The following is a 43,437-nucleotide window of genomic DNA, read 5'->3' as shown; positions in this document are numbered from 1 at the left end:
TACGCTGGGACCCGCGGCCACCAGCCGATCAGGGTTAGTCCACACAACCGACCATGATCAACTGGTGGCCGCACCTGTCTACGGGCAGCCCACCAGCGACATCACGAAGTCCGGCTGGAGTACTAGGCGCTTCCGATCGTGCGGAGTACGTGTACCGGGGACGACGAGGTGAGCCTGCGTATCGCACGACCTCATCTGCTGTGGACTGTCGCGCTTGCCTGAAAGAAGTTGCTCAGGTGAGCACGACCTGGTTGCCGGCGCTTCCCGCTGACAGCTCCTCGCCTGTGTCTTACGGGATTTGGTGGTCCTGGCTTGGAGATCGGCCACTGTGGCACTACCAGCACAGTCCCGCTGCGTTCAAAGCCCGATGTGCCCAGCTGGCCGCGCCCGACGACGCGCGAGCGTTGATCTCACGGCCGTCGACGGTCACGACAACCGTCAGCGTTAAGGGCGATGTGTTGTCGCACAGCGGAGACCTTTTCGAGCCCGGGGACGAGAAAGAAGAAATCGCGGCGCGGGTTCTCCGTGTCATGGCAGGCGTTTCAGCGCTTGCGGAGGGGATTTAGCATGCGCGGAACCGTTGTGGGGTCTGGTCATGTCCGGATTATGACCTACAACTCGATGAACTATGGCGAGGATCCTGAGCGGGCTGAGCTGGTCCATGAGGTGATCGGTCAGGCGCGGGCGGAGGCGTCTGCGGCTGGCGATGCGCTGGTGGTCGCGGTGCAGGAGCTGATCGCCGAAGATCCGGCGGCCGGTGTCCGGTCGGCGCGGTGGTTTCGTCGCTGGTGGCCACGGTCTGGTTCGCGTAGTAAGGCGGGACGTGCGGGGTGGCGGCTGCAGACGTTGGCCGAGGCGACTGGCTTGCGGTGTGAGTACGAGCGGAACCGGCCGGCAGTAGCGGTCGGTAGTCAGCGTTATCATCCGGGTCTGTTGTGGTCGGATGAACTGAGCCCGTCAGGCCGGTTCGCTGTGGTGTCCGGCCGGGCGCTCTGGCACGCGTACGTGCAGCTCGACCTTGATGTCGGTGCGGCGGAACCGGTGGCGCACGCGTCCTATCACGCGCGGCCGCACGGGCTGAATCAGCGCGCTGACGAGGCCGAGGTCGTCCTGAAGCGGGTGTTCCGGCCACCGCACCAGCGACCGACGCTGGTCGGTGGTGATTGGAATGGTGTGTCCGCGGACCAGGCTGGGGCTAACGTGCGCGTCCCGGACGGCTGGATTATCGCCCCGGACTACGACCGGGATCCGTATCACTTCCGGCACGGTGAACCGGGTCGGTCGGTGGACTGGCATCGCGAGTTCGCCTTCCAGTGCAGGACCTGGACGAACCGCGACGGGAGCCGCGGCTGGGAAGCGGACCGGTCCGCAGGGCAGATACTGCGCGACGGCGGCCTGATCGACGCGGCCGCGATCCTCAAAGCTCCGTGGGCGGCGACGGTCGGACATTGGGACGGCGACGACGTGTGCGGGCCGCGCCGGCTGGACATCGTCCGGACTACCCCCGATGTGGTGCCCGCGCTGGTGTCGTGTGAGGTCATCGACAGTGACCTGACGCGGCGGGCGTCGGATCACCTGCCGTTCGTCGTGAAGTACGCGCCGGCGGCGATCGCCGCGGGGTCTGGTGGGGCGGCCGATGGATAGCGGCATCGTCGACGCAGGTCGTCTGGGGCTGCGCATTCCCGTCCAGCCACGAGAAGGCGGCACGGCCTCATCGCGCGATTCGCGGTCAGAACGCGACGGTGTACAGGTGCGGATGCCGTGGCAGCGCACCAGCCTGAGTGCCCGGTCCGCGCTGTGGTCGACGATCGGCGAACAGATCTTCCAGGTGCACGGCGATGACCCACCGGCCCCTGAGTGGTCCAGGCCGCGGCATGGAAGCGGGACCTTCGTGCCGTGGATACCCCGCTATGAGCGGTCACCGGATCGACTGTGGGCGGTTCTGGAGTGGCGGGCGCATGCGATTCCCGTGGCCGATGTCGCGACTCTCGTCGATGTCCCGGAGGCAAAAGTGTGGTCGTGGCTGCGTGGCTTGGCGCGTGCGACAAGGAATGAGCGGATCAGGCTCGCGGCGGTGCTGCAAGCAGAGGGTGGAGAGACCGTATGACGGACACGGCTTTGCGGCTGCGGGCCGCGACAGCGAATCTGAAGCGCGCGGGGTACAACCGCACCACACGGGTTCACGAACACGACAAGCTCGCGGCGATGCTTGCGCCTCTCGAACAGGCGCCGCATGCCCTGTACTTGTCTGAATGCACCCACTACACCGGCACTTCCTACGATCCGGATCCGCTCGAGGAGGTCCTGCGGCTGCTCGGCTCACTGTGGACGAACCCCGGTCCAGATGGCCGGAAGTTCGGCGAAGTCCCCTACCGCGGCTGGATTTCCGAGGTGCCGGGATCGGTGAACGTCCCCGGATTGTTCGTCGATCCCCGTACCGTCCAGCCGCGCACCTGGTATCCGCTAGCCGGCAGGCGGACCCAGCTGGCAAACATCCTCACCGCCACCATCAACGGACACCGGTTCCGGCTGAAGTGCGTGCACTGGAACGGATCCCGAGGCGAGACTGGCCTGACTGAGCAGGCGAATCAGGACGGTCAGGTCGCGTCGGAGAACGCGCTCTACGCCGGTGACTTCAACACGACCAGCTCGGCTAAGGGCGAGACGGTGTATGAGGACTGGGGTGCGCGCTGTGACCGGGTGGGCCGTCCGTGGATGCGCAGCCAGAAGGGCACGCGCCGCCCGGACGGCACCTGGGCCACGCTCACCGGGGCGATGGACGGGTTCCTGGAGCATGGGTGGTGGGACGCTGGCCAGGTCGCCGGGGACTTCACACCGACCACGACCGAGCCGGATACCGCGCTGCGGATCGATCGCATCGTGCTCTCGCAGCGGTCACCGGCCCGGTTCGACCCCGACACGTACGCGGTCCACCAACATCCGCTCTTAGGTAAGGATGCGACGAAGAATGACCACCTGATGGTCAGCGCGGACGTCATCGTCGAGGCGGCGGCATGACCGGGCCCGCCCGCGCCGCGGCCCGGTCGAGCGTGGTGCTGCTGATCGCGGCAGTCGTGGCCGGATGCGGCCCAGCCCCGGTGAGCCCGCCGCTGCCGTCGCCGACGGCACCCCGGACGCTCGGGCTGACGACCCGGGTGCCGCCGTATGCGGGAGCACCCGCCGTGCGTGACCCGCTACCAAGCACGGTGCTGGCCGGCCATCCGTGCGCGCTCGCCCTCACCCCGACACAGGTCGAGCAGGTCCTGGGGGGCAAGGCTGTCGGCAAGCCTGACCGGAACGAATCGGCCGGGCCAGCCTGCCTGTGGGAGATCCCGGCGACGGCGCGGACGGTCATGGTGGTCTTCGCGACGAGCCACCGGCAGGGCCTGAGCGAGGTCTATCCCTCCCATAGCCCGGACGAGGGCTGGGTGTGGCGGGAGCTGACGGTGGGTGGGTTCCCGGCGGTGGCTATGACGGGGGATTCGCCGTGGTATTGCACGGTCACGGTCGGTCTGGCCGACGACGCTGCGGTGAGGGTCTCGCTGGTCGGCCGTGTCGGCGACACCCACGACGTGTGCACGGCGACCGGGCAGGCCGCCGAGCTGGTCGTCGCCACGCTGAAAAAGGGAGCCGGCCGATGACGGCGACGATGTCACCAGGCAGCTTGGGGCGCGACCGGACGGGGCGGCGGCCGTCGGTGATGGCCGACCACCCCGGGTGGCGGCTCGACGGTGAGGGGCGCTGGCGGCGACTGCTGCGTGGGGGATCGGGGGCGGTGTGGCTGGCCGTCGCCACGCCGCGCCCCGACGGCGGCCACGACATCGGCCTTCACCTCGTTGACGGACAGCCTGACAGCGAACCCGAAGTCGAAGTCGACGTCATCGACCCCGCCACACTCGCGAACCAGGAATCCGCGCTGAGTCAGGAGCTCCTCGCAGCCGGTCCGGTGGCGCGGATCCGCGCCGGTGACCTGTGGGAGGCACTCCTCGGCGCGCTCTTCCGATGCACCATGCCGCTCGAGCACGCGCGCACCGTCTACCGGGACGCCTCCACGGCGCTCGGGCAGGGCCACGACAGCCCGATGGGTCGGGAGTGGCTGTTTCCCGGACCTACCACGGTTCTCGAGCTCTCGGCGGACGTGTTCGACGTGCATGGTCTGGGCGCGGTCCGCGATCGGCTGCGGACCGCGGCGTGGATCACGCGTGCTCTGGAGCCCGAGTGGCGGACTGCGCCGTGGGACGGGCTGCGCACCGTCCTGGCGCCGGTGCCGCGGATCGGGTCACTGATCGCCGACGCGGCGGTCGCCGACCTGTCCGGAGATTTCCGTTTTCTCGCGCCCAGCGATTTCCTGGTCAGGCGGTGCGTCCATGCCCTGGATCCTGCGACGTCGTGGCCGGACGACGCCGCGGACTTCGGCGTCAGGTGGCAGGAGATGACCGGCGTCCAACGCTCGGCCTGGAACGTACTCGTTCTCGCCAAGGAGACCGCCACGGTGATCTCGTGTCCTGACACGTGTCCATGCGGACGCACAGGGGGTTGGACAGCTCCATGCTGATACCGGATTTGGGACGTGAAGGAAGACGACATACCACTGTGGACAGTCACCACGGGGGCCGTATCCCGGCGTTGGATCGTTGCGTCGCAGAGGAGGCGGCGGTGACGATCCGCTGCTACAGCGGCCCGAACCTGCCGGAAATGCTCATGACGCCGACAGTCGCCCGCCTGATGTGGGAATGGCGTGCCGTCTATCAACCGGCACTCGCCGCCGTGGGCGCGGAATTGTCACCCCGTCGTCGCGCTGTCCTGAGCCCGGCTGCGCCGCCACGCGTGGTGTTCGTGGTGGGCGAGGAGACGCTGACGAGGTTCGAGGCGGGCAACCCTGATCCGGACACCGCGGCGGAGCAGTTGAGAAGTCTTCGTGATGACGCGGGTGAGCGACATGTCAGCGTCCTGGTGCATCCGTTGGCCGCGCCCGCGCTGCCGTGGGCGGCTTGCCGGTTCACGGTCACCACCGGAGCGGACGGGCGGCATACGGCCTTTGTCGAGACGCCGGGACCGAGCGGGCTTCTGATCGTCCGGGATCCGGAGCACGTCGAGGTCTACCTGGCGATATTCGCCGCGCTGCGTGGCGACAGTTTGAGCGAGGACGCCAGTCTCGTTCGGATCGCCGACACGCTCCCGCCGCACCACCAGGCGGCCGCCGCACCCGGAGATGGGTCAGATGCGCCGACGACCATCGCCCGACCGTGATGCGATCGCCTCCGCGCCCACCTGGACCCATTGCGGTTGCGGGACGCTAGGCGCGATAGGCGTGCCGGCCGGATGAACTGCTGGTAGGGGCGGGACGTCCGGTCGCGCGGTGGGCCAGGTCACGCAGGAGTCGGCAGCCGTGCTGTCGGCGCCAGCTTCGGCGGGGGCAGCCTGTGCAGTGGCCGTGCGGGTCGACCGTGTGCCCGTCGAGCACAACACGTACGACATCGGTCAGGGTCTGGATGGCGTCCCTGGCTTCTTGTTCTGAAAACGCGGGGCCTTGTCGCCGTGCGAGGGTGTCGTAGTCGCCGAGACGGGCCCGAAGATCATCGGCGAAGGCGGCTGCGAGCACGTGATTCACGGGTTCTCACCTGGCCAACTGGACGGCGCGGGTGGCCGAGGCGACGGTCGCGGGAGGCGACTGTGCAGGTAGGCCGGGACGAAATCGGCGCGGCGGAGCCCGGCGTTGTCGATCTGGTGCAGCGCGGTGTCGGTCGGCTGGCAGGGCCAGTCGCGGTACTGCCAGCAGATTGCGCAGTGAAAAGGGTCGTCCTTGGTCGGCAGATGCCGTGTCACGGTGTTGATCGGGTCGTCGGACTGGCCGACGCGGCACGATCGGGACACCCACACCGCGACCTCAGCCGATGGTCCCTGCGTGACGGGTGTGTCGGCGTTGTCGTTCATGGTCAGGCCTTCCCGTGCGGGCCGGGATGCTGGTAGCGGGGCAGGCACCGGCGGCCGAGCAGCACGTCGTCGATCAGGTCGTCGTAGGCGCGGGCGAGCTCGGCGACCGCCGAAACGCGTCGCGGGCACGCGGGGCAGCCGCAGGCAGCGCGGCCAGCTCGTGCCAGTGCTGCCATCTCTGTGCCAGCCGGGCGAGCAGAGCGCCGACAGTCTCGGTGTGCAGGGACCCTCTGCGGGGACTGGGGAAGCAGATGGCAACATGCTCGTCGATGAGGGCTACCTGACCCGCGATGGCCTGGTCCCGCTGTTCCTGCGCCCGCGCCGCCGCCGCGGTGATCGTGTCGTCCGCGCCGCCGATGGAACGCACGGCGTCGGCTCGGGCGAGGTGAAGCACGGCGAGCATGTGCGCCGTGTCCAGCACCGGCTCCGAGTCCTCAGGCACGAACTCGAAGGCGAGCAGGATCGCGCGGCCCGCGGGGACAGGACGACGCCCGGTCATTGTGTGGGGCCCCGTCGTCACGGCGGTCATGACTGGCTCTCCCGTGCCGCGTCTTCGCGGCACAGGCGGGTGAGCATGGTCCGCTCATCCGCGGTGAGATGCCACTCGTCCAGGGCGTCCGATCCGGGGACCTCGTCGTCGGCGCGCACGGCATCCGGGAAGTAGGCGCTCGCGGCATGCCGTGCCGCGTCCCACCGGACCGACCACGCCGCGACACGGCCTCGCCAGCCGAGCAGGTACTCGAACGGAAGGCGGCGCAGCGCGTCGTCGACGGCGTGGTGCACCTGGACGGCGGGGATATCCAGGTCCCTCAGCGGCAGCGGACGGAAACTCTCCGCCAGGACACAGCAGATCAACAGCACTTTGGCGCGCCGCACGCGAGCGGCGATCTCTGCGTTCCCGGCGGGATGTCCTGCGGTGTCGTGGTCCGGGCTTGGTGTGTCGGTGTCGCGGGCGAGGTCGGGTGTCAGGGCCTGAGTCATGGGAGACAGCTCCTTAACGGATGTGCGGGTGGGGCGGTGCTCCGCGCCGGATGGGGAAGACGCGATCGGAGGCGGCCGCCTGCGCTGGCCGGGGCGTCGGGGCGCCGCCCGCGCGGCACAGCGTCACGTCGCGTCGATCCGGCGCGGAGCACCTGGCTGATACGGAGTGGTTCCGACGAGTCTCCCGTTGACACCCGGTTCACCCTCTCCGCACGGCTGCTTGGTTTACCCTCCCCTAAAGACTCCAAGTGAAAGCGCTCTAGCTGCGAGTTTATGGGGGCATAAACTGAGATTAGGCGTGCATGTACGCTGGCGTCAAGAGGGGCTAAACTCTCTCGGGTGAGCGAAGACTTCGACTACGAGGCCCGGGTCGCGGAGATCGTCGGCCGCTTCCAGGCGGCCGGCGCCGACGCGATGGCCGCGGCCAAGGACCTGGACGATCCGCTCTGGAGGACACGCCTGACCCAGGAACTCTTCGGCGTGTGCCAAGCAGTCGGTACGAAGTCCACCCGCCTGCGTCGACGAAGCATGGCCGAAGCGGTCGACGCGCACGGCAACGACGCGGTCGCCAAAGCGCTTCGCCTTACCCCTGGCCGGGTGTCGCAACTGGCCAACGATCCCGCCAAACACCGGGTGTTCTTCGGATCCGACACCGTCCGAGTGGGGTATCCGCTCCGGCAGTTAAGCACCGACCGGGAACGCCCCATGATCGCCGCCGAGGACGCCGCCACCACCAACACCCTCGCGACGCTGCTCGAGGGACTGGATCTCGAGGTCGACCGGATCACGATCCAACCCGGCCACAGCGCCCTGCCCGACGCCGACACGATCGTGGTGTGCGGGCCGAAATCCGCTCCCATCGCCGCACGCCTGCTCGAACGCGACCCCGCGCTGGCCATGGTCGAAGACAGCGGCCGATGGTGGATCGAGGAGACCACCAGCAGTACCCGCCGTGGCTCACCCGCAGACCAACCAGAGCCACGCAAGGCCGACATCGCCTACCTCGCCAGGCAGACCGTCAACGATCACGTCGTCGTCCACATCGCCGGGATCCACAGCATCGGCTCCCTCGGCGCCGCCCACTACCTCGCAGCCAACCTGACCACGCTGTTCTCCACGACCGGCACCGCACCGTTCTCCGCGATCATCGGCTGCACCCACGACGGCACGAACATCCTCACCAGCGAACTCGTCGCCGGCCCCTTCCTCTGGTGACCCGTGTGGACATCACCACCAGTCAGCTGCCCCCGATACACGCCAGCGACGACAAGATCATCACCATCGGCAATGGCGTGATCATGCTGGACGGGGCCTCGGCGTTCGTGCCCGTGCCCGTTCCGCCCAGCGTCTACGCCGACGCGCTCGGCGCAGGCCTCCGCCGCCATCTGGACGCCGACCCCGCGGCGGACCTGACCGCGGTTCTCGCCGACACGATCCACGATGCCGCCGCCCACCTCGACCTCCGGCCCGGCCACTCGCCCTCTAGCACGGTCACGATCCTGCGGGCCCACGACGGCTGGACCGAGATCCTCATGCTCGGCGACAACCTCGCCGTCCTGCCTGGCCTGGCCATCACTGACCCGAGACTGAGCAGACTCGACCTCCAACCCAGCCGCTGCTACCGCCGCCGCCTCGCACAGGGAACCGGGTTCGACGACACGCACCGCACCCTTCTGCGCAAGCTCCAGACACAGCAAGCCGCCCGGCGCAACCGCCCCGGCGGCTACTGGATCGCCGAAGCGGACCCCGCCGCCGCGCAACACGCCATCGTCCACCGGTTCCGTACCGACGACGTTCCCTGGGCAGTCCTGGCCACCGACGGAGCCTACAACCCCATGCGGCACCTCGGAATCATCGACTGGGCCGCCATCAGCGCCGTCACCGCCGCCGAACTGGACGCGATACTGAACCACTGCCACACATGGGAAAGCGAGCACGACCCCGACGCCCGGCACCTCCCACGCGCCAAACGTCACGACGACAAAGCCCTGGCCGTCGCCCGCTTCGCGTAGCTGCCGAGGCGGCCGGGCATCATCTCCGGCAACGCCCGAGCGCGTCGACAAACACGAAGACCTGCACGCAGAACTCGACGTCATACGAGTGCACCGCCCTGGGATGATGGTTCCTGTGCAGGGCTGGCTCGCACAGTTTGGGTGTCCATCCGACGGGTGGCACTGCGGCGGTTGGCTTCGGCTCCTGAGCGGGCTCTCCAGTGCCATGCAGGACGGCGCTGAACTTCCCGGTCGATAGTTCCATGGTCACAACACCGTGATGATCACGATGATGAACGCAATCATGACCACTCCGAGAATCAGCAGCGTCTTCGAGAGAGGCCATCGCGGCTCGATGGGGGCGCCTGGAACCCTGATATCAGGCCGGGGTGCGTCGTTCCCGCGGGGGCAATCCGGTCAGGCGTGACTCTGATTGTTGGCGCCGTCGTCAGACCCGACAGGAGCTTGCGGCGAAGTACGCGAAGAATGACACCACCGAAACCGCCAGTACATCAGGCGTCGCCGCTAGCCTGAGCGCCGCGATAGGAGGTGCACACGGGATATCCGGCCTGCGAAAAGCACAAGTAGCCTTTGGCCATGAGCCAATCATGCACAAGCCAATCTTGCCCTACCCAGCTTGTGCAACCACGGCAGCCCGCTGCACGAGCGCGCAGACGTGGCGTGCGCGATTGTCGTGTAGTGCAGCCGAACTGGCTCGTGTCGCAGTTGGCGGCTATGCCCAGGTCAGTACTCCGTCGTCACGGATCGTCGCCTGTCCTGGCTGCGGTCGGGTGTGTGGTGCGGTGGTGTATTGCTCGAGACGGTCGGCGGTGTCGGTAAGCATCGCGCTGATGCCGGTCCGGGTGGTGCGGTGAGCGCCGGTTTGGGCCATCCAGTCCATCACGCAGTCGTGGTCGGTGCCGGGGCGCAGGTCGATGGAGAGGACGGCGCCGTCGACGGCGCGGCAGACGGGGAGCAGGGCGGTGCAGAACCCGAGGACAGGATCGCCGGCGGCGCGCTGGTGGTGTCCGTCGGGGTGGCAGCAGTCGTGGTCGGGGTAGGCGCTGAGGCTGGCCCATTCCTCCCGTACGCGTGTCACCGGCAGGGGCATGTACACGCCGGGGACGGTGAAGGCGGTGCGGTAGTCGGCGTCGTCGTCGACGCCGTCCATCAGCCGCCACCACGCCAGCAGATCCACCGGGAACGGCCGCCCCACCGCGTTCTGCACGGCGCGGACGTCGTCGGCGGGTGCCGGGGGCCGAAGCGTGGCCGTGGTGGCCGGCGTATGGATGCGCAGCCAGGTCGTGATCCGCTCCCACGCCGAGTCGACGCTGCCGTTCACCGCCACAGGTTCCTTCCCATCCGTTCGACCAGGAGTGGGCCGTCCGTCCCGGAGGGCCCAGCTCATCGCTGCCGGTTGCTGTTAGGGGTTGATCGGGATGAAGAACCGTTCCTGATCGTGCGGGTCAAGTTCTGGGTCTTTGCGCAGATCCAGGATGCGGTCGTTCTCGTGCCAGCCGAGCAGCCGCCGGCCGGCCTCTTGGTTCTGCTCCCGGTTGACCCACCGTACCGTGTAGTCCAGCGCGTACTGGGGGCCTTCGAACTCGTGGCGTGCGGAGCCCTCATAGCTGGAGGCGTAGGCGTACTCGTCACAGTCGAACGGTCCGCCGGTCGGTGGCCGCGGTGGCATCTGCACGGTGGCGCAGAAGTTCGTCGACACGGTGCGGTTGCGCGCAGCGCGCGTTCTCGATGCCTCGCTACGGCCGCTGGCCAGCCGGTGCAGCGTGTCCCCGGGAGCCGCGGAGCCGCGGACCCGACGAGCAGCCGTTTGCCCTGTTTCGGCGGTACGGTCGCATCGGGATTGGCGCGGGCCTCCTCGACGTGCACGGCGTGCCCGGCCACGGCCGGGTCGGTCTTGGAGTAGGACATGCCCGGCACGGCGCGGTCGAAGATGCTGCCCTGCTTGTCGCGCAGGTAGAACGCGCTGTCGAACCGTAGCCCGCCCTCGGGGCTGACCGATTTCAGGTCGATGTCGCGTTTCGGGGTGAACTCGTACTCGAACTTGAACACACCCTGAGTTAGCTGCTCACCGAACTCCGCGCCCGGCTGGAACCCATCGGAGAGCAGGTCGAAGTAGGAGTTCGGGTCGACGCGCCATTCCGGGATGGTCGCCTTGCGGGTAGAGAACTTCCCTGGTAGCACGCGCGATCGTTGGGGATCCCGAAGTCGACCCGGTACTCGCCCGCGCATTTGATGGTCGCCTGCATCGTGGCGTTGGGCTGGGCGAACGCACCCTGGGTGTAGAGAATGGTGGTGACCAGCCGGAAGTCGGCGAAACGCTGCGTGGCGTTGTCCGGGTGCGGCCCGATCTTGCCGTAGCCGACCACGACGCTCGTCGCGCCGATGACCTGGCAACCCCGGATTCCGCACTTGAGGTCCACCGCCCAGACCAGGTCGATCTGACAGTAGGAGAACCGGTTCTTGATCCACCCCGCGTCCTGGCCCGCGGTATCGGCCTGGTCCAAGCAGTCCGCGTGGGCCATGTACTGATACGGATCCTCCGGTTTACGGCCGCCAGGAAACCGGGAGCTGTCCACCACGTACGGCGGATCGGCCGCCGTGACCCGAGGCTTCCGCTCCGGTGGCGCCTGACCCGCCGCGGCACTCGGCTCGATGCCGAGCGCGTCCAGATTTCCGTCACGCTCCAGCGTCTTCCGTACGATGCCCGGATTCCGCACCAGCGCCGGATCGCGGATGACGTACATTTCCGATCGGTATGTCACCGCCTCGTCCGCCTGGGCGGGAACCGAATCCAACACCAGTGCAACGACGGATGCTAACAGTAAAAAGGCATGTTTGAGACGTATCACAATCGTTGATCCTCCCCTGGAATCACCGTTCGGCAGTCATGTAGGAGCTGCCGGTCTAAAGACTGTCGAACCGTCCATGTGTTCGACGATCACCAATCGAGTGACAACGGTTTCAAGAATTTCTTAGACTGCAGTGTTCGGATTCGGCACACTGTGAACCGTGCTGCGGAACAAGGCGAATGGTCGCCGGTACGAAATTCGGTGACATAACGCGTTTGGCGTCGGAAGCGACAGAATGAGCGGCGTGTTCAGGTCTCGCGATTTACTGTGCAACACCCCGAGATTGTAGTGAACTTCTCATTCTGACGTCGTGCAGGAGACGAATTCCGCTGGATTTGACAGACTGAGGAACGTCGATGTGCGACGCGGATTTGTTGCGCACCCTGCGAGCGATTGCCCAGATATTCGTGGCCCAGGCCGCTTCCGCTCACGCTATCGATCCGTCAGCGAGTTCGATGGTCCGACCCGTCTGTGGGCATCGCGATCGTCCGCGGATGTTCAAGCTCTGTACCCGTAGAGACAGGAAGCGGCCGTTCGGTCCTGGCCCTTCGACCACGTACAGCGTTGGCAGTGAGGGCGCCCCGCCAGTAGGGCAACGCGCGGCCTGCAGACACCGAGGTTCCAGCGACGCCGGACAACTTGACCTCGTGGCGACAGGCACACTCCCGGACCACGCTGGGCCTCCCGCTGACGGGCGGGATAGCTCCTATCGAGTGTTGCCTTGCGCGGGCCAGTCGACCGCGGGCTCGAGTCCTTCGGCGCCGAGCTGGCACGGTGCGCTTCCACGCCCAGAACTCGGGGACGAACTCTGGTAAGAGCAGCGGCAACTGCCGCACCAACCGAGTTACCATCTACCTGTGCTTCACCAACCAGTAGGCATTGGCATCCCTTCGGTGAAGCCCGCTGGGCTTTGCACGCCGACGATCGCATGCTCATGCAATTGAGTAATTGACGTGACGCCGCTGTAGGCGCATGCGCTGCGGACTCCGGCGGTGATCTGATCCAGCAAATCTTCAACACCGGGGCGCTGAGGGTCGAGGTAGAGCCTGCTGTGACTGAGTCCCTCGTCGAAGACCGCGTTGAGGGCTTGACGAAATTCTGTGAGATGCCGGAAACGAGTGTGCACCGCGCGTTGAGAGGCGAGACCGTAGCCGTCCTTGTACGGCCGCCCCTGTTCATCGTGCTGAAGCTCAGGAGCACTCTCCACTGTGCGAACGAACCACGACCCGATGATCACCGCGCTGGCACCGGCGGTCAATGCGAGTGCCACATCTCGCGGGTATCGGATGCCGCCGTCGGACCACACCGCTGCTCCGCGTTCGCGGGCCGCGCTGGCGCATTCGAGCACCGCGGAGAACTGCGGACGGCCAACTCCAGTGGCCATCCGAGTAGTACACATCGCCCCCGCGCCGTGACCGATCCTGACCACGTCCGCGCCAGCGTCCACTATCGCACGGGTCGACGCCGCGGTGACCACGACTCCGGCGACCAGAGGCGTATCACCGATTGCGGCACGAATGCCACGGACAGTGGCTCTCGCCTGCTCTTGGGCGGCATGCGGGGTGTGAACGACGATTACATCCACGCCACAGTCGACCAGAGCCTCGGCGCGCTTCCCGGCTCCCTCACCGATGCCAACCGCTGCACCAATCATCAAGCGACCGTCTGCGTCGAGCGCCGGCCGATATAGCTCGGCGCGGACAGCACTGGACCGGCTTGTCACACCAACCAACTGGTCACCGTCAAATACCACTGCTGCGTCCACACCCTCAGTAACCAGCCGAGCGAACACATCTTCCGGCGCCGCATCGGCCGCAACCTTCACTGGAGTAGCGGCGGCGACTTCGCCGAGTCGAACGAAGTCCTCGACAGTGGCGAGTTCTCTCTTGGAAAGGAGTCCATAGTCCCTACCGTTGTCGATGACGACGAGCCCATCGGGCAGATGCGCTAACGCGCTGCGCGCCTGACCAACCGTGGCATCAGCCGTCAAAGCCGCAGGGGTATCGTGGTACGGACTTGCCTCTTTGACTTGCCGCACCCCCTCGGCAACATCATTCGCTGGCAAGTCGCTGGGGAACAGCCCGAGACCGCCACGACGGGCCAGTGCGGTGGCAAGCTGGGGTGTACAGACAGCGGGCATGTCTGCAGCGATTATCGGCAACGGCAGGCCTACTGGGTCCGGAGCGGTGAGATCCACCTGCTTCCTGGAGCCACCCAGATAATCTTGCGGCAACAGGAACACGTCAGCGAATGTCAGTTCGTACGGTGGACGCCGATCGATGAACCGCATTACCCAGTGCTCCCTCTGGACGATGAGTCGATCAGAGTCCGATATAACAACCCGGAACAGATTATCGCAATACGTCGATAATGGTGAGCGTACCGAGGCCTGTGACCGAAGTGGCACCCTTGTCGGAAAGGCAGTCGGCGAGGCCGGGGTTGGCCATCGTCGTCTCGCCGACGACGGTGGCCCCAGCGAACAGGCCAGCAGTAATCGAGCCGGTGAAAGCAACGATCGTCTGCGAGCCAGGCCTGGTGACTATGCCGCTGGTCCGCAGAGTGCTTCGCTGTCCACCATCCCAGGTGATCTGGAAGGAACCGCTAGTCGTCAGATCACCAAGCAGGCAGCTGGCGGACACGTCTTGGAGCCTCATGTGCGTCGAACCACTGGACACGCCGGCGGTTGATTCACAGGCGTAAGTGTTGTCGATCGTCACGTCCACCCGACGAGGAGTCAGCTGTATGCCAGGATCGTACGACTGATGATGGCTACTGGTGCAAATAGTCATGCCTTCGTGCACTGGCGCAGCCGTCGCAGGGAGCACGCCGGTACCCAATAGGCAAACTGCGGTAGATGCGACCAATTTGATCAAAACACGGTTTGACCGGGGCATTGCCCACTCCCGATTCAGTTTCGCTGAAGATGCCGTGCTCCTTAGTATAGCGGCCAGCCGCAGTACCACACTGCGCAAGACTATTAATTCACCCTTTCGGTGTTGCTTCAAGATCCGTTTCCCGAACGATGCAGCGAGATGAAACTCAGAAGATGGACACCCCGCCCGCGACAGTGACAATCACCCACACGCTCCCGCCCGTTGTCACTCGGCGTTGTGAGACCCGGTGCTCCAGGAGCTCTGCATGCGGACACTTGCTGCCAGCTATTGTGCCAGCTCTGAGTCCCATGCCCGTCTCACTAGCCAGAGGCGGCGAGCAGGACCGTGCGATCAGATAGCGACCATGGCGCGTTCGAGAATGCCAGTCATCGTCGGGAGCACACTCATGGTGTTCATACAAACTAGGCGTTGTTAGCAGCCTTGACCGATGTTCGCCCACACGGCGGCAGCCAGATTGCTCTCGGTGATCTTCCCACGGTAAGGTGCCTTTCTGGGACTGGGTGTACCTGCCCCAATGAACCAGTTACCGCGCGGGGTTAGTTAACACGCGACCCGCCCGTCTTCCGTGTCGAAGGCCTCGTGATTGAGAGGCAGGGCTCCGGTCGCCAGTCGACGCAACAGGTCCTGGACCTGCGCGGGCCGTTTCCAGACGAAGATGCTTTCCGGCCGATCGACACTGCAGAGCGCGTCGACGAGCTTCTCCATAGCCGGGCGGTCTGCAGCGTCTTTCAGCAGAAGGGTTGTCAGGTCGTCGCGTAGCGCGCATCGAGCGCAGATCCCCAGACGGTAGAACTCGCCTTCACTTTCGCAGACGCGGCAATGGAAGTCCTCTGAGATGCCAGCACAGGCAACACAAACAGGTTGATCGTCATTGTCAACTCGGCCGGGTAGCAGTCGGTCAACTCCGCAACCGGGACAGGTTCCGAAGGTGCGCATGGCTTCGTAGAAGCAAGGACCACAGATCCGCCCCTCAGGCCAGTTCGCTCGGTGCTTGCCCGCCTCGCGCGGGCATCGAGCACAGGTGAACCGCCCTGTTGTTCGTGGCCGGTGTCAGCGGCCAGTGAATACTGGCTCTGGCTCAAAGTCCGTGATGTGGCTTCAGTTTCCGAGGAGGACGTGGCGTCGGAGGAGGTCGAAGCCGGCGCGGCCGAACACGACGATTCGCCCGATGCTGCCGGGTCCAGTGCCCTCCTTGGCCGTGGCGCGACCGGTTGCCGCTGTGGAGCTGGCGGCGGCGCTGACCTCGGCTCCTGCTGAGCGCCTGTTCCGGATCGCGGCGAGTGAAGTCCGAGAGGCCCTCGCCGCGGCCAGTGTTGACGCACTCGCCGACGCGGTTGCGGCACTCGGATCGATCGGCTCACGAGCGGGTGGCACGGTCGTCAGCGGTTTACCGATATTCCGACCCGTGTCACGCCCGCGCCGGGTGGGAATGGGTTACGCCGGCCGAAGCCGACGGCAGAGGCAGAGCTCGGCATCTCCACGTGGCTTCGCTGAAGTGCTGCCAGGTGGCATCAGGCCGCGTCGTCGTGTGTGCCGTGGTTCTTCGGCCAGCTGAGCCGGTACTCACGATCGAACCAGGCGCGGAACCGCGCAAGCCGACGGTCGACGCCGGTCTCGTCGACGGTCTCCACGCCATCTGCAGCTGGACTGTTGATGTGATGCCGGCGGTCGGACTGAAGTCGCCGAGGCAGAGCAACATCAGCCGCTGCTTCCAGTTCGCTGAGCCGGGCTCGGACGAACGCTACGGCCAGATCCTGGTCCTCCACGAGCAACTCCTTCAAACGATCCTCATCGACAGCGGACAGTGCGACAGCCACGAGCTCAACGAGCGTGAGCCGATCCCGCCGGCACAGCCAGCTGATCAGGCCGACCACAGCCCGCTCCCGGCCGTCCACGCTCTCGGCCTCGGTGAACCGCGCGGACAGCCGCACCACGTCATGTAAACGTCGCTCGAACGCCATAGCTCAGACGATCGCGGTTGCGCACCGGCACCGGAAGACACCCGATCAGGCTCATCATCGTGGCCGAGGCTAGTCAGACACGCGTGTGTGTCACGCGGTAAGAACAGCGACGAACGGGGGAAGCTGGAACGATCTCGATTGGCCGCTCGCTCTCGATGCGACGCGCGCGCGATCCTGAGCGGCCAGCTCGTGCCGTACCCGCAGAACCGATACGGCGGACGCCCCTGGTGGTGGGTCCCGGCCGATGAACGTGACCACGCTGAGCGGATCGGCACCGACATGGACACAGCCATCGACCGGCGGCACCGTGATACACCAAATCCCGACCGACTACGGCAAAGGACGCCCGACCGTGATGCCCGGCCGCGGCCGACCCGAACTGACTGCAGCGTTAGGGACAAACACGGTGAAGGTGAAGGCGCATCTCGCGCGCGAGCTTATAACCGCGTGAGGTCCATTATCGAGCTGGCGTTCTTGCTCGTGGTCGTGCACGACGAGGCTGACCGGGAGTCCGGAGGCGTGCATGTCGCGGGCCGGGTGCGGTGGCGTTGCGGGCGTCTCGGGGGCGTCACTGGCCGTGGTACTGGGTGGATGGATGGCTGGGCGACGTCATTGGTGTCGACGTCGCCCAGCTGGGTTACCCACCCAGCCCCGAGGAAGTCTCGGGGTGCGTCGATCATGGCATTCGACACCGACAAGTTGCGGTAGTCGGCGAGGGAATGCCAGGCCTCGTCGAGGTGTCGCGTGCTTGGTGCGCAGGTTTCGCGGCGATCACCGAGGCCGGGGGATCAGACGCCTGAGTCCGCGCGGTTCTGGGCCCAGGTCGGGCTCTCGGTTCGCCGCGGCAGCGTCCCTTCCGCGTCGGACCGACGCGAAATCACCGGAGACGGCTGGGCACCGGCCACGGCGCTTCGGCCGACGCAATGCCGTGGCTTCGCCGGTTAAGGGGGTTCTCAGAACAGCAGGTGGGAGCATCCCACCTGGTCGTGGGCGCAGGGGAGGTACTCGGCGGGATAGGCGGCACGGATCCGGTCCCAGAACGGCCGGGCTCCCGGCTTTCCCGGGGTGATGGCCCAGCGGTGGCCAGCCAGGTGGCGGCAGAGCCGGCCGACGACGCGGGTGCCGATCCCGCGCCGCCGGTCGCGGTCGAGGCGGATCTCGCCGAGCAGGACCACCTTGCAGGTGTGGCAGATCTGGTAGTCGACGCGGCCGATCTCGACGCCGTTGCGGTAGATCCGATGGGTGCAATAGGAAACGCGGGCATCGTTGTGGCGGCTCGCGGGTGCGAGCCAGACGTCGTGGCCGAGGTCGATTCCGTGTTCGGCCGGTGCCGCGGACTGCCGCGCATGGTCCACGGTGGCAGCGTCCGCCGGCCGGACATCGCTGTCCATCAGGGAAACCGGTCCGGGTGAGAACCCCTCGTTCAGGCCGCTGTCCGGCTCCAGGACCACGCGGTGTGGAGCGCGGTGATCAGGGCCCCGTCGTCAGCGAAGGTGAGTGCCTCGCCGCCGGGCAGCCAGACCTCGCCGACGAGGCGATCGCCGTAGTGATGGAGCAGGGCGATGCCGGGGTAGGAGAGCGGTTCCGAGCGGCCGTCGACGTCATCGACCGTCACCGTCCTGCTCGTCCAGCGCAACTGGACAACTCGATCAGGCACAGGCCACACCTCCGTGGTTCGCCGTTCCAGTTATGTCGCATCCCGGTATGCGCATGTAACAGGCTTCGCCCGAGTCCCTGAACGAAAACCGGTGGCCTCACCCGGACCGGTTACGAAATCAGGTGTGTTTAGGCCGTCCGGGTTAACGTGGCCAGACGAGCGAAAAGGGTGCCCGAACGCACGTGGGTGTCGGGGCTCGCTGGGAGGTCGGCATGTGTCCTCGAGGGACGGCATCGTGATGGCCGTGCTCCAGCCGCCGGTGCAGGTGCCGCTGGCCCAAACGATGTGGGACGTCCCTTTCTCCTGGCCCGGCCGAGAGTGGCTCTATCAGGCCAAATTCGATGGGTGGTATCACTGAACTTGTCAAGCTGAGGGCTGACCGATCGGAAACGGCGGGTCCCTGCCGATGCCGCAGGCCGATCCGCACCCGACGTCGTCGACCGCTGGCCAAATCGAGCGGGCCGCGTTCTCGGTGGTGGCGCGGCGACAGGGCAGCACGGTGTGCGGGTTTCGAGCTCGATATGAGCTCTCACCTCGATCTCGCCGACCCGGCGGTGGCGGCGGTGCCCGTACTCGCACTGGGCCCGAAGCGGGGGAGCAACACAGTTGGCGGCGGCAAGGTGCGGGTGGGGAGGCAGCCTGACGGCCATACCCCGAGCTCCGCAGCAACGGGCTCCCAGGTCCGGAAGGAGGTCAGAGCCTGCAAGGAGGGAGCGGGTGTCTGCCGGCTTGAGCACCGCTGTGATGAAGTGTTTCGTACGGGGCTCGGACGGTATGACGTCTGGGCCCCGCGCGGGGGCCTCCGGGTCATGATCCACATCCTCACTCACGCGAGGAGCCTTCATCAAACCAGGGGCTATTCACTATTCGGTTGTTTGACAGGCCCTGTCAGGGTGTCAGGCCGAGGTCGTGGAATAACTGGTATCGGGTGGGGTCGTCGGGCAGGAACCAATGAAATCCCTGGAGTGCGCAGGAAGCCAGCAGGTTCGCCAGTACGACGACGGCGAGCACGCTCAGTGTGATGGTGGACAAGAGCCTGCTCCGGCTCGCACCGGGCTCGAACTCGGTGATCAGCAGCAGGTTGGCGGCGGAGGTGAGTGCGGCGAGGAGGAAGGTGATCAGGGCCCAGGTGTAGAGGCTGAGCCCGAGTACCTTCCCGCCGTAGCCGGGGTCGCCGGGGAGAATGTGCAGGAGGATCTGACGGGCGGAGACCGCGGCACCCGCGAGCGCGGCGATGATGCTCATGCCGTAGCCGGTGGCGAAGTCGCGGGTGCTGACCGGTCCGCTGCGTGAGCGGGCGATGAAGTACGCGGGGCCGAGCGCGGTGAGCATCATGAACATGCGCTGGATCAGGCAAAGCGGACACGGGTATTCGGATTCGCCGAACTGGACGATGAATCCCCCGAGTAGGACGCCGCACATGCCGAGTACGTAGACATGCGCGAACCACAGGCCGATTTTCTGCGCCACGGTGGGGGAGGCGACGCCGGTGGCGGTCGAGGTCATAGTGGTCTCCGGATCAGAAGTTCAGTGTGAGAGCGGAGGTGACGTGGTGCCCGAAGACCGAGAGCGCTATTCCCGTGGTGATCCCCCACAGGGCAATTATCCGCAGCCTGGGTTGTTGCTTGATAGTGGCGAATACCGTGACGGTGATGAGCGCGAAAACGATTGTCTCCAACGCATGTCTCCATTCGTGCCCGGCTCGCCATGCTGACCGGGGAGTAAGCTTACTCGATATCATCGAACATGCCAGTCGGGCGATCCGGTGAGCGTTACCGCAAATGGGTTAGCTCCTTTTTCTCGCCTAATCGGGTGACGAGGCCCGTAACCTGCGAAGACACCTGATGGGCGTGGTGGGATTCGTGGCCTACCGGTGGCGCGGCTGCGGGTGGTCTGTTCTACTCGGACGGCGGGCAGGAGCGGGTTTGGTCAGCTGAATGTGTGGTCGGCCGAGGCGAGAGCAACGACGAGGAGGGGCAATGGCGGCGGGCAGCGGAACGGGGGCGGCCGGTGAGGCGCTGCTGCGGGCGGGCCATTTTCTTCGTCGGTCCGAAATTTCCGACGACTTGCGTGCGGAGTTTCGGGAGGGGGGCCGGGAAGGCGACGTATTTTATCGTGATCGGTGGAGTCACGACAAGATTGTCCGGTCCACTCATGGGGTGAATTGTACCGGCTCGTGCCGGTGGAAGGTTTATGTCAAGGACGGGATCATCACCTGGGAGACCCAGGAGACGGATTACCCGTCGGTCGGCCCGGATCGGCCGGAATACGAGCCCCGTGGTTGCCCGCGTGGTGCCGCGTTCTCCTGGTACACCTATTCCCCGACGCGGGTCCGGTACCCGTATGCGCGAGGTGTGCTGGTCGAGATGTATCGCGAAGCGCGTCGGCGGCTGGGTGATCCCGTGGTCGCGTGGGCGGCCGTGGTGGACGATCCGGCGCGGCGGCAGCGTTATCAGCGTGCCAGGGGCAAGGGTGGGCTGGTCCGGGTCTCCTGGGATGAGGCGGTGGAGATGATCGCCGCGGCGCATGTGCACACGATCCGGAAGCACGGTCCAGACCGGATCGCGGGGTTCTCGCCGATTCCGGCGATGTCGATGGTGTCGCACGCTGTCGGCTCACGGTTCATGGCGTTGATCGGCGCGCCGATGCTGTCCTTCTACGACTGGTATGCGGATCTCCCGGTGGCCTCGCCGCAGGTGTTCGGGGATCAGACCGACGTTCCGGAGTCGGCGGATTGGTGGGACGCCGGGTACCTGATGCTGTGGGGTTCCAACGTTCCGGTCACCCGGACACCGGACGCGCATTGGATGGTCGAGGCCCGGTATCGGGGGCAGAAGGTCGTGGTGGTCTCCCCGGACTACGCGGACGCGACGAAGTTCGCCGACCAGTGGCTGGCGCCGCATCCGGGAACCGACGGCGCGCTGGCGATAGCCATGGGGCATGTGCTGCTCAAGGAGTTCTTCGTCGATCGGCAGGTGTCGTACTTCCTTGACTACACAAGGAAGTTCACCGACCTACCGTTTCTCGTGGCGCTGGCGGACCGCGCCGATGGATACGTCCCGGGAAAGTTCCTGACTGACGCCGATCTCGGCTCTGACGACGAGGGCGCGGCGTGGAAGACCGTGCTGTGGGACAAGACGAGCGACGGACCGGTGGTACCGGGCGGTTCACTAGGTTTCCGGTGGACAGAGTCCGGGGCGGGCCGATGGAACCTGGAACTGGGTGACGTCGTGCCGCGACTGTCGTTGCTGGACGACGGGGTGGCGGAGCGGGTTGAGGTACTGCTGCCCCGGTTCGACGCCCCGGACGGCTCCGGTTCGATCCTGCGCCGCGGGGTTCCGGCGCGGCGGGTCGCCGGGCGCCTGGTGACGACGGTGTTCGACCTACTGCTCGCGCAGTACGGAGTCGGGAGGGATGGCTTGCCGGGCGAGTGGCCCAGCGGCTACGGCGACGCCGCGCAGCCCGGAACGCCGGCGTGGCAAGAAGAAATCACGTCGGTCCCGGCGGCGACTGTGGTCAAGATCGCCAGAGAGTTCGCGCGCAACGCGGAACGCACCCGGGGACGATCGATGATCCTCATGGGCGCGGGCACAAACCACTGGTTCCATTCGGACACGATCTACCGGGCCTTTCTCGCGCTGGTGACGCTGACCGGCTGCCAGGGCCGCAACGGCGGAGGCTGGGCACACTACGTCGGCCAGGAGAAGTGCCGCCCGCTGACGGGGTGGACGACGCTGGCTGGCGGGTTGGACTGGTCGCGGCCACCACGGCAGATGATCGGGACGGCCTATTGGTACATGCACACCGACCAGTGGCGTTACGACTCCTATGGCGCCGACGCGCTGGCCTCCCCGCTGGGCAACGGTGCCTTCACCGGAAAATCCACTGTGGACTGCCTTGCGTTGTCGGCACGGCTGGGCTGGATGCCGTCGTATCCGACCTTCGACCGTAATCCCCTCGACGTCGCCGACGATGCGGCCGCGGCAGGACGGGAACCAGCGGAGTACGTCACGGACGCGCTCAAGGACGGCAGCCTGGGATTCGCCGGCGAAGACCCCGACGCACCCGGGAACTGGCCGCGGGTGCTGACGGTGTGGCGGGCGAACCTGCTTGGTTCGTCGGCCAAGGGAAACGAATACTTCCTTCGGCACCTGCTCGGGACGGATGCCAACCTGCGTGCCGCGGAAGCGCAACCGGAGGTACGGCCAGTCGACGTGCGCTGGCGCGAGAAGGCGCCTGAGGGAAAACTGGATTTGTTGCTGGCACTGGACTTCCGGATGACCAGCACCACGCTGTTCGCCGACATCACGCTGCCCGCGGCGACCTGGTACGAGAAGCACGATCTATCCAGTACAGACATGCATCCGTTCGTGCATGCCTTCACCCCGGCGATCCCGCCGCCCTGGCAGGCACGCACCGACTTCGACGCCTTCCACGCCATCGCCGGGAAATTCAGCGAACTCGCCGCGGAACATCTAGGGGTCCGCCAGGATGTGGTGGCCGTGCCGCTGCTGCATGACACGCCGGGAGAGACGGCGCAGCCCGGCGGCGTAGTGCGGGACTGGCGTGCGGGGGAGTGCGATCCGGTGCCCGGCCTCACCATGCCCGGCTTGGCGGTGGTCGAGCGGGACTATCCCGCAGTCGCCGCGAAACTCGGGACACTCGGCCCGCTCGTCGATTCACTCGGCGTGACCAGCAAGGGCGTCACCTATGCCGTGGCTCGCGAGGTCGCCGAGCTGGCGGCCCGCAACGGGCGTGCCCGCGAGGGCGCCGGGGCCGGGCGGCCGCTGCTGGACACCGACGTCAAGGCCGCCGAGGCGATCCTCGCCCTGTCCGGGACCACGAATGGACGTCTCGCGTTGCAGGGCTTCGAGACGCTGCAACGGCGCACGGGTGTCGAACTCGCGGATCTGGCCAGGGAGAACGAAGGACACCGGATCAGCTTCGCCGACACCCAGGCCCGGCCGAGTCCGGTGGTGACCAGTCCGGAATGGTCGGGCAGCGAGACCGGCGGGCGCCGTTATTCCGCGTTCACCACGAATGTCGAGCACGCCAAGCCGTGGCACACCCTCACCGGCCGCCAGCACTTCTATCTCGACCACGACTGGATCGCCGAGCTGGGGGAGGCGCTGCCGGTCTACCGGCCGCCGTTGGACATGCACCGCCTGTTCGGCGAACCTCGGATCGGCCCGCACGGCGCCGAAGTGGTCGTCCGCTATCTCACCCCGCATTCCAAGTGGTCGATCCATTCGGAGTACCAGGACAACCTGCTCATGCTGACCCTGTCACGGGGCGGGCAGACGATCTGGATGTCCACGGTGGACGCCGAGTCGATCGGTGTCGCCGACAACGACTGGGTGGAGGCGGTCAACCGCAACGGGGTCGTCGTGGCGCGGGCGATCGTGTCACACCGGATGCCGACTGGCACCGTCTACATGCACCACGCGCAGGACCGGGTGATCGACGTGCCCAAGACCGAGACCACCGGGCGCCGCGGCGGTATACACAACTCGCTGACCCGGCTGCTGGTGAAACCTTCGCACCTGATCGGCGGCTATGGCCAGCTTTCGTTCGCGTTCAACTACCTCGGCCCCACCGGCAATCAGCGCGACGAGATAACGGTGATCCGCAGGCGTTCGCAGGAGGTGACGTACTGATGCGCGTGATGGCCCAGGTGGCTATGGTGATGGCGCTGGACAAGTGCATCGGCTGCCACACCTGTTCGGTGACCTGCAAACAGGCGTGGACCAACCGATCCGGCGTCGAGTACGCCTGGTTCAACAACGTGGAAACCCGCCCGGGGCAAGGATATCCGCGTCGTTACGAGGATCAGGAGCGGTGGCGGGGCGGCTGGAGGCTCGACCGTCGCGGCAAACTGCGGCTGCGCGCGGGCGGGCGTCTGCGCAAACTGCTGCAGATCTTCTCCAACCCGGTGCTCCCGCACATCGACGACTACTACGAACCCTGGACCTATGACTACGCGAACCTCACCGACGCGCCGCTCGGCGACGACACTCCGGTCGCCCGGCCGACCTCGTTGCTGACCGGCGCGCCGACGAAGATCACCTGGAGCGCGAACTGGGACGACAATCTCGGCGGGGCGCCGGAGCACGGGCACGGCGACCCGGTGGTGGCGAAGATGTCCGAGAAGGTCAAGTTCTCCTACGAGCAGTCGTTCATGTTCTATCTGCCGCGGATCTGCGAGCACTGCCTCAACCCGTCGTGTGTGGCGTCCTGCCCGTCCGGCGCGATGTACAAACGGGCCGAGGACGGCATCGTGCTGGTCGACCAGGACCAGTGCCGCGGCTGGCGGATGTGCGTGACGGGCTGCCCGTACAAGAAGGTGTACTTCAACCACCGCACCGGCAAGGCCGAGAAGTGCACGTTCTGTTATCCACGCATCGAGGTCGGCCAGCCGACGGTCTGCTCGGAGACTTGCGTCGGCCGCCTGCGCTACCTCGGCGTCATGCTCTACGACGCCGACAAGGTCACCGCAGCGGCCAGTGTCGAGAACGACAAGGATCTCTACGCCGCACAGCTGGACGTCTTCCTGGACCCGCACGACCCCGAGGTCGCCGCGCACGCCGAGCGTGCCGGAATCCCGCACGACTGGGTCGACGCCGCGCGCCGCTCCCCGGTGTACGCGCTGATCAAGCGATTCCGGGTCGCGCTGCCCCTGCATCCGGAGTACCGGACCATGCCGATGGTCTGGTATGTGCCGCCGCTGTCTCCGGTGGTGGACTCGCTGACCGAGACCGGGTTCGACGGCGAGGACCCGGACAACCTGTTCGCCGCGATCGACACCCTGCGCATTCCGGTGGAATATCTGGCCGAACTGTTCACTGCCGGCGACAAGTCCACTGTGGACACTGTGCTGCGCAGGCTGGCGGCCATGCGGGCCTACCAGCGCACCGTGCATTTCGACGACGCTCCCGACAAGCGGATCCCGGCGAGTGTCGGGATGACGGCCATCGACCTGGACGACCTGTATCGGCTGATGGCACTGGCCAAGTACGACGAACGGTATGTCGTTCCGGCGGCGCACGCCGAGCAGGCTCAGCGGCTGGACGAGCTCGCCTGCAGCCTCGACTACGAGGGTGGCCCCGGCATGGGCGGCTCCGGCCCGTTCGGTGAGGCCTCCGGCCCACAGCCGCCGGTCGCGGTGGAGAACTTCCACCTCATAGCCGACCGCGCCGCCAGCGACGCCGTCGCCGACACCGCCGGCCTGCGCGGCCGCGTCAACCTGCTCAACTGGGATGGCAGGGGAAGGCCGGACGGGCTGTTCCCGCCCCGCCGCACCGGACAGGGGAAGGAGTGACGATGACTACCAGCGTGCTCCGGCAGATCGCCGCCTGGTGCCTGCACTACCCCGACGACGAGCTGTACCGGCACCTGCCGCTACTGCGGGACGCCGCGCGCGAACTCGCCCCGCGGCCGGAAGTGGCCGCGTTGCACGAATTCCTCGGCTACCTGGGTGCTGCCGATCAGGCTGAGGCGGCCGCACATTACGTCGAGGTGTTCGACACCAAAGCGCGGCGATGCTTGTACCTGACCTGGTACACCGACGGCGACACCCGGCGCCGCGGCGAAGCGCTGCTGCAACTCAAACAGACCTATCGCGTGCACGGTATGGAACCCGCGGGCGACGAACTCCCCGACTACCTGCCCACCTTGCTTGAATTCGCCGCGACCTGCCCTGGCGGCGCGACGGCGGCCGCCCGGCAGCTGCTCGCGTGGTTCCGGCCCGGCGTCGAACTGCTCGCCGCGAACCTGGCCCGGTTCGGTACTCCCTACACCGCGGTGGTGGCCGCCGCGCTCGGCACCTTCCCGGCCGCGATTGCGCGACCACCCGAACATCCACCGCTCGAACTGGTCGGCATCGACCCCTACCCGCGGCCGGTGACCTCGGGCGGCCGCCGATGACCAGCACCCTCGACATCCTGCTCTGGGCGGTACTCCCGTACGTGACGGTAGCGATCCTGGTGCTCGGCACGATCTGGCGGTACCGCTACGACCGGTTCGGCTGGACCACGCGTTCCTCCCAGGTCTACGAGTCCCGGCTGCTGCGCGTCGGCAGCCCGATGTTCCACTTCGGACTGCTGGTGGTCGTGATCGGACACTTCGTCGGCCTGGTGATCCCGAAGTCGCTCACCACCGACCTCGGCTTGTCGAACGAGGGTTACCACGTGATGGCACTCAGCCTCGGCGGCGTCGCCGGGATCTGCACCCTGACCGGGATCGGGATCCTCATCTGGCGGCGCCGCACCACCGGACCGGTGTTCCTGGCTACCACCAAGAACGACAAGACCATGTACGTCGTGCTCGTCTGCGCTTTGGTCGCCGGACTCGCGACCACGGTCATCTCGGTCGTCTCGCCGCACCAGACCGACTACCGCGAAACCGTGTCGCCGTGGTTCCGCAGCCTATTCATCCTCCAGCCGGAGGCCGGACTGATGGCACAGGCTTCGCTGAGCTTCAAGGTCCACGCCGTGGTCGGCATGGCGCTCTTCGCGATCTGGCCCTTCACCCGGCTCGTGCACGCCTTCAGCGCGCCGATCCAGTATCTCTTCCGGCCCTACATCGTCTACCGCAGCCGGGAAAGCAGCGCCGCCGGAACCCGGCCGGTCCGTCGCGGCTGGGAGCAACGGTGACTTCTCCCGAGCGGGGCTTGGCGAGGCTGCACCTGGACAGCCTCGAACGGCGGCACAACCCGAAGCTCGTCGCGGCCGTCTACTCGGCGATCAACTCGTTCATCTCGATCGCCCTGATCGCGACCGCCGCCATGCTCTCGCATCAGCCGCTTGTGTTCCCCTCACTCGGGCCCACCGCGTTCCTGCTCTTCTCCACCCCGACCCTGCCCACCGCCAGCCCGCGCAACACCGTCCTCGGGCACCTGATCGGCATCGGCGCCGGCGCGCTCGGGCTCGCGATCACCGGACTGCTCGCCGTACCACCGAACCTGGCCGACGTCACCTTCCCGCGCGTCCTCGCCGCCGCGATCGCCCTCGGCCTGACCTGCGGGCTCATGCCGCTGCTCGGCCTGTCCCACCCGCCCGCCGCCGCGACCACGTTGATCATCGCGCTCGGTCTGCTCCGCACCCCGCACCAACTGCTCGTGACGTTCCTCGGGGTCCTGCTGATCACCGCACAAGGCATCGCGATCAACCGGCTCGCCGGCGTCCGCTACCCGCTCTGGGCACCCGAGAAGGCACACTGAAATCATGCGCAGACTCTCCCTGGACGCCGTCGCACGCGAGCAGCTCGAGCGGGCGCGTGCGGCGGCGAGCGGCCGTGCCGCGGAAACCGTGTACGGAGGACACGAACACCACCTCAGGCAAACCGTGATCGCACTGACCGGCGACACCAGCCTCGCCGAACACGCCAATCCCGGCGAGGCGACCGTGCACGTCCTGACCGGCCGCGTCCGCCTCGACGCCGGCGACGTCTCCTGGGAAGGCCGCCGAGGCGACCTGCTCCTCATTCCCCAGGAACGGCACAGCCTGCACGCCCTCGAGGACTCGTCCGTCCTACTCACCGTCGTCAAACACGACTGAGGCTCACGATGATCTCGAGGCCACGTTGGCAGTGGAGGTAGTCGTCGCGATCGCACTGGAATCAGGCGTGTCGGGCCTGAACCGGTCGGCACTCGGCTTGCTTGCGCTCAGAGGGGCGCGCCTTTCAGAGCAGTGACACGTCTGGGTGGTTTGGGTTCCATCCGAATGTGTCGCGGGAGGACCGCTCGTAATGTTGGGATCGGTTCTGGCGGCGCGCCCCCGCAGCGACGCAGGACCAACGACCTGGAAGTCTGACGAGCAACGCCGACACTTGGCCGCGAGGAAGGCCCGGTGCGGTCATTTCTGAGCAACATTGATCATGGTGGTGATCGTTTAGTGCGGTCAGAATCGGCGGACATGTGCGGTCGGTTCTCACGGTCAGAGTCACTGCGGGTCAACGACCTATCTCCTTCGTGAAATAGGCGGCTGCCTTCCGGAGAATCTCCTTCTCCAGCTCCGCCACCCGCTTACACCGCCCCGAGGGTCGCGTTCCTGCTCCTTGCCGCCGACACCGGCCTCGGCCTCCGACGCGTTCTCGGTGCGTTCGGCGTTGCGGGCCCAGGTGCGCAGGGTTTCGTGATTGACCCAGCTCACGGGCCACCTGAGCCAACGGGCGAGTCGGGGAACGTACCAACGCGAGTGCGTCCAGACGGAATCCGCGTCCGGAACTCCCCGGATGGGCCCCGTGCATTGCCATCACCTTCAGCACGAGGATCGAGGCATGATGCAACTCATCGAGTATGTTCCCTGAACCGTCCGGGTACCGTCGAGTGTCGCCGCACGCAGACGTCGGAGGCGAGGCCACCCATGGCCTCAACCTCCGGCGCCCGTGGAGCTAGGAATGCGAGGCCTGCACCGGCTGGCGATGGTGCAGGGTTTCCAATGCCTCGACCACCACCTTGGGGTTGTGCTGTCCCTTGTAGACAGCGGGTGGTTTCCGGTCGAGGTTCAGCAGTTGGGCCACGGCAGTCCACGCGGTGCGCACCGAGTACTCCACGGTGAACACGACGTCGTCGGGAACTTCGGCGTATTGGCCGACGAAGGCGAGGTTGGTGGACCCGGCCGGCACGACCGCGGGGCGGTCACCGCCCTTATGGACGAGGAACTGGCTTGTGATGTAGGGCATCATCGCGGGAAGTACGATGGAGTTGTTCAGGATTTGCTCGCGTATGTTGTCGAAATGCAGGTGCCCGAGCACCTCGGTGAGGATCTTCCGGCCGGAACTCTCGGCCATGGTCTTGCCATTGTGGTCGCCTTTGTTGTTGGGGAACAAGGCATAGCCCCACCAGACGAAGGTGTCATGCGGCTGTCCGTGGAAGTGCGGCTGGTGGTTGAGCACGATCGTCAACAGCCAGCGAGAGTCCTTGAAGGTGATCAAACCGCCCTTACCGGCCTCGCTACCGCTGAACTCCTCCATCAGCGCGAAGAACGCGGGATCCTTGGTGGTCACGGTGAACGAACCCCAGACCGAGTCCTCAATGGTCGAATCGAACACCTCCGGGCGGCCGAACGTGGCGTCCTTGGCCGCCAAGGTATGCCACAGCTTCCACGAACCAGCCGTGTGCGAGGTGTCCAACACCGGCGCCCGGTCGGTGGAGCCTAGAGTGGAATCGGCGGTCATCGACCCGTTGGTCACGAACACCAGGTCCTCTGCGCCGATCGGAATCTGCTCGGTGGCCCGCCGCGCGTCCACTGCAGGGCCCGAACGGTCACCTGGTTGCCGGAGGCGAACACCAGGTCGGTCACCGTGGTGTTGAGTTGGATAGTCACGCCCTTGGAATCGAGCCAAGCCAGCAGCGGCCGCACGATCGAGTCGTACTGGTTGTATTTGGTCCGGTAGATCCCGGACATGGTGTCGAAGGTCTTGAACAGGTGCACGAACCGGTTGAGATAGCGGCGGAACTCGATCGCACTATGCCAGGGCTCGAAGGCGAACGTGGTGCACCGCATGAACCAGAAGTTGGTGGTGAAGAAGTCCGGATGGAAGCAGTCGGAGATCCGCTTGCCGTCTAGCAGCTTCTCCGGGGTCGCCACGCATTTGATCAGCTCGAGCCGGTCCTGATCGGTGAACCCCATCGAATGGGCCTCGACCTTGTTGCCGCCCTTGTCGATCAAACGGGCGTGGTCGTACCAGGCGAAGTTCTCCTGGAAGTCGAAGGTATCCTGGGTCACCGACTTCGACGGATCATCCAGCGACGGAATCGACTTCAGCAGGTCATAGGTGCAGTCGAAATGCACTTCGAACATGCGCCCACCACGCATCGTATAACCGGTATCTGGAGAGCCCACCGCGTCCAGGCTTCCGCCCATGCGATCCTGCTCTTCCAGGATCGTGATGTCCGAGCCGGAGAATCGTCCCTCCCGAATCAGGAATGCCACCGCCGACAGCGACGCAATCCCACTACCCACCAGGTATGCCTTCGCCGCAGAGTTCTCCCGTCCACGCAAGGAAGCGGCCGGCAGCCAGAGCCCGCGCACGACAGTTACGTCACCACGAGTAAAGCCTCTTGACCGTATTCCGTTGGCCGCGGCGGATATGTCACCGCGGATCTTTCCGATCGAGCCCACATCGACGCCTCGGCCAGTCCTCGTGACTAACAAGGCGTCAAACTGAAGTCATCCATAAGCTGGCCGAGTGTAAGCACTCCCTTTCGTAAGGTAACAGGAAATCAGCTCCGCGCAAGCCGCTGTGGACAGTCGATCGGCGGGCCGCCGACCGTTATCAGCCGAAACGTCCGAATCTGTAGGTTCACCGCTCGCCACGGACAGTGGAATCACCCGATTACACGACAAACCGAATCACGATGAGCGCTTTCGCAATTGTGCGTGTAGCTCATTTCCACATGTAGTATCACCTAATCGGGTGACGCATTTGGACACCGTGTGATCGAGTTGTCGAGCGTCGAGGACCGTGCCGTTGCCGTCCGCGCTATCGATCTCTGACCGATCGATCGACGGATCTATGTTCACCTCGATGAATGACAGCAGCGTCGTCCGACGTGGACATACACCGAGAACCACGCGACCATGGATCGGTACAGTGTGTGGAGGGAGCTGCTCGATGAGCTACCAAGGTCCAGTGAGCCGGATTGCTTTCGACTACAGGAGATTGTGGGCCGGCGGCGCTGCGACCGCCGCGGTCGCCGCTCTCGTGGCGGTGGTAGGCCTACTCATCGCCCGGGGACTGTTCGACGTGGCGGTTCTTGCGCCAAAAGGCGGTGGGATCTGGGGCAATGCGAATACTCTCACCTATGCCCTCATTGCCGCTGCGGCTGCACTCGGCGCGACCGGATTAGCGCACGTGCTGTGTGTGACGACCGCAACACCCGGTCAGTTCTTTGGGTGGATCATGGCGCTGGTGACGCTGATCGCGATCGTGTTGCCTCTGACACTGAGTGTCAGACTTGACGCCAAAGTGACCACCGCGTTGATCAACCTGGTCATCGGACTGGCTATCACGGTGCTGGTCAGCAGCACTGTAACCAGCGCGCGCCGGCCGCAGTTCCCTTCGGCGCAGGCCGTAGATGTCACCGACTCGTGGAGATCGCGCCCTAACGATCGCCGTTGACGCCTCTCATGGCCTGTCCATTGTTCGGACCGCGACCGTCCGTGATTTGTTGTGTCCATCTGCGTGGACATGTTCACGCAGACGGTGTCGGTGTCACCCGACGTCGTGCTAGCCATGCGAGTTGCCGCAAGCTCAAGGCCGCAGACATACGTGGGTTTCGCGAGGATGACGACGGGTTGTGTTCGAGAATGCTGCGGCCGGCCGGTCGTTCACTCGTCCGGTGAGTGCGACAGTTGTCGGGATGCGTAAGCGAGATTGTTCCAGCATTCTGATTTGGTGACCGTCCTCTCGGGACCGTCGCGTGATGTCGGGAGTGGAGACTCGATGGAATCGAAACTTCATTACACCGTCCGCGGTCTGATGCCCAGGGCACGGTCCGACCTGACGCGATTGGTGGCGTTTCAATCGGTGGCTGATCCGCAGCAGGTCCCACCGCAGGAATGTCGCGCCACGGCCGAGTGGCTGGTGTCCGCATTCACCGAAGCCGGACTGGGCGAGATGCGGACGGTGCGCACCTCCGACGGGAGCGACGCGGTGGTCGGCAACGCGCCGGGACCGGACGGCGCGCCTACGGTGTTGTTGTATTGCCATTACGACGTGCAGCCGCCGTTGGACGAGCAGGCATGGCGGACGCCGCCGTTCGAGCTGACTGAGCGAGACGGCCGCTGGTATGGGCGGGGCTCAGCGGACTGCAAGGGCAATATCGTGATGCACCTGACCGCGTTGCGGGCGTTGGGTGCCGCTGATTTCCCGGTGGGGCTGAAGTTCGTCGCCGAGGGATCGGAGGAGCAGGGCACCGGCGGGCTGGAGGAGTTGGTAGCACAGCAGCCGGAACTGTTCGCCGCCGATGCGATCCTGGTGTGCGATACGGGAAACTTCGCACCCCGCCTGCCGACCGCGACCACCTCGTTGCGCGGGCTGGTCAACGTGGTGGTCTCGGTGTCTACCTTGAACGGTGAGATCCACTCCGGGATGTTCGGTGGGCCCGCCCCGGACGCTCTGGCCGCGTTGGTGCGTCTGCTGGACTCGCTGCGCGACGCGGAAGGTAGCACCACCATCAAGGGGTTGGACGCCGGTGGCCGGTGGCAAGGGGTGGCCTATCCGGCGGCGCAGTTCCGGGCCGACGCCGGAGTGCTGGACGACGTGACGCTGTTGGGCTCCGGTGAGATCGCCGATGAGTTGTGGGCCAGGCCCGCGGTGACCGTGCTCGGGATCGACTGCCCGCCGGTGGTGGGCTCCGCGGCGGCGGTGCCGGCCTCGGTGCGGGCCCGGGTGAGCCTGCGGGTACCGCCCGGTGTCAACTCCGACAAGGCGCTGGCGGCGTTGACCGAGCACCTGCAAGCGGCGGCTCCGTGGGGCGTCAAGGTTTCGGTGGACACGGAGGCGGTGGGGCAGCCGTTCCAGGCCAAGACCGACGGTCCGGCCTACGCCGCGCTCGGCGCGGCCATGCGGGCGGCGTACGGCACCGACATGGTCTTCGCCGGCCAGGGCGGCTCCATCCCTCTCTGCAACGTGCTGTCGACCATGTTTCCCACGGCGGAGATCGCGCTGATCGGTGTGGAGGAGCCGCACTGCCTGATCCACGCGCCCAACGAGAGCGTCGATCCCGTCGAGATCGAGCACATGGCGTTGGCGGAGGCGTTGTTCATGAAAGAATACGCCGCGACCGGGCATGGTCGGAGTTCGCGATGACCGCCGCTGATTCGTCCCGAGCACAGACCAGGTCATCTGAGCTGGCGCCTGCGACGAGCAAGGTCGCCGCGCCGCCCAGCACGATCTCCTGGGTGACGCTGGCGTTGATGACAACGAGTTCGGTCGCCAGCCTCCGCTCGGCGCCGACGATGGCCATCTACGGGTTGACGTGCGTGTTCTTCTACGTCATCCCGGCTGTCTGCTTCCTGTTGCCGACTGCGCTGGTGTCCGCGGAACTGGCGTCGGGCTGGGCCGGTGGGGTATACCGGTGGGTCGGAGAAGGTCTGTCCAAACCGTTGGGCTTCCTGGCCGTGTGGTGCCAGTTCGCGATGACGATCTTCTACTATCCGAGCCTGCTTGCTTATGTGGCCAGCACGTTCGCCTACGTCATCGACCCCAGGCTGGCCAGCAACGGCCTCTACACCGCCATGGTGATCATCATCCTGTTCTGGACGGGTGTCTACATCTCGGCGCGGGGCACCAAAGCCGTGGCCGGGTTGTCCAGCGCGGGCCTGGTCATCGGCACGCTGATCCCCGGCGCGTTGCTCGTCCTGTTGGGGCTGATCTTCCTCGGCCAGGGCAACGCGTCAGCGGCACCGATGACCGCCGATCACCTGCTGCCGCAATGGACCGGGCTGGCCAGCCTGGTGCTGATTGTCAACAACTTCCTGGCCTACTCCGGCATGGAGATGAACGCGGTGCACGTCTCCTCGCTGCGCAAGCCAGCCACCGAGTTCCCGAGAGCCATGTTCGTGTCCTGCGGGCTGGTGCTGGTGATCTTCATCGTGCCGGCGCTGGTGATCAGCTGGGTGGTCCCGGCGGGGAACCTGAGCCTTACCGCGGGCGTGATGCAGGCCTTCGACGGGTTCTTCAGTCACTTCGGGATCGGGTTCATGACCCCGATCCTGGGCGTGCTGCTGATCGCGGCGGCGCTCGGCGGCATGCTCACCTGGTTGGCCGGGCCATCCAAAGGCCTGTTGATGATCTCACGGGAAAACGGCTACCTGCCGCCGTTCCTGCAACGGCTCAACAAGGCGGGCGTGCAGCAGAACATCCTGGTGACCCAGGGCGTGGTCACCACGTTGATCGCGTTGATGTACGCGCTCATCCCGGACGTGTCCAGCGCCTACTGGATCCTGTCGGCGATCACTACCCAGGTGTACCTCATCGTCTACCTGCTGATGTTTGTAGCGGCGCTGCGTCTTCGCCGACGCTACCCCGACCACCCGCGCGGGTTCACCGCGCCCGCGCTCAAAACGTTGTGCACGGTCGGCTTCGCCGCCTCAGCCGCCGCGATGTTCATCGGGTTCGTCCCCCCGTCACAGTTCGGCGATGGGAATCTGATGGCCTATCTCGCGATCGTCGGCGGCGGCATGGGCGTGATCGGACTGCTGGTTCCGTTGCTGTTGCTGAAATTCCGGCGGCCCGCATGGCAGACCGCGCCGACCACCGCAGGTGGTGCTGAGCAATGATTTCTCACACACCGAGCGCACCACAGCACTCCGTTGATGGGCACGGCAACCCCCGCGCCTATCGGATCATGTACCTCATTCTGGCCGCAGCCTTCGTGGTGCTCACCGCGACCGCGGCGATCGCCTACCACCAGGCCCGGGTTGACCAACAGGACCTCGACAAGGCCAAAGAACTACAGGCTCGCTTCGCCGCCGCCCGCCTGCCCTTCTCCCTGGATCTGAACGACATCACCCGAATGTTCCGCAGCGACGGCGGAGCCGTGTGCGCCAACCCCGACAGCGCGCTACAACAAGCCCGATGGCAACAGGACATGTCCAACGGAGCCGCCGGCCCCGGCCAACGGCCCATCATCTCCGACCGCGACATCGCCCTCGCCGACACACTGATCATCGACACCTACTGCCCAAGGAAACTGCCCGACTTCAGAGCCAAAGTCGACAACCTTAAACTCGACGACACCGCCGGTTAACCAAAAACAGACCTCGTGACCTCCGCTGTAACCGTGGTGATCGGCCGGTCGACGAGGCGCGGTTTTCGTGACGCGAGTCCACCCCCGGGGAGGTTCCATGCGCGAGGGCCCGATCGCCGATGCGGAAGCTGCTGCCGCCGAGCTCAGCACTCCCGACGCGCCGTTGGGCAGGCGGGGCAAGCCGTTTGACCGACGTTCGCCGTTCCTGGTTGGCATGGCGGCCGCCGCTGGGGTTGCCGTGATCTACGGGCTGGCTCAACTACTGCTGAGCGTCCGGGGAATCATGATTCTCGTCGGACTGGCGTTGTTCCTGGCCGTGGGGCTGGAACCGGCGGAGTCCTGGCTGGTCGCTCGCCGCAGATCCTGCGCGCCGAGCCGGTGTCGGACCCGGGCCTCGCTGCCGCCCAACCCGGGCGGAACGGAGTATTGGTTGCCACGAAAGGAAACCAGCGCTTGCGGCGAGACGGTCCGGGCCTGATCGAACTCGGCGGGGAACGCGGTCAGTGGTGCCGGATGCAGCCGCTCCGCGGCCGCGAGATCAGCGACTGTGGTGCGCTCGCCGTCGCGGACCCGGCGGCGGTTGTCGAGCTTGAACGCGAGACGGTCCAGCCCCGGCCTGCGCCTCGGCGATCGTCACGTCGTCGCCCAGCGAGCGCCACCAGCGTTGCGCGGCCGCGTGGTTGGCCTTCTCCACCACGCCTTTCCGATTCCCGCGCCGAGGAGGACACGTCACCGACCGGACGCCGTAGTGCTTGGCGACCTGCGCGAACGCGGGAAGGATCCTGCCCGAGGACGGGTAGCAGACCGTCGCCATCCGGTCGAACCGCCAGACGCGGGTGACGCCGCCGAGCTGGCGGACGACGGCGTCGATCGCCTCGACCAGATGCGGAAATTCCTCGGACTCGGCCAGAACACCGCGCCACTTGCTCGAGTGCGCCAGCGCGCCGACCAGCAGATGCGCCTGCTTCCCAACGCCCCAGCCCTCCGGCGGATTCGGCAACTCCAACCAGTCCCACTGGGTTTCCTCGCCCGCCGGATGCGTGATGATCGCGACGTCGCGGCCGCGGGAAACCTGACACGGTTCGCAGTGCGGCCGCAGCCGATAGCGGCGCAGCGCACGGGTGAACGTCGAGTAGCCGCCCCGGTAACCCAGCTCGGCGAGCTCGTCCAGCAGCGTCGACGCCCACAAATGCGGATCATCGGCAAGCCGCGCCCGGCAGTAGGCGACGAACGGCTCGAACGGGTCCACCGTCGACGACCGGCGTGCGCCGGGAACGACCTCGTCAGCCAGATACCGGCGGATCGTTTTGCGATCACGCCCGAGATGTCTCGCGATCGCCGAGATCGACCAGCCCTGAGCACGCAGCGCCTGCGCCTCCACGTCTTCCTCCACTGTGAGCATCTCGGCCTCCCCGCAACTGTCCACGGTGATCAACACCGAGAACCGTCACTCGCAAGCCTGTGACCAGCGCAAACAACACGCCGACAAGACACCCCAACTGGGGAAATTCAGAGAGCAGGTCCGTCCCTATTCGCAGAGCGCCATCAGTGCTGGCGGAGGAGTACGGCTCGTTCATTCCTGAGTCCCTCCGGCCTGCCAGCCACTGCCATTCATCGCGTCGGCGTGATCGACGTCGTAGGGCCAAGCTACGCGACAGACCGTGGCTCACTCCACACCAGCAGATCACCGAAGTATCGGCAGAGGGTTCGACGATGTACGTACCTGGGTTGAAGTTGCGCCTGGTCAGGACCTTGACCCTGGGCATCGTGTCTACGACGTAGAGGAAGTCGGTGCGGGGCTGACCTTCATCGAGCCACCTCATGATGATGGTACGGAGTACTTGCCGTTCACTGCTATTGCGTTCTGGCACAACAATGTGTGTCAAATCGCGACCCTGGTGAACTGTGCGGTTAGGCTCCGGGGAGGATCATGGCGCGTAGGGGCGCTGATCGACTTGATGAAAGGCTGTACGGATGGCGCAGAAGGTTAGTGTCGAGATCATCGATGATCTCGACGGCGGTGAAGCGACGCAGACGGTGCCCTTCGGGCTCGACGGCGTGCAGTACGAGATCGATCTCTCCGACGAGAACGCTCAGGCGCTGCGCGATGAGTTCGAGCGCTTCGTTAAGGCGGGTACCCGTACCGGCGGGCGGAAGCTGCGGGTTGCGGCCGACCAGCCTACGGCGAGCGGTCGCGCGACGACGTCGACGGATCGTGAGCGTAACCAGCAGGTCCGTGCCTGGGCGTCAGAGAACGGGTACGCGATCGCTGAACGCGGACGAATCCCGAGCGACATCTACGAAGCGTTCGACGCCGCGCCGTCCGAAGACGGTGAACCGGATCCGGTGGACGAAGCTCCGACGAAGCCGGCTCGCAAGCGGACCCCGCGGAAGAAGAAGGCTGAGAGCTAGCAGTCCGCGGGCTGCTCTGATCCGGCGACATGCGCAATGTGCACGTTGCCGGATCAGAGCGGGTGCCGAGCCGTTGCCATGTTAGTCGAGCCAAGTTCTGCCAGCCGGGTTGCGTTATCCCTGTAGGCATGGGACGTCATGTGTTCCGCTCCGCTTGGTACCCGTCAACCTCGTCACAGTATCCGCACTTGGCGGAACAGCATTCTGGTTCGCCGAGGCGGGCATCGCCAATGAAGAGCACGACGAGAATCCAACCGTTGCATATTTGGCTGGCGACAGGCCCAGAAAACCCTTTCTATCGGGGTCTGCGCGGATACGGATTTCACGGTCATGGGCAGGTTGCGCAGGTCGCGACCTCGCCCGTGTTGTACGTGCACAACACGGAGTACGTTGGCGTGCGATCAGATGGGACCGACTTTGTCGCACCCGTCGCCGGTGTACCAGGCGTTTGGGTGTTCACGCTCGCAGCAATGTAGCTCACGCCCGGCGCGACGCAATGCCACCGGTCCCTGACCAATACAAAGTCGATCTTGATGACGATCAGGGATCCGTCACTGGTGCAGTGGTCGTACCAGGAGTGCCCGTTGGATTCGGAGTAGCCGCACGGCTTTGGTGCCAACTCGGTCGCGGATGCAATCCCGGCAGGGGCAGCCATCGCCAGCAGTGCTGCAGCGAGGACGGTCGCCGCCCGTTGGCGGATGACTGATGAGCGAGTCATGAACTACCTTTCGTCATAGCGTGCCGGGAGAGGCCGCGCGCGCAGATCTCCCGTGTAGTACGCATGGCGAAAGTTGGCCGAAGTTCCGAGGTTGGTGAGCCCAGGATCGACACATCTGGGTTCGTCGGGCCCGAAGACGACATCCAGCCAGATCCAGATCCGGGACCGCGCTTGGCCGGTTCGCATCGTTCGCGCTGCTTCCCTCGATGCCCCCTGGGAACCGATGCTCAACGCTCAGGTCGCTCGTGCTTCGACGCACGCCATTGTGAAAAGGCTCTCGCGGATCCCGCCGCGTAAGCGGTGTCGGCGTCACAGCAGCCCCGCCTGGTGCATGGATCGCGGTGGCGATCAGGCCGCTGCTGCCGAGGATGGCGCCGAGCAGGATTTTGAGCAGGGAAGGGCGCGCTGGTGGTCGTTGGTTGAGATTCTCGCGCTGCCGGCACGAGATGCAGGCCCTCCAGCCGGTGACTTCGAGGTCGGCCGGCGCTGACCACACCGAGCCCGGTACCGAGGGACGGGCTCCTCCGTTCAGCCGGCTCGGATCGCGTCGATCAGCATGTGCACGAGTTGCTCCACGCTGACCTGCCACGTGTCCTTGGCCAGATGACCGCTGAGCTCCATTCCCGCGATGCCGTGTGCACTCGACATCAGCAGCGCGCCGTACCGAGGCGCGTCGGATTCGCCGACCATATCCGCGACCAGGGCCAGGAACACGCCCTCGAGACGGCCCGCGGCCTCCAGGGCGGCAGGGGTATCGGCCGGAGCACTGAACATCAGCGCGTACCGGTGCGGCCACCGGCGAGCGACGCCGATCAACGCCAGGATGGCCCGCTCCAGCCGTATGCCCGAAGTGGACTCAAGGTTCTCACGAAGGTGCTCGACGTCGTCCGCCAGGGAACTCCACGCATTGATGGCGAGCTGGGCCAGCAAATGTTCTTTGTTCTCGAAGTGCCCGTAGGGCGCACCTCGCGAGACTCCGGCCCGCGCTCCGACGGCACGCAGGGTCACAGCGTCAGGACCGCCCTGGTCGAGCAACTCGGAAGCAGCGCGGACAAGAGCTTGCCGCGTGGCCTCGGCGGTCTCGGTGCGTGTCACACCGGCCATTCTAGTTGACAGTGTCATCCGAACTGGGCAGGCTATTCGCGTGACAGTGTCACATGAGTTGCCTGGCGCCGGCTCCGGCCGAATGAACTGGAGAGATCGACCCATGTCATCTCCGCGAGAACTCCTGCCCGATTTGACGGGCTGCAACATCGTGGTCACCGGGACGACTTCCGGCCTCGGCCTCGCCCTCTCCGGTGCGTTGGCCGCGGCCGGTGCCCGGATCCTCATGACCGTTCGCGACGCCGAGCGTGGAGCAGCGGCCGTCGACCAGGTGCGAGCCGGGATCGACGGCACCGGGTCGGCCGAACCCGTTCTGCTCGACCTGGCCGACCTCTCCTCGGTACGGGCCGCCGTTGAGCGTGGCCTTGCTGCGCCAGCCGGACCGGGGAGGGGGCGTCGCCAGTGCCGGACCATCCCGGCCTGGGAGAGCGTGAACCCGACGAACACCCCGATCGCGAACAGCGGGACCAGGGTGTTCATGTCGCCGTCGGTGATGACGAGCAGGATCGCGGCGGTGACGGCGAGGAACCCGACGCCGTAGCGATACACCTGCCGTTCCGCGCGCAGAGCGAACACGTGCGGCAGCTTGTTGTGTTTGGCGAGCAACTGGGCCAGCACGGGCAATCCGCCGAAGGGGGTGTTGGCGGCCAGGGCGAGCAGCGCCACGGTCGAGAACTGCACCAGGTAGAAGCCGAAGCCGTCACCCAAGGACGCGGTGGTCACCTGGGAGAGCACGGTGACGCCGTCCACCGGGTGGATGGCGAACTTCCCGATCAGCTGGGCGATCCCGATCAGCATCACGCCGAGCAGGCCGCCCCGCGCGATCTCCGCATGCTGCGCGCGCCGGACGTGAGGCTTGCGGAACGGCGGCGCCGCGTTGGCGATCGTCTCGATCCTGGTCAGCGCCGCGCAACCGTTCGCGGAAGCCTTGAGCAGCAACAGACTCCCGACCACCTGCTGGGCGCGGAGCTGGGGTGCCGCGGCATCGGCTACATGCTGGCCATCGGACGAGACCGCCGCGTCACTACGGGAGCCGGAATGGTCCGCCATGACGAGTCGGCCGGCCGCCTACGGAAACACCTGCAAGCAGGCGCGGTGGTGAAGGCGGGGAGTGCTTCTACGACCGGCCCTGATCGATCTCGCCCACAGGTTCACAGCATTGCTACTGCGCCGCCCCTCCTGCGCGGACGGCACGCCTTGTGGGGGCCGCGTTGTCGGTCCGGTTATTCTTCGCGGTGAAGCGTTCGGCCCGGCTTCCTGGAATAGCTTGACCTGCCGCGGGGGAGCCGAGCGAGTCTGCTCAGGACGCTCCACCAAACGTGGTTCCGAAATAGCCGACGATACTCCGACACGCGAGAGCTTGAGGACCGTCCACTTCCATGATTACGAGAAGGCCCTCCACGTTGTTCGGACACTTGAGACTGTCTGTCCGAACAACGTGGAAAAGCTCATTATCTTAGCCTCTTCCCATTGGGATGTCTTCGAACGTGAATGGAATGGAGAAGCCGAGTGGTACCACGTCATCTCCGGCACGACCAGTGATTTTTAGGCCAATTCCACCGGGTACCTGGCAGTAGTCAGACTCCACCACGGGTTTCAGTTTCGAGATAGGCGCCACATGCTTGCTCGAATTGTAGGGCGCATACGGAGCAAGACCCGACTTCGCCCACTCGCAGTGTCCTCCAACCTCTTTTGTTTGAGGATGCTTCTTATGCTGCCTGCTGATGTAGGTAATGTCGAGCCAGGTTGGCTGTTCAGGCGTGACCGCTACCTGCTGCTGGGCTTCGCAAACTGACGCAGCGCCAGCAAAACCTGTCGTCTCGGCCTCGTTGATCCATTTGTCAGTACATTTTGTCATCGTTCGTTTCCCCCCTTGCCAGACGGAGACGTCGACGACTTCCAGAAACCCGCGCTTCTTAGCGTCCGTTGCAGGCTTGCCAGGATAGACATATGCATCCTGCCATGTGTAAGGAAAGGGGATTGTGATGAACTCACCTTTGGCAAGAAGGTAAGGAACCTCCTTGGTTGACAACTTGATTGTCTGAGTTTTGACTCCATAGTCGGGGGGCAGGTAGATGCCCGCGTCGTATTGTGGGTCTTCCCATTCGAAGACCCCGCCCTTTTCCTTGAAGTCCTTCAGGAATTGCTCGATCCGGGCTTGCTTAGCGGCTCGCTCGCGTTCGGCCGCCTCGGCGTGCGCATGCGCAACGGCCCAAGAGATCAGACTGTACAACGCGAGTCCAACGCCGATCGCCGCAGCGCAGGGGCCGCATACGCCAGCTACCGTTACCCCAATTACTGACAAAGTACTGACGGCCACTCCCTCCATGTCGCCCTTTTGTGCAGCATTGAAGAAACTGATGCCCTGTCCGACGATCGGGATGATGCTGGTTATCGACTCAGCCTTGTCCAACGGCGATATATCGTTCCAGTTGTTGATCAACATCGCCATGGATACCCCATAGCTGGCTACCTGCAGAGCGCCAATGCCGCTAGCCTTCGCGCTCTTGGCTAGGTTCTGTAGCCTCGTATTGGCTTTGACCAACTTGGTGGCGTGGGCGAGGGCGCCCTTCGGCGTAGCTGTCGCGGCGTTGGGTTTCACCTTTTCCAGGCCGCTGCTAATCGCGCTAATAGCCCCCTCATTAGCACCGATCTGGTCGATGACCTTCTTGGCAATGGTTAGCTTGGAGTTGGTAGATGCCCAGTTTTGCCCAGCTACCTCGCAGATAGGTCCCTGAAGATCGGATTTGCATTCCGCCTTCAGTTTATCTAGGCCCTTCTCTGCATTAAGCTCGGGCTGTTGTGTCGGGCGGATACCTGTTTTGAGGGCCTGGTAGCCGCTGAGCACATGATCCATCGCGATCTTACCGAATCCGCCCTGCGACACCATTGCCCAGGGAATGTAGATCCGGGTGAACTCCCCTGCAGTCAACTCGTGATGGAAGGCCGAGTTCCTTCTCTCGGCTTGCTCAGGCTCGGGATACTGGGCGGTCAGCCGCAGGACCTTGCCTTGCCGCCCCAACATGTCCATTAACGTTCCTGTCGTCGACCCCGTGTAGCGCTGCTTGAGCTGCTTGATCACGCTGTCACGGTCGTCACCCGGATAAGTAACTCGCACCTCGGTTAGTTTCTTGCGCAGCACGACCCGAGCAACGCCTCCGGGGAGATCCGCCTGAACGTTTCCTGTACGATCGTCCTTGACGGTCACTTCGCCAATGCTTTGAGTGACAGCGGCCTCCTCGGGACTTGTGGTCAGCTCGAACCCATCAAAACAGCGCGGTCCTACTTTATCCTCGAGACGCTCGATCCCCTCGCACTCATGTGAGATTGGGAAATCTAGACGACGGACCTTCTGCTGCTTGAGGCTATCAACCTGACGAGGGGTAACGCCGCGAAAAGCTGTAAGATTGGTGACGTCGACCTCACTGATCTGCACTTCGCCTCGCGGGGCTGCGCCGGTCGGAGCGTCGAGGCCGAGTGTGCCGACAGCCACTGTGGTCGCCAGGGCGATAATTTTCTTGATGGCTAGTATTGCCATCACCTCCCAAAAGTGACGTCCGCGCGTCTGAGCGTCGAGACATGAACACTATTCATAGCACTGGGCGACGTAGCTTTCCGTCATTGCGCCGCCTCCCAATCGGTAACCGACCGCGTCATATTTGCATATCGCGGGTAATACGCTGAATCGTCCATTATGCACGGGCCAAGTCTGCTAGTGGCCGTTGTCCGCTACAGTACGCAATGTCAGGTTGCAAATATGGGTGATCCAGGCGTAAGTGGACCCCGAGTCGTCACAGGCTGCTAGTGCTAGTGCTTGTCACTTAGGGTCTCTACATCAACTCCCAGGGTCTTCTCTGTGCGCTAGAAGCACGCTCAACTCAACAGGGCACCAGTCAAAGAGCAACAAAGTCTATCCGCTTCCAGTTGATCGACAGCTCGCCAAATCTGCATTGCAAACCATGGCCGCGCGCGCATCCGGATCGAATCCAGAATGCGATCACTCAGTCGAGACCACTCGATTGAGTGACAGCACGCAGTGAGGATCTGTGCACCCGAATTTCTTGCGCACCCAACTCAATTTGCTGTGGATGTGCGACATCATCGAGCATCCCACTTGGGTAAACGCTAGACGATGCGTGGTGTTGGACGCGTTCCAGTC

General features: G+C 65.4%; 43 protein-coding genes and 1 pseudogene. 21 read left to right on the top strand and 23 right to left on the bottom strand.

Annotated features, from left to right (window positions below; genetic code table 11):
* Positions 1–567: 567 nt before the first annotated feature.
* The 6 genes from ACLARN_RS40860 to ACLARN_RS40835 are packed head-to-tail and all read left to right on the top strand — an operon-like array spanning position 568 to position 5,250.
* On the top strand, positions 568–1,644 hold the full coding sequence (locus ACLARN_RS40860; RefSeq protein ID WP_409496846.1) for a hypothetical protein: 1,077 nt from the start codon (positions 568–570) through the stop codon (positions 1,642–1,644).
* Positions 1,637–2,107, top strand: coding sequence for a hypothetical protein (locus ACLARN_RS40855; protein WP_409496845.1), 471 nt, complete (start codon positions 1,637–1,639; stop codon positions 2,105–2,107). Before ACLARN_RS40860 ends, ACLARN_RS40855 begins: the two co-directional genes overlap by 8 nt.
* Positions 2,104–3,018 carry a hypothetical protein gene (locus tag ACLARN_RS40850; RefSeq protein ID WP_409496844.1) on the top strand — a complete coding sequence of 305 codons (915 nt, stop codon included), beginning with the start codon at positions 2,104–2,106 and terminating at the stop codon, positions 3,016–3,018. The genes ACLARN_RS40855 and ACLARN_RS40850 overlap by 4 nt, the downstream gene beginning before the upstream one ends.
* On the top strand, positions 3,015–3,641 hold the full coding sequence (locus tag ACLARN_RS40845) for a DUF3558 domain-containing protein (protein ID WP_409496843.1): 627 nt from the start codon (positions 3,015–3,017) through the stop codon (positions 3,639–3,641). Before ACLARN_RS40850 ends, ACLARN_RS40845 begins: the two co-directional genes overlap by 4 nt.
* Positions 3,638–4,555 carry a hypothetical protein gene (locus ACLARN_RS40840; RefSeq protein WP_409496842.1) on the top strand — a complete coding sequence of 306 codons (918 nt, stop codon included), beginning with the start codon at positions 3,638–3,640 and terminating at the stop codon, positions 4,553–4,555. The genes ACLARN_RS40845 and ACLARN_RS40840 overlap by 4 nt, the downstream gene beginning before the upstream one ends.
* Complete coding sequence (locus tag ACLARN_RS40835) at positions 4,519–5,250, top strand: Scr1 family TA system antitoxin-like transcriptional regulator (protein ID WP_409496841.1); 732 nt, start codon at positions 4,519–4,521, stop codon at positions 5,248–5,250. The genes ACLARN_RS40840 and ACLARN_RS40835 overlap by 37 nt, the downstream gene beginning before the upstream one ends.
* A 357-nt stretch (positions 5,251–5,607) precedes the next feature.
* Here the strand turns inward: ACLARN_RS40835 and ACLARN_RS40830 are convergent, their stop codons facing one another.
* From ACLARN_RS40830 to ACLARN_RS40820, 3 genes are all read right to left on the bottom strand, one after another.
* Complete coding sequence (locus tag ACLARN_RS40830) at positions 5,608–5,934, bottom strand: hypothetical protein (protein ID WP_409496840.1); 327 nt, start codon at positions 5,932–5,934, stop codon at positions 5,608–5,610.
* 73 nt (positions 5,935–6,007) lie between these two features.
* On the bottom strand, positions 6,008–6,463 hold the full coding sequence (locus tag ACLARN_RS40825) for a hypothetical protein (RefSeq protein WP_409496839.1): 456 nt from the start codon (positions 6,461–6,463) through the stop codon (positions 6,008–6,010).
* Positions 6,460–6,915 (bottom strand): hypothetical protein, encoded by a 456-nt coding sequence (locus ACLARN_RS40820; protein WP_409496838.1) that lies wholly within the window; start codon positions 6,913–6,915, stop codon positions 6,460–6,462. Before ACLARN_RS40820 ends, ACLARN_RS40825 begins: the two co-directional genes overlap by 4 nt.
* 339 nt (positions 6,916–7,254) lie before the next feature.
* Between ACLARN_RS40820 and ACLARN_RS40815 the strand changes: the two genes are divergently transcribed.
* A complete protein-coding gene (locus ACLARN_RS40815; protein ID WP_409496837.1) occupies positions 7,255–8,130 on the top strand; it encodes a hypothetical protein in 876 nt (291 codons plus the stop codon).
* Positions 8,127–8,927 (top strand): hypothetical protein, encoded by an 801-nt coding sequence (locus ACLARN_RS40810; protein WP_409496836.1) that lies wholly within the window; start codon positions 8,127–8,129, stop codon positions 8,925–8,927. The genes ACLARN_RS40815 and ACLARN_RS40810 overlap by 4 nt, the downstream gene beginning before the upstream one ends.
* 712 nt (positions 8,928–9,639) lie before the next feature.
* Here the strand turns inward: ACLARN_RS40810 and ACLARN_RS40805 are convergent.
* From ACLARN_RS40805 to ACLARN_RS40775, 7 genes are all read right to left on the bottom strand, one after another.
* Positions 9,640–10,248, bottom strand: coding sequence for an SMI1/KNR4 family protein (locus ACLARN_RS40805; RefSeq protein WP_409496835.1), 609 nt, complete (start codon positions 10,246–10,248; stop codon positions 9,640–9,642).
* Positions 10,249–10,329: 81 nt separating this feature from the next.
* On the bottom strand, positions 10,330–10,626 hold the full coding sequence (locus tag ACLARN_RS40800; protein ID WP_409496834.1) for a hypothetical protein: 297 nt from the start codon (positions 10,624–10,626) through the stop codon (positions 10,330–10,332).
* Between the two features lie 358 nt (positions 10,627–10,984).
* Positions 10,985–11,671: a hypothetical protein gene (locus ACLARN_RS40795; RefSeq protein ID WP_409496833.1), complete on the bottom strand. Its 687-nt coding sequence runs from the start codon at positions 11,669–11,671 to the stop codon at positions 10,985–10,987.
* A 967-nt stretch (positions 11,672–12,638) separates the two neighbouring features.
* Positions 12,639–14,066, bottom strand: a complete 1,428-nt coding sequence (locus ACLARN_RS40790) for a GuaB1 family IMP dehydrogenase-related protein (protein ID WP_409496832.1) — start codon at positions 14,064–14,066, stop codon at positions 12,639–12,641.
* 61 nt (positions 14,067–14,127) lie between these two features.
* The gene (locus ACLARN_RS40785; protein WP_409496831.1) at positions 14,128–14,499 is read right to left on the bottom strand and encodes a hypothetical protein; all 372 of its coding nucleotides are present in this window, start codon (positions 14,497–14,499) and stop codon (positions 14,128–14,130) included.
* Between the two features lie 711 nt (positions 14,500–15,210).
* Positions 15,211–15,375: a hypothetical protein gene (locus ACLARN_RS40780; protein ID WP_409496830.1), complete on the bottom strand. Its 165-nt coding sequence runs from the start codon at positions 15,373–15,375 to the stop codon at positions 15,211–15,213.
* A gap of 806 nt (positions 15,376–16,181) precedes the next feature.
* The gene (locus tag ACLARN_RS40775) at positions 16,182–16,631 is read right to left on the bottom strand and encodes a hypothetical protein (protein WP_409496829.1); all 450 of its coding nucleotides are present in this window, start codon (positions 16,629–16,631) and stop codon (positions 16,182–16,184) included.
* 244 nt (positions 16,632–16,875) lie between these two features.
* Here ACLARN_RS40775 and ACLARN_RS40770 point away from each other — a divergent pair, with 244 nt between their 5' ends.
* Complete coding sequence (locus tag ACLARN_RS40770) at positions 16,876–17,082, top strand: hypothetical protein (RefSeq protein ID WP_409496828.1); 207 nt, start codon at positions 16,876–16,878, stop codon at positions 17,080–17,082.
* Between the two features lie 502 nt (positions 17,083–17,584).
* Here ACLARN_RS40770 and ACLARN_RS40765 read toward each other — a convergent pair.
* The 4 genes from ACLARN_RS40765 to ACLARN_RS40750 form a co-directional block, all read right to left on the bottom strand.
* Positions 17,585–18,022 carry a hypothetical protein gene (locus tag ACLARN_RS40765; protein WP_409496827.1) on the bottom strand — a complete coding sequence of 146 codons (438 nt, stop codon included), beginning with the start codon at positions 18,020–18,022 and terminating at the stop codon, positions 17,585–17,587.
* 32 nt (positions 18,023–18,054) lie between these two features.
* Entirely contained in the window at positions 18,055–18,288 is a 234-nt protein-coding gene (locus ACLARN_RS40760; protein WP_409496826.1) for a hypothetical protein, read from the bottom strand.
* 888 nt (positions 18,289–19,176) lie between these two features.
* Positions 19,177–19,794: a disulfide bond formation protein B gene (locus ACLARN_RS40755; protein WP_409496825.1), complete on the bottom strand. Its 618-nt coding sequence runs from the start codon at positions 19,792–19,794 to the stop codon at positions 19,177–19,179.
* A 13-nt stretch (positions 19,795–19,807) separates the two neighbouring features.
* Complete coding sequence (locus tag ACLARN_RS40750; RefSeq protein WP_409496824.1) at positions 19,808–20,029, bottom strand: DUF5993 family protein; 222 nt, start codon at positions 20,027–20,029, stop codon at positions 19,808–19,810.
* A 238-nt stretch (positions 20,030–20,267) separates the two neighbouring features.
* On the opposite strand from ACLARN_RS40750, the gene ACLARN_RS40745 reads away from it, so the two are divergent.
* Genes ACLARN_RS40745 through ACLARN_RS40720 form a run of 6 tightly spaced genes read left to right on the top strand, consistent with a single transcriptional unit; the run spans position 20,268 to position 27,842 of the window.
* Positions 20,268–23,945, top strand: coding sequence for a nitrate reductase subunit alpha (locus ACLARN_RS40745; RefSeq protein ID WP_409496823.1), 3,678 nt, complete (start codon positions 20,268–20,270; stop codon positions 23,943–23,945).
* Positions 23,945–25,606 carry a nitrate reductase subunit beta gene (gene narH, locus ACLARN_RS40740; protein WP_409496822.1) on the top strand — a complete coding sequence of 554 codons (1,662 nt, stop codon included), beginning with the start codon at positions 23,945–23,947 and terminating at the stop codon, positions 25,604–25,606. The genes ACLARN_RS40745 and narH overlap by 1 nt, the downstream gene beginning before the upstream one ends.
* Positions 25,607–25,608: 2 nt before the next feature.
* A complete protein-coding gene (gene narJ / locus ACLARN_RS40735) occupies positions 25,609–26,211 on the top strand; it encodes a nitrate reductase molybdenum cofactor assembly chaperone (RefSeq protein ID WP_409496821.1) in 603 nt (200 codons plus the stop codon).
* Positions 26,208–26,939, top strand: coding sequence for a respiratory nitrate reductase subunit gamma (narI, locus tag ACLARN_RS40730; protein WP_409496820.1), 732 nt, complete (start codon positions 26,208–26,210; stop codon positions 26,937–26,939). Before narJ ends, narI begins: the two co-directional genes overlap by 4 nt.
* The gene (locus ACLARN_RS40725; protein ID WP_409496819.1) at positions 26,936–27,505 is read left to right on the top strand and encodes an HPP family protein; all 570 of its coding nucleotides are present in this window, start codon (positions 26,936–26,938) and stop codon (positions 27,503–27,505) included. Before narI ends, ACLARN_RS40725 begins: the two co-directional genes overlap by 4 nt.
* Before the next feature lie 4 nt (positions 27,506–27,509).
* A complete protein-coding gene (locus tag ACLARN_RS40720) occupies positions 27,510–27,842 on the top strand; it encodes a cupin domain-containing protein (protein WP_409496818.1) in 333 nt (110 codons plus the stop codon).
* Positions 27,843–28,677: 835 nt separating this feature from the next.
* On the opposite strand, the gene ACLARN_RS40715 is transcribed toward ACLARN_RS40720, so the two are convergent.
* Complete coding sequence (locus ACLARN_RS40715; protein WP_409496817.1) at positions 28,678–29,478, bottom strand: oleate hydratase; 801 nt, start codon at positions 29,476–29,478, stop codon at positions 28,678–28,680.
* Complete coding sequence (locus ACLARN_RS40710; protein ID WP_409496816.1) at positions 29,475–30,320, bottom strand: oleate hydratase; 846 nt, start codon at positions 30,318–30,320, stop codon at positions 29,475–29,477. Before ACLARN_RS40710 ends, ACLARN_RS40715 begins: the two co-directional genes overlap by 4 nt.
* Positions 30,321–30,903: 583 nt before the next feature.
* On the opposite strand from ACLARN_RS40710, the gene ACLARN_RS40705 reads away from it, so the two are divergent.
* From ACLARN_RS40705 to ACLARN_RS40690, 4 genes are all read left to right on the top strand, one after another.
* Positions 30,904–31,410 carry a DUF6069 family protein gene (locus ACLARN_RS40705; protein ID WP_409496815.1) on the top strand — a complete coding sequence of 169 codons (507 nt, stop codon included), beginning with the start codon at positions 30,904–30,906 and terminating at the stop codon, positions 31,408–31,410.
* Positions 31,411–31,734: 324 nt separating this feature from the next.
* Entirely contained in the window at positions 31,735–33,102 is a 1,368-nt protein-coding gene (locus tag ACLARN_RS40700) for a dipeptidase (RefSeq protein WP_409496814.1), read from the top strand.
* Positions 33,099–34,574 carry an APC family permease gene (locus tag ACLARN_RS40695; RefSeq protein ID WP_409496813.1) on the top strand — a complete coding sequence of 492 codons (1,476 nt, stop codon included), beginning with the start codon at positions 33,099–33,101 and terminating at the stop codon, positions 34,572–34,574. Before ACLARN_RS40700 ends, ACLARN_RS40695 begins: the two co-directional genes overlap by 4 nt.
* A gap of 68 nt (positions 34,575–34,642) precedes the next feature.
* Complete coding sequence (locus ACLARN_RS40690) at positions 34,643–35,044, top strand: hypothetical protein (RefSeq protein ID WP_409496812.1); 402 nt, start codon at positions 34,643–34,645, stop codon at positions 35,042–35,044.
* 255 nt (positions 35,045–35,299) lie between these two features.
* Here the strand turns inward: ACLARN_RS40690 and ACLARN_RS40685 are convergent, their stop codons facing one another.
* Together ACLARN_RS40685 and ACLARN_RS40680 are read right to left on the bottom strand one after the other, a co-directional pair.
* Positions 35,300–35,494 carry a hypothetical protein gene (locus ACLARN_RS40685; protein ID WP_409496850.1) on the bottom strand — a complete coding sequence of 65 codons (195 nt, stop codon included), beginning with the start codon at positions 35,492–35,494 and terminating at the stop codon, positions 35,300–35,302.
* 88 nt (positions 35,495–35,582) lie between these two features.
* Entirely contained in the window at positions 35,583–36,446 is an 864-nt protein-coding gene (locus ACLARN_RS40680) for a helix-turn-helix domain-containing protein (RefSeq protein ID WP_409496811.1), read from the bottom strand.
* 572 nt (positions 36,447–37,018) lie between these two features.
* Here ACLARN_RS40680 and ACLARN_RS40675 point away from each other — a divergent pair.
* Positions 37,019–37,456, top strand: a complete 438-nt coding sequence (locus ACLARN_RS40675; protein WP_409496810.1) for a histone-like nucleoid-structuring protein Lsr2 — start codon at positions 37,019–37,021, stop codon at positions 37,454–37,456.
* A gap of 328 nt (positions 37,457–37,784) precedes the next feature.
* On the opposite strand, the gene ACLARN_RS40670 is transcribed toward ACLARN_RS40675, so the two are convergent.
* From ACLARN_RS40670 to ACLARN_RS40660, 3 genes are all read right to left on the bottom strand, one after another.
* Positions 37,785–38,111 carry a DUF6355 family natural product biosynthesis protein gene (locus ACLARN_RS40670; RefSeq protein WP_409496849.1) on the bottom strand — a complete coding sequence of 109 codons (327 nt, stop codon included), beginning with the start codon at positions 38,109–38,111 and terminating at the stop codon, positions 37,785–37,787.
* 66 nt (positions 38,112–38,177) lie between these two features.
* Entirely contained in the window at positions 38,178–38,360 is a 183-nt protein-coding gene (locus tag ACLARN_RS40665) for a DUF6355 family natural product biosynthesis protein (RefSeq protein WP_409496809.1), read from the bottom strand.
* A 342-nt stretch (positions 38,361–38,702) separates the two neighbouring features.
* Positions 38,703–39,278, bottom strand: coding sequence for a TetR/AcrR family transcriptional regulator (locus ACLARN_RS40660; RefSeq protein ID WP_409496848.1), 576 nt, complete (start codon positions 39,276–39,278; stop codon positions 38,703–38,705).
* An 82-nt stretch (positions 39,279–39,360) separates the two neighbouring features.
* Between ACLARN_RS40660 and ACLARN_RS40655 the strand changes: the two genes are divergently transcribed.
* Complete coding sequence (locus tag ACLARN_RS40655; RefSeq protein ID WP_409496847.1) at positions 39,361–39,819, top strand: SDR family NAD(P)-dependent oxidoreductase; 459 nt, start codon at positions 39,361–39,363, stop codon at positions 39,817–39,819.
* Here ACLARN_RS40655 and ACLARN_RS40650 read toward each other — a convergent pair.
* Both ACLARN_RS40650 and ACLARN_RS40645 read right to left on the bottom strand, forming a co-directional pair.
* Positions 39,729–40,076, bottom strand: a pseudogene (locus ACLARN_RS40650) (amino acid permease); the annotation flags it as partial. The gene ACLARN_RS40655 and the pseudogene ACLARN_RS40650 sit on opposite strands and share 91 nt — an antisense overlap.
* A 658-nt stretch (positions 40,077–40,734) precedes the next feature.
* Entirely contained in the window at positions 40,735–42,816 is a 2,082-nt protein-coding gene (locus ACLARN_RS40645) for a hypothetical protein (protein ID WP_409496808.1), read from the bottom strand.
* Positions 42,817–43,437: the final 621 nt, after the last annotated feature.

The sequence above is a fragment of the Amycolatopsis sp. cmx-11-12 genome, assembly GCF_046269425.1.
Classification (GTDB): domain Bacteria; phylum Actinomycetota; class Actinomycetes; order Mycobacteriales; family Pseudonocardiaceae; genus Amycolatopsis.
This window is presented reverse-complemented; position numbering and strand designations above follow the sequence as displayed.

Excerpts from the sequence above, each read along its gene's own strand:
- ACLARN_RS40860 (WP_409496846.1), top strand. The coding sequence starts at position 568 with ATGCGCGGAACCGTTGTGGGGTCTGGTCATGTCCGGATTATGACCTAC.
- ACLARN_RS40855 (WP_409496845.1), top strand. The coding sequence starts at position 1,637 with ATGGATAGCGGCATCGTCGACGCAGGTCGTCTGGGGCTGCGCATTCCC.
- ACLARN_RS40850 (WP_409496844.1), top strand. The coding sequence starts at position 2,104 with ATGACGGACACGGCTTTGCGGCTGCGGGCCGCGACAGCGAATCTGAAG.
- ACLARN_RS40845 (WP_409496843.1), top strand. The coding sequence starts at position 3,015 with ATGACCGGGCCCGCCCGCGCCGCGGCCCGGTCGAGCGTGGTGCTGCTG.
- ACLARN_RS40840 (WP_409496842.1), top strand. The coding sequence starts at position 3,638 with ATGACGGCGACGATGTCACCAGGCAGCTTGGGGCGCGACCGGACGGGG.
- ACLARN_RS40835 (WP_409496841.1), top strand. The coding sequence starts at position 4,519 with ATGCGGACGCACAGGGGGTTGGACAGCTCCATGCTGATACCGGATTTG.
- ACLARN_RS40830 (WP_409496840.1), bottom strand. The coding sequence starts at position 5,934 with ATGAACGACAACGCCGACACACCCGTCACGCAGGGACCATCGGCTGAG.
- ACLARN_RS40825 (WP_409496839.1), bottom strand. The coding sequence starts at position 6,463 with ATGACCGCCGTGACGACGGGGCCCCACACAATGACCGGGCGTCGTCCT.
- ACLARN_RS40820 (WP_409496838.1), bottom strand. The coding sequence starts at position 6,915 with ATGACTCAGGCCCTGACACCCGACCTCGCCCGCGACACCGACACACCA.
- ACLARN_RS40795 (WP_409496833.1), bottom strand. The coding sequence starts at position 11,671 with ATGTACGTCATCCGCGATCCGGCGCTGGTGCGGAATCCGGGCATCGTA.
- ACLARN_RS40790 (WP_409496832.1), bottom strand. The coding sequence starts at position 14,066 with ATGCGGTTCATCGATCGGCGTCCACCGTACGAACTGACATTCGCTGAC.
- ACLARN_RS40780 (WP_409496830.1), bottom strand. The coding sequence starts at position 15,375 with ATGGAGAAGCTCGTCGACGCGCTCTGCAGTGTCGATCGGCCGGAAAGC.
- ACLARN_RS40775 (WP_409496829.1), bottom strand. The coding sequence starts at position 16,631 with ATGGCGTTCGAGCGACGTTTACATGACGTGGTGCGGCTGTCCGCGCGG.
- ACLARN_RS40770 (WP_409496828.1), top strand. The coding sequence starts at position 16,876 with ATGAACGTGACCACGCTGAGCGGATCGGCACCGACATGGACACAGCCA.
- ACLARN_RS40765 (WP_409496827.1), bottom strand. The coding sequence starts at position 18,022 with ATGGACAGCGATGTCCGGCCGGCGGACGCTGCCACCGTGGACCATGCG.
- ACLARN_RS40755 (WP_409496825.1), bottom strand. The coding sequence starts at position 19,794 with ATGACCTCGACCGCCACCGGCGTCGCCTCCCCCACCGTGGCGCAGAAA.
- ACLARN_RS40750 (WP_409496824.1), bottom strand. The coding sequence starts at position 20,029 with ATGATATCGAGTAAGCTTACTCCCCGGTCAGCATGGCGAGCCGGGCAC.
- ACLARN_RS40745 (WP_409496823.1), top strand. The coding sequence starts at position 20,268 with ATGGCGGCGGGCAGCGGAACGGGGGCGGCCGGTGAGGCGCTGCTGCGG.
- narH (WP_409496822.1), top strand. The coding sequence starts at position 23,945 with ATGCGCGTGATGGCCCAGGTGGCTATGGTGATGGCGCTGGACAAGTGC.
- narJ (WP_409496821.1), top strand. The coding sequence starts at position 25,609 with ATGACTACCAGCGTGCTCCGGCAGATCGCCGCCTGGTGCCTGCACTAC.
- narI (WP_409496820.1), top strand. The coding sequence starts at position 26,208 with ATGACCAGCACCCTCGACATCCTGCTCTGGGCGGTACTCCCGTACGTG.
- ACLARN_RS40720 (WP_409496818.1), top strand. The coding sequence starts at position 27,510 with ATGCGCAGACTCTCCCTGGACGCCGTCGCACGCGAGCAGCTCGAGCGG.
- ACLARN_RS40705 (WP_409496815.1), top strand. The coding sequence starts at position 30,904 with ATGAGCTACCAAGGTCCAGTGAGCCGGATTGCTTTCGACTACAGGAGA.
- ACLARN_RS40700 (WP_409496814.1), top strand. The coding sequence starts at position 31,735 with ATGGAATCGAAACTTCATTACACCGTCCGCGGTCTGATGCCCAGGGCA.
- ACLARN_RS40695 (WP_409496813.1), top strand. The coding sequence starts at position 33,099 with ATGACCGCCGCTGATTCGTCCCGAGCACAGACCAGGTCATCTGAGCTG.
- ACLARN_RS40690 (WP_409496812.1), top strand. The coding sequence starts at position 34,643 with ATGTACCTCATTCTGGCCGCAGCCTTCGTGGTGCTCACCGCGACCGCG.
- ACLARN_RS40680 (WP_409496811.1), bottom strand. The coding sequence starts at position 36,446 with ATGCTCACAGTGGAGGAAGACGTGGAGGCGCAGGCGCTGCGTGCTCAG.
- ACLARN_RS40675 (WP_409496810.1), top strand. The coding sequence starts at position 37,019 with ATGGCGCAGAAGGTTAGTGTCGAGATCATCGATGATCTCGACGGCGGT.
- ACLARN_RS40670 (WP_409496849.1), bottom strand. The coding sequence starts at position 38,111 with ATGGCTGCCCCTGCCGGGATTGCATCCGCGACCGAGTTGGCACCAAAG.
- ACLARN_RS40665 (WP_409496809.1), bottom strand. The coding sequence starts at position 38,360 with ATGCGAACCGGCCAAGCGCGGTCCCGGATCTGGATCTGGCTGGATGTC.
- ACLARN_RS40660 (WP_409496848.1), bottom strand. The coding sequence starts at position 39,278 with ATGGCCGGTGTGACACGCACCGAGACCGCCGAGGCCACGCGGCAAGCT.
- ACLARN_RS40655 (WP_409496847.1), top strand. The coding sequence starts at position 39,361 with ATGAACTGGAGAGATCGACCCATGTCATCTCCGCGAGAACTCCTGCCC.
- ACLARN_RS40645 (WP_409496808.1), bottom strand. The coding sequence starts at position 42,816 with ATGGCAATACTAGCCATCAAGAAAATTATCGCCCTGGCGACCACAGTG.